The following is a 57,671-nucleotide window of genomic DNA, read 5'->3' as shown; positions in this document are numbered from 1 at the left end:
TGTTGCGTTTTATTATAGCTAAAAATTTTGGTTGCAATAAGTAAAATGGGATTTTGCAAATAGTTAGTTCATAGGTAGTAATATACTTTATAAAATAATGTAAAACTATATACATAAGGAGGGATTTATATGATTGATAATTTTGCGATTGAAAAACTGTTTAAATTAGTAGAACCGATTGTTACTGAAAAGGGTTTTGAATTTTATCATCTGGAATATGTAAAGGAATTTGGAGAAAATTACTTAAGAGTATATATAGATAGTCCGAAAGGTATTAATCTGGATGACTGTGAAAGTGTAAGCAGACCGATAAGTGATATGTTAGATACTGAAGATCCAATATCAGAAGCATACTATTTAGAGGTATCATCACCAGGGATTGATAGAGCTCTATATACTGATAAACACCTTAGCAAATACACTGACAGTCAAGTGCTAGTAAAACTTGATAAATTATTTGAAGGAAAAAAACAATACGAAGGAATTTTATCTGATTATAGCTCAGAAGAAATAACATTAAAGATTAATGAGCAAGATTTTATTATTCCTAGAGATAAAATTAAAATTATTCGTCTAAATGGGGAAATGTAAGGAGGTTATAAAAAATGAATGAAGAATTTATAGAAGCACTAAAAGAAATTGTTAAAGAAAAAGGTATAAGCGAAGAGATGCTTTTTACAACTATAGAAGATGCTTTAGTAGCTGCCTATAAAAAGAACTATACTACTGGAAACACTCAAAATGTTAAGGTTACAATGAATAGAGAAAATGGAGAAATCCATGTTTATTCTCAAAAAAGAGTAGCTGAGGTTCCGGTGAATGATGTAGAGGAAATTTCTATAGAAGAAGCTAAAGAGTATAATCCTAAGTATCAGATTGATGATATAGTAGATATTGAAGTTACTCCTAAAAAATTTGGAAGAGTAGCTGCTCAAGCTGCTAAGCAAGTAGTAATTCAAAGAATCAAAGAGGCAGAAAGAAGCATAATATACAATGAATTTATTACAAAGGAATATGATATAATTACTGGAATTGTAATAAGGAAGGATAAAGGAAATGTATTTGTAGACCTTGGGAAAATAGAAGCTGTTTTAGGACCTAATGAGCAGATGGCTGGTGAAGAATACAATTTCAATGACAGGCTTAAACTTTACATAGTAGAAGTTAAAAACACTACTAAAGGCGCTCAAGTAGTTGTATCCAGAACACACCCTGGACTGGTTAAAAGGCTTTTTGAGTTAGAGGTTCCTGAAATATTTAATGGGATTGTTGAAGTTAAAAGTATAGCAAGAGAAGCTGGCTCAAGGACTAAAATAGCTGTTTATTCAACTGATGAAACTGTAGATGCAATGGGAGCTTGCGTAGGACCTAAGGGTTCTAGAGTGCAAAATATTGTAGGCGAGCTTAAAAATGAGAAAATTGATATAATAAAGTGGAGTAAGCTTCCAGAAGAATATATATCCAATGCACTAAGTCCATCTAAAGTGTTGGATGTAACTTTAGATGAAGATAACAAGTCTGCAAGAGTAGTAGTTGATGATAATCAACTATCACTAGCTATTGGAAAAGAAGGTCAGAACGTTAGATTGGCTGCTAAGCTTACAGGCTGGAAAATAGATATAAAGAGCAAATCTCAAGCTGATAGTTTAATTGTACATGAAGAGTAGGTGATTTTGTGAAAGTTAAAAAACTTCCTCAAAGAATGTGCACTGGCTGCATGGAAATGAAACCTAAAAAAGAATTAATAAGAATAGTCCGCAGCAAGGAAGGCGAAATAACTATAGATCTAGTTGGAAAAAAGCCAGGCAGAGGTGCCTATATTTGCAAAAATGAAGAATGCCTTACTAAGGCATTTAAGACAAAACGTCTTGAAAAAAATCTCGAAGCTAAGATTAGCGATGAACTATATAATAAATTGAAAGAAGAGATTAATATTGCAGAATAAGTTTCTTCAGTTTTTAGGTTTAGCTAAAAAATCCGGAAATTTGATTGAAGGATATAATAAGTGTGAAGAATTAATAAAGAAAAGTAAATTAACCTTATTAATACTATCTAAGGACTGCTCTTTAAATACAAAGGAAAAATTCAGCAAGTACTGTACTATTTACAAAATTCCTTATATAGAAGTCTTTACTAAGGAGGAACTAGGAGCTCCCATAGGAAGAGAAGAAATAAATGTATTAGGGGTTGTAGATAGAAAAATGAGTGATAAGCTGTTATCAATTTTGAATGAACAATATAATACTAATACCCGGGGGTGAATATATGTCAAAAGTAAGAGTTTATGAATTGGCAAAGGAATTAAATATATCAAGTAAAGATTTGATTAATATGTTACTTGAAGAGTTTAGCATTGAAGTTAAGAATCATATGAGTGTTATTGAAGAGGAAGATGCTGAATTAATTAAGGAACTAGTTCAAGAAAATAACAAAAAGGAAGAAAGTTCCTTAAATGAAAAAGAATCTGAGGTGGATGTAATAGAAAAATATGAAGAATTAGCAGAAGAAAAAGTTAAAGTTAAGAAGAATAAGAAGAAAAATAAAGATGCTTTTCAAGATGAAAATAATTCAGATGATATAAGTGAAGAATCTTTTGAGGACAGCACTATAATAGAAATTGGCGAAACAATAACTGTAAAAGAATTAGCAGAAAAACTTAAAAAACCTGCTACTGAAGTTATTAAGCAGTTGATTTTTGTTGGTGTTATGGCGGCAATAAATCAGGAAATTGACTTTAAAACAGTAGAAAAAGTAGCCGAAAAATTTAATGTTCTCGTTACAAAGAAGGAAGAAGAATTAATTAAGGTTGATATTGAAGAAGTAGAAGAAGACGACTTAGATAGTGAAAAGAGGCCACCTGTTGTTACTGTTATGGGACACGTTGATCATGGTAAAACTTCACTTCTGGATGCTATAAGAAAAGCAAAAGTTACAGAGACAGAAGCAGGCGGTATTACACAACATATCGGTGCTTATACAGTAACGATTAATGATGAAAAAATAACATTTTTAGATACGCCTGGCCATGAAGCGTTTACGGCAATGAGAGCGCGTGGTGCTCAAGTTACAGATATCGTTGTTTTGGTTGTTGCGGCTGACGACGGAGTAATGCCTCAAACTAAGGAAGCTATCAATCACTGTAAGGCAGCAAATGTACCGATGATAGTTGCAATCAATAAGATAGATAGAGCAGGAGCTAATCCTGATAGAGTAAAGCAGGAATTAACGGAATTTGGTTTGATTGCTGAAGATTGGGGTGGAGATACTGTAATCGTACCTGTTTCAGCTCATACAAAAGAAGGAATTGAAAATCTTCTTGAAATGATAATTCTAACTGCTGAGATGCAGGAACTTATAGGAAATCCTAATAGAAATGCTAAAGGCACAGTTGTGGAAGCTAAGCTTGATAAAGGCAGAGGCCCAGTAGCTACACTATTAGTTCAAAATGGAACACTTCATGTGGGAGATTCTATTCTTGTTGGAACAACCTACGGAAGAATAAGAGCAATGTTCGACGATAAAGGCAAGAAAATTAAGTCAGCAGGACCATCAATCCCAGTAGAAATTTTAGGACTTTCTGAAGTTCCAGCTGCTGGTGATAAGTTCAATGCAACTAAGGATGAAAAAACCGCAAGGGATATGGCTGAAAAGAGAAAAGAAAAGCAAAGAGCAGAACATTTGCAGTCAACAAATAAAGTATCCTTAGAGGATCTATACAGCCAGATTCAAGAAGGTAAAGTTAAGGAACTTGGAGTAATTGTAAAGGCAGACGTTCAAGGTTCTGTTGAGGCAGTTAAGCAGTCATTGGAAAAGTTGTCAACTGACAATGTAAAAATAAGAGTAATCCATGGTGCTGTTGGTGCAATAACAGAAACAGACGTTATACTTGCTACTGCTTCAAATGCTATTATAATAGGTTTTAATGTAAGACCAGATATAAATGCAGCTAACATTGCCGAAAAAGAAAAGGTGGATATTAAGACTTATAGAATAATTTATGATGCTATAGAAGATATTAAGGCTGCTATGATTGGTATGCTTGAACCTGAATATAAAGAAGTAGTTTTAGGAAAAGCAGAGATTAGAGCAACTTATAAGATATCAAACGTAGGGACAATAGCTGGTTGTTATGTATTAGATGGAAAGCTTACAAGAAACAGCAGTGTAAGAGTAATACGTGATGGTATTGTTATTTTTGAATCTACATTTGCATCCTTGAAGAGATTTAAAGATGATGTTAAGGAAGTAGCAGCTGGTTATGAGTGTGGATTGAGTGTAGAAAAATTCAATGATATAAAAGAAGGCGATATTCTAGAAGCTTATACCATGGAAGAGGTAAAAGCAAAACAACTATAACGCCTAAGGGGAGAGTATTATATGGCTAAATACAGAAGTGGCAGAATAAATGAAGAGATTAAAAAAGAAGTCAGTGAAATAATACGCAACGAAGTACGTGATCCTCGTTTAACTGCAATGGTTAGCGTAACAAGAGTAGATGTTACAAAAGATTTAAGATACGCAAAAGTTTTTGTAAGTATTTTTGGTAATGAAGAGGAGAAGAAAAATTCTTTAAACGCACTTAAAAATTCTTCTGGATTTATAAGAAGAGAAGTAGGGCATAGAGTAAACCTAAGATTTACGCCAGAAATAACCATTGAACTCGATAATACTATAGAACATGGTATGCACATCAATGCTTTAATTGAAAGCATAAAGGAGCATAAGTCCAATGACAATTAAGGAAATTGTTGATCTTATAAGTCAGAGCAAGAAAATAGGAATTACCTTTCATACTTCTCCTGACGGGGATTCCTTAGGTAGCTCTTTAGCCTTAATGCAGGGGCTTCGAAAGCTTGGAAAGCAGGCTTATATAACTGCTAAGGATAAAGCTCCTGAGGTTTACAGTTTTCTTCCTTATATGGAAGAAGTAAATAATGCTGATAATTCGCCTTCAGGGGATAGCGATCTAATAATTGTTCTAGACTGCGGCAATTTTGAAAGAGTATCCTCAAGCTTGAACAAAAGCAGTAAACACTACACTTTAATAAATATAGATCACCATATGTCCAACGACTTTTATGCTGATTTGAACTTTGTAGATACTTCTTCAGCTGCAGTTGGAGAAATAGTATATAGGATGTTAAATTTATTAGAAGTGCAAATAGACAAAGACATTGCTCAATGCCTTTACACATCAATTGTATCTGATACAGGAGGCTTTAAGCATTCCAATACCACTACTGCCACACATGAAATAGCTGGAGAGCTTATTAAAACAGGCTTTGATTTTAGTGAGCTTCATAGGCTGTTGTTTCAAAATAAAAAGTTTAAAAGAATGAAACTGCACGGTAAAGTTATCGAGGATATGTATCTCTTACATAATGATTCCGTTGCTGTAATGAAGCTTTCAAAAGCTATGCTGGAGGAGCTTGGACTTGAGTCCTCGGATACTTCGGATGTAATAACTCTAGGCGTTGATGTTGACACAGTAGAAGTGGCTCTGCTTATTAAGGAAGTAGAGGAAGGCGTTAAGATAAGTCTTAGGTCTAAGTCTATAGTTGATGTGAGAAAGATAGCTGAGCAATTTGGTGGCGGAGGTCATATACGTGCAGCTGGTTTGTCGATAAATAAAAGCATGGATGAAGCTGAAAAGCTAATTATTAATGCTGTAGAAAAAGAGTTGATATAATGGATGGAATATTAAACATATATAAACCCTCTGGAATATCTTCCTTTGATGCTGTAAAAAAGGTCATGAAAATATGTGGTACAAAGAAAGTAGGCCATACCGGAACCCTTGACCCTCTTGCGTCAGGGGTTCTGCCTATATGTATAGGAAAAGCTACAAAGATAGTTGACTATATAATGAGCGAAACAAAGGTGTATAAAGCACAGCTGAGGCTTGGCGTAATAACAGATACCTATGACAGAGAAGGTGAGATTACCCATGAAACTGACGTTAAGCTTTCTGAGGAAGATATAATTGATACTATTACCTCCTTTGTTGGAGAATCAGAGCAGGAACCGCCTATGTATTCAGCCCTAAAAGTTAATGGCAAGAGGCTTTATGAATTAGCAAGGCAAGGTATTAACGTGGAACGGGAAAAAAGAAAAATCACAATATATTCTATAGAGATTTTAAATATTTCCTTGCCGTTAGTTGATTTTATAGTAACATGTTCAAAGGGCACATACATTAGGAGTTTATGCTATGATATTGGCGAAAAGCTTGGAGTTGGCGGTGCAATGTGGGATCTTGAAAGAATTCAGACCGGCAGTTTTAAAATAGAGGATTCTGTTAAGTTGGATGATTTAGATAAGGATAATGTCTCAGAGTTTATTATTCCTATAGAAGAGGGCTTAAGTAAGTACGATAAAGTAATATTTTCCTCAAAGCATGAGAAACTACTCTTAAATGGAGTAAAAATAAATAATGAGTATTTAATAAGAAATATTGAATTTAATAAGCTGTATAGAGTATACTTAGATGGAAAAACCTTTGTTGGATTGGGAATTAGAGATGACGTTGGTTTTAAGATCACTAAATTATTAATTTAGGAGCAGCAGTTATGATAATCTTAGAGGATAATTTTAATGAAAAGCTTGAAGAAAGAACTTATATAGCTCTTGGAAGCTTTGACGGCTTGCATTTAGGACATATGGGGTTAATAAATAAAACCCTGGAACTTTCAAAACAGAATAATATTAAAAGTATGGTTTATACTTTTAAAAACCACCCTCTCTCGATAGTTAACAAAGAAAAAGTGCCAAAGCTATTGATGGATAATGACACAAAGATAAGCATATTAGATAAACTTGGCGTAGATATTGTTAATCTGGTTAATTTTAATATAGAATATATGAAGATTTTACCTGAAGCATTTATTGAGAAGATGGTTGAATATTATAATTTGAAGGGTTTGATAGTTGGATTCAACTATAGATTCGGATATAAAAACAGTGGCAATATTGATTTATTGAAGGAGTACAGCAGCAAGCTTGATTTTGAACTGCATGTTATAGAGTCGGTGACTTATGAAAATGAAGTTGTCAGCAGTTCGAAGATTCGTTCTCTTTTAAATGATGGAAATGTTTACGAGGCAAATAAAATGCTGATAGTTCCTTATGCATTAAAGGGAGAAATAATTAAAGGTAAACAGCTAGGCAGAACTTTAGGCTTTCCTACAGCAAACTTAAAGTATAATTCCAGCTTTCAAATCCCTGCTACTGGAGTTTACTACACTGCGGTTGAATACGAGGATAAACTGTATAAAGGAATAACAAGCGTTGGCTATAATCCGACAATTGAACCTGTTGGAGACAACATAACAATAGAAACATATATTTTAGATTTTGATAAATTTATATATGGGGAAAGCATTACCTTATATTTTATTGATAGAATGCGGAATGAAGAGAAGTTTGCTTCGTTAGAAGAACTTAAAGAACAATTAATTAAAGATAAAGAGTATGCTAATAAGCAAAATTTAGAAATATTTTTATTAAACAATAAAAAGTAATTTACAACATATTTTTTATTTGTTATAATATCATTCGTGAACCTTATGCTAAGAAATGCGAATTGCCAACGTAATTCTTGGAATAAAGGGGATAATTTTTGGAGGTGTATACAATGGAAAAGGCAACAAAACAACAAATCATTGAAAAATTTATGAGACACGAGGGAGATACTGGTTCTCCAGAAGTACAAATCGCTCTATTAACAGAGAGAATCAATCATTTAACTGCTCACTTAAAAGAGCATAAGAAGGATCACCACTCAAGAAGAGGTCTTCTTATGATGGTTGGTAAGAGAAGAGGTCTTCTAAACTATTTAATGAATGAAGATATTCAAAGATATCGTGATATTGTTGAAAAACTTGGATTAAGAAGATAATGAAGAGCGGGTCAACACCGCTCTATTATTTTAAATGTTTATTGACTAATATTTAATAATTTTTATAATAAATTAATTTAAGTGGATAATAATATTAGTGTACATTGAGGGGAGGTAAATGTATGAGTCAAATAATGGAAACCACAGTGGCTGGTAGAAAATTAAAATTAGACTATGGCAAGGTTGGTATGCTTTCAGATTGTGCATTGCTTGTTAGTTACGGCGATACGGTGGTTCTAGTAAACGTTAATTCATCTAGTAAACCAAGAGAGGGTATAGATTTTTTTCCACTAAGCGTTGAATATGAAGAAAGATTATATGCAGTTGGGAAAATACCTGGTGGCTTTATAAAAAGAGAAGGTAAACCATCGGAAAAAGCTGTTCTTAATGGAAGAGCAATAGATAGACCCCTAAGACCATTATTTCCAAAAGGATATAGAAATGATGTTCAGGTGGTTTGTACAGTAACTTCAGTAGAACCTGATAATGCTCCTGATATACTTGCAATAAATGCTGCTTCAATAGCATTATGCATTTCAAGTATACCTTTCTCAGACCCAGTAGCAGCTGTTTCAGTAGGACTTGTTGACGGAAACTTTGTGCTTAATCCAACATCTAAGGAAAGAGAGCAAAGCAGTATGAATTTAACTGTTTGTGCTACAAGAGACAGAGTTATCATGATTGAAGCTGGTGGAGACGAAATACCAGAAGACACAATGTATGATGCTATAATGTATGGCTTTGAAGAATGCAAGAAAATTGTAAGCTTCCAAGAAGAAGTTATGCATAGAATAGGCAAGGAAAAGCAAGTGCCTGTATTATATAAGGTTGATGAAGCTTTAGAAAATGAGGTTAGAGACTTTGCTTTTAACATCATAAAAGAAGCTATGTACATAACAGACAAAGATAAGAGAAATGAAGCAATGGATGTTGCCAAGACAAAGATTGCCGAGGAATTTAATGAAAAATACCCTGATAATGGTTCAGATGTTTCTGATGTAGTCTATAGAATACAAAAAGAGATAGTTAGAGACATGGTTTTAAATGAGAAGAGAAGACCTGATGGGAGAACATTCAATGAAATCAGATCTATTGAATGTGAAGTTGGACTGCTTCCAAGAACTCACGGAACAGGATTATTTACTAGAGGTTTAACTCAAGTTATGACTGTTGCAACTATTGGTGCTTTAGGTGATGTTCAAATATTGGATGGACTTGGCGAGGAAGAGTTCAAGAGATATATGCATCATTACAACTTCCCTGCATACAGCGTAGGAGAAGTAAAACCATTAAGAGGGCCAGGAAGAAGAGAAATCGGCCATGGTGCTTTAGCTGAAAAAGCTTTAGAGCCTCTAATTCCTTCTGAAGAAGAATTTCCATATACCGTAAGACTTGTATCAGAAGTATTAAGCTCAAATGGATCTACATCACAAGCTAGCGTATGCGGAAGTACTTTAGCACTTTTAGATGCTGGTGTTCCAATAAAGAGACCTGCTGCTGGTATAGCTATGGGATTATTTACTAATGATGATTTAACTCAGGAAGAAGTTGTTACCGATATTCAAGGTATAGAGGACTTCTTTGGAGACATGGACTTTAAGGTTGCTGGAACTGAAAAGGGTATAACTGCTATACAAGTAGACACTAAAATCAGAGGTTTATCTAATGAGTGTATTAGAAAATCAATTGATGAAGCTAGAAAAGCAAGAATGTTTATACTAGAAAAGATAAAAGAGTGCTTACCTGAAGCTAGAAAAGAAATGTCACCTTATGCTCCAAGAGTATATACTATGAGTATAGATCCAGAAAAAATCAGAGATGTTATAGGTGCTGGCGGAAAGGTAATCAATAAGATTATTGCTGAAACAGGAGTTAAGATTGACATTAAGGAAGATGGAAAGATATTCATAATGTCAAATGACAGCGTAGGAGCAAACAGAGCACTAAAGATTATTGATGATTTAACTAAAGAAGTTAAAGCTGGAGAAATTTATCTAGGAAAGGTAACAAAGATAGCAAACTTTGGAGCCTTCGTTGAAATATTACCTGGCAAAGAGGGTCTTGTTCATATTTCCAAGCTTGACTTTGCAAGAGTTAATAAAGTTGAAGATGTTGTTTCTGTTGGAGATGAAATTTTAGTTAAGGTAACAGAAATAGATAATCAAGGTAGGATTAATCTTTCAAGAAAAGATGCTATTAAAGATTCTGAAACTGAAGAAAAAGACCAAGAAAAATAGAAGGGCATCACTGCCTTTTTATTTTTTATAATAAAATATATAAAAGATAAAAAGAAGAGCATAAGAACATAAAAATATAAGTAGTTAACAATATAAAACATAATCCTTTTAAAAGGAGGAAGGTATGTATAATTTATTTAGGCTAGATAATGGTTTAAGGATAGTTGTAGAAAATATAGATCATGTTAATTCAGTAAGCTTAGGTCTTTGGGTAGAAAATGGGTCTAGAAATGAAAATGCTATTAATAATGGTATTTCACATTTTATTGAGCACATGTTTTTTAAAGGTACTTCAAGTAGAACTTCAAAGGAAATAGCAGAAAGTATTGAGGATGTTGGAGGGCAGATAAACGCTTTTACAGGAAAAGAGGCTACCTGCTTTTATACTAAGACTTTGGATACTCATTTAGATTTATCTCTTGAAGTTTTAGCTGATATGCTTTTTAACAGCAAATTTGATGAAGAAGATATAGAGAAAGAAAAAGGTGTAATCGTAGAAGAAATTAATATGAGTGAGGATCAGCCTGAGGATGTCTTATCTGATTTGCACAGTGAGGCTATATGGGGCAAAGATTCCATATCCATGCCTATTTTAGGGACAATAGAAACTGTTCGCTCTTTTACTAGGCAGCAGCTTCTTGATTATATTTCTTCATATTATATCCCGGAAAACTCAGTAATATCAATTTCTGGAAAAGTGAATATAAATGATATAGAGAGGCTTGTAAATAAGTATTTTGGCAATTGGAACAGTACTGGCAAGAAGATAACTAGTTATTCAGCTCCAAGCTTATTATCCAATCATCTTTTTAGACAAAAAGAAATAGAACAGCTCCATATAAGCCTTGGAATGCAGGGCATAGAAGCAGGAAGTGACGATGTTTACCCAATGCTTCTTTTAAATAATATGTTTGGAGGAGGAGCTGCCTCAATATTATTCCAGAAAATAAGGGAAGAGTTAGGAGTATGCTATTCAATATATTCTTATATGTCATCCTTTAAAAATACTGGTGTTATAAGCATATACAGCGGATTAAACCCCAAATATTCAACTAATGTTATAGAGCTTATCAAAGAAGAAGTTTATAAATTTTCAAAGTTTGATATTACAAATGAAAGATTAATAAAATTGAAAGAGCAACTAAAAGGTAGCTACATTCTTGGACTTGAAAGCACTAGCAGCAGAATGTTCAGTAACGGAAAGTCCATGCTGCTTTTAAACAGAATCAATAAGCCTGAAGATATTATCAATAAAATAGACGCTGTTAATAAAGATAAACTTCATAGCCTTTTAGACAGTGTGTTTTCAAAAGGAATATTAAACTCGGCTTATGTGGGTCAAGATATTGATTTGACAAAACTAATAGATATAATAGAAGGTGATGCAATTGCTTTTAAAAATCAAAAAAGTAAAAGGATATGAGGATTTACCAACGCCTAAATTTATGACAAGCGGTTCTGTAGGTATGGATCTTTTTGCCGCAATAGATGAAGAGATAATCCTAAGCCCATTAGAAAGAAAGAAAGTGCCTGTGGGCATATGCATAGAGCTTCCAAAAGGCTATGAAGCTCAAGTAAGACCACGAAGCGGTCTAGCAGCTAATTATGGAATAACGCTTTTAAATGCGCCTGGAACCATTGATTGGGATTACAGAGGAGAAATTAGTGCTGTTCTCATAAACCTAAGCAATGAGAATTTTGTTATAAAAAGAGGAGACAGAATTGCTCAGATGGTGTTTAATAAAGTTGAGATTCCTGTTGTAGAACTTGTGGAAGAAATTGACGCTTCATTAAGAGGCTCAAATGGCTTTGGTTCCACAGGGCTTTAGTAATAAACCTTTGTTTTCCTTCATACTATATTTATTATAGATTTATTTAAGGAAGGATAATAAAGGAGGAAACAAAATGAGTGATAATGTTAAATACTTTAGTGAAATGGAAAGATATGAGATAATAAACATTAATGACGGTGAAAAATACAACTATCTGTCAAGCAACGATATTGTAATTGATGAGCAGGGGAATTTTAAGTTTCTTATTTTAAACGATACAAGAAGCAGATTTAGTTTATTTGGTGGCAATGAATTCATAGAAGTGCCTTGGGAATATATAAAAAAGATTGGATCAAGAACAATTATTATTGATGCTGAGGAGAGTATACTTAAAAAAACCAGGGTGTGATGGAGGTATGAAATGAAGATATTAGTACAGAAATTTGGTGGCACATCCGTATCTACTCATGAAAGAAGACTTTTAGTAGTTGATAAAATAGTGAAAGCTGTTGAGGAAGGCTATACACCTGTTATAGTTGTTTCAGCAATGGGGAGAAAGGGAGAACCCTATGCTACAGACACTTTGCTATCCTTAATTAGTGAAAAATTTAAGGAAACTAATCCGCTAGCAGCAGACTTACTTATGAGTTGCGGTGAAACTATAAGTACTGTAGTAATGAGCGATGAATTAAGCAAAGCTGGGATAAAAGCTATACCTTTAACTGGCGGTCAGGCGGGCATCATTACAAATGATAATTATAATAATGCTTCAGTTTTAAGGGTTGATAATACTAATTTAATGAGTATCCTAAAACTTAAAGAGATTCCTGTAGTTGCAGGTTTTCAGGGACAAAGTGAAAGCGGCTTTATAACAACCCTTGGAAGGGGCGGGAGTGATGTTACCGCCTCTCTTTTAGGAGTAGCTTTAAATGCTGATGAAATTCACATTTATACAGATGTTGACGGTATAATGACTGCAGATCCAAGAATTGTACCTGAAGCATCCCTAATTAAAGAAATGAGTTACAACGAAGTATTTCAATTTGCAGACCAGGGAGCAAAAGTTATACATCCAAGAGCTGTTGATATTGCTATGAGGGGAAACATACCATTAGTTATTAAAAATACCTTATCAAACTGTGAAGGTACTGTAATTAATAGCGTAGGAGCTATGAACATTGAAAATATCATGACAGGCATTACTCATATGGGAAATAGAGTTCAAATTAGAGTTAGCCTCTTAGACAATATCGATAATAAGAATTCCGATAATCTTCTTGAAATTCTTGCAGAAAACATGATAAGCATTGATCTTATAAATGTGTTTCCAAAAGAAAGTATTTTCACTATTGATTCAAAAGATATGAATAAATTTGAACAGATAATGCAGTCTTTGGGCATAAAGTATTCTTTTATAAGCAGCTGCAGCAAGATAGCGCTTATAGGAAGCAGAATAAGGGGAGTACCCGGTGTAATGGCTAGGATTTTAAAGGCTTTAACTAAGGCTAATATAGAGGTGCTGCAAACTGCAGACTCCCATACCACAATTTGGTGTCTGGTTGAGTCTAATAATACTCAAAGTGCTATAGCAGCTCTTCATAAAGAATTTAATTTAGGTTAAGATAAAATGAATATATATTTCTCTTAATGTAAAAACTAGTTTTGAATTAGGAGGAATGTATATGTCTGAAGAAAATGTAAAAAAAGATAAAGAGATTGAAAATATTAAAGAGCTAGGAGTGGCCAGTGTACCTAGACCTGATGAAAGGGTACAAATACTGCCTATTATAGGTCAGGTTGAAGGTCATTTAATGCTTCCGCCCCAGACTAAAGCAACAAAATATGAGCACGTAATACCTCAGCTAATTTCAATAGAAACAAATGATAGAGTAGAGGGTGTTCTGATAATATTAAACACAGTGGGTGGAGATGTTGAAGCTGGCCTGGCAATTTCTGAGATGATAAGAAGTCTAAGTAAGCCTACTGTATCTCTGGTTATAGGTGGAGGACACTCCATAGGTGTTCCATTGGCGACATCTGCTGATTATTCCTTTATATCACCATCGGCAACAATGATAATTCATCCTATTAGAATGAATGGTCTTATAATTGGTGTTCCTCAAACATTTGAGTATTTTAATAAGATGCAGGAAAGAATAATAGAATTTATCACCAGAACAAGCAACGTAGACAGAGATACTTTAAGAAAGTTGATGCTTCAAACAGATGAACTTCTTAATGATATGGGTACAATATTAATAGGAAAGCAAGCTGTAGAATATGGTTTGATAGATCAAGTGGGTGGTATTCACGATGCTCTAAGCAAGCTCGACTCTCTTATAGATGAAAAAAATAAGACTTCTAAACCATAGGAATTTTCCTATGGTTAATTTATGTGTTAATAACTATTATTTAATTATTCTAAAGGAAATTTTAAAGCTTTGTAGAATATTTAATAAGGAGGTGACGGCTTTGGCAAAGAAGAAAACAAATTCAAAAAGTAATCATGATATTAAAGGATTGATTTATATAACTATAGGAATACTCTCTCTTTTTAGCGTATTTGCATCTTCTTCTGCGGGGATAGTGGGACAATTTACAAAAAAACTTTTAATAGCGTTATTTGGCTTTGGCGCTTTTATACTGCCTTTCTTTGTTATTTTTATTGGTTTTTGCTATATTATAAAAAAGGGAAAAATAGTTTTTCACAGTAAATTTTATGGCATTGTTTTGTTAATATCAAACAGTATGCTGTTTATCCAAATGTTTGTCTTGGAGATGTATTATACAGATGATATTAAAAATGGAATCAGTTCTATGTATAACTCTTCAAGCATTTTTCATGGGGGAATTATAAGTCTTTTAATAGATGCTCCACTTTATAAACTATTTGGTTCTATAGGTTGCTACATAATATTTATTGCATTTTACATAGTTGCATTTATAATGATTTGGAAATTATCACTTCATGATATTATCCTGAATTTAAAGCATAATTTTAAGCCAAGGGAAAAGAAGAAGGAAGACATCACAGTAGAACAGCAGACTGTTGTTGAGGTTCCAATTGAAGCACAGGTAGCCTATGACAGTGAAAAGGAAGGCTATCTAAAGAAGGTCAGCAGTAAATTAAAAATAATTGATTTTATGAAGTCTACAGATGTAGCCAGTGAAAGCAAAGAACCTGAGAAGGATAGCGAGGTATCCCAGGAGCAGTTAAGCAAGGAACTAGAAGATCAAATCTCTCAAAGTTCTATAGAGGAGGTTGTCGAATATATATATCCGGCCTCTGAGCTTCTTAATATTAACAACTTATCTAAAATGAATAAAGAAGATAAAAGAGAACTTATAAATAATGCCAGCAAACTAGAAGAAACTTTGGGAAGCTTTGGTGTTGAAGCTAAAGTTGTACAAGTTACTAAAGGTCCCTCGGTTACAAGATTTGAAATTCAGCCAAACGCTGGTGTGAAGGTAAGTAAGATTGTAAACCTGTCTGATGATATAGCATTAAGCCTTGCAGCATCTGGGGTTAGAATTGAGGCACCTATACCAGGTAAATCTGCTGTTGGCATAGAAGTGCCAAATAAAGATTTAATGCCTGTATATTTAAGAGAAGTTATTGACTCTCAAGAATTCACAAATGGAAAAAGAAATCTAGCCTTTTGTTTGGGAAAGGATATAGCAGGAAACTGCGTTGTATCTGACTTGTCCAAGATGCCTCACGTACTCATAGCAGGCGCAACAGGTTCAGGTAAGAGCGTATGTATAAACACATTGATTTTAAGCTTGCTTTACAAGTATTCTCCAGATGAAGTAAAGCTTGTTATGATAGATCCAAAGGTTGTTGAACTTAGCGTATACAACGGAATACCTCACCTTTTGATACCTGTAGTTACAGACCCAAAGAAGGCTGCAGCTGCACTTAACTGGGCTGTTAATGAAATGACCAGACGATATAAGATGTTTGCAGAAAATAACGTAAGAAATATAGAAAGCTATAACGATTTGTTCAGTAAGGGGAAGATTCAAGACAAACTTCCTTGGGTTGTTATTATTGTAGATGAGCTTGCAGATTTAATGATGGTTTGTCCTAATGACATAGAAGATTATATAGGAAGATTGGCGCAAATGGCTAGAGCAGCAGGAATGCATCTTGTTATAGCTACTCAGAGACCTTCTGTAGACGTAATAACAGGTGTAATTAAAGCAAATATACCATCTAGAATATCATTTGCTGTATCAAGTCAAATAGACTCCAGAACCATATTAGATAGCTCCGGGGCAGAAAAGCTATTAGGAAAGGGAGATATGTTATTCTATCCAGTTGGAGAGTCCAAACCTATCAGAATCCAGGGAGCTTTTATTTCAGAAGATGAAGTAGAAAAAGTTGTGTCATTTATAAAAAATCAAAAGACACAAATGGAATATAGCAATGAAATAATGGAAGAATTAGATAATAGTAAGGAAGATAACTATTCTGAAGACTTGGACGGACTTATGAATGAGGCTGTTAAAATGGTTGCTGAGGCTGGCCAGGCATCAACGTCGCTGCTTCAAAGGAGGTTAAGGATTGGTTATAATAGAGCCGCAAGAATTATTGAGCAAATGGAGCAGCTTGGTATTATTTCTGCTAAGGATGGGAGCAAGCCAAGACAGGTTTTAATTGACAAGGAAGCTGCTTTAAGTGGTAATTACGTTAAGGAAATTGGTAATTAATATATTAATTTTTTATATAATACTTGTGATTTTTAATAAACAGATTTAAAATGTTTATGTATTCATAATAACTTTAGGAGGAAATTTCGTGGATAAACTAAAATTCGGAGTAATAAGCTTAGGCTGCGATAAGAACAGAATCGATTCAGAAACTATTATAGGAAGAATGCATAAAAAATATGAACTTGTAAGCGATCCAAGGCAAGCAGAGATTATACTGGTAAATACCTGCGGCTTTATTGAGTCTTCGAAGCAGGAATCAATAAACACAATTTTAGAGATGGCTGAATACAAGAAAAAATATAACTGTAAAGTACTTATAGTAACAGGCTGCTTAAGTCAAAGATATAAAGATGAACTTTTGGAATTGATGCCTGAAATAGATATTATGCTTGGAGTAAATAATTATGACAAGCTGCTTGAAAGTATTGATGACTATTTGGAGAGAAACAGCAAAACTGTATACTGCGATTATAGTGATAATATATTAAATGAAGGCGAAAGATTTTTAACCACAGGCAAAGCTACAGCCTACTTAAGAATAGGTGAAGGCTGCGACAACTTTTGTACCTATTGCATAATACCTAAAATAAGAGGAAAGTATAGAAGCAGAAAGATAGAAGACATAGTTAATGAAGCTAAAAGCCTAGCTTTACAAGGTGTTAAAGAAGTTATTCTTGTAGCTCAGGATACCACAATGTATGGTATAGACTTGTATGGTAGAAAGTACCTGCCAGAACTTATAAGAGAGCTTTCAAAAATTAGCGACTTAAAATGGATAAGACTCTTATATTGCTATCCGGAGGAAATAACAGATGAACTTATTAAGGAAATAAAAAGCAATGATAAGGTATGCAAATACATGGATATGCCTATACAGCATATAAGCAATGATGTTCTGAAGAGAATGAATAGAAGAGGAAGGAAAGATCAGGTTATAGAAAATATTGAAAAAATGAGAAGAGCTGTTCCTAATCTTTGTCTTAGAACTTCAATAATTGTAGGTTTTCCTGGAGAAACTGAAAAAGACTTTAATGAGCTTATGGGCTTTGCTAGAGATATAAGATTTGATAAGCTGGGAGCTTTTAAATATTCTCAAGAAGAAGGTACCCCTGCAGCTATGATGAAGGATCAAATTTCTGAAGAAGTTAAAGAAGAAAGAGAAAGACAACTAATGCTTCTTCAACAAAGCATTTCTAAAGATATTAATGAAAGTAAAATTGGGAAAGTATATGATGTGCTAGTAGAAGGTATTAAAGATGAAATGTATGTAGGAAGAAGCTATGAAATGGCTCCTAATATAGATGGAGACATATATTTTACCTCTAATAAAGCATTAGAACCTGGACAACTAATAAAAGTTAAAATAACTGAAGCCTCAGAATATGATTTAATAGGAGTTGTATACTATGAATCTCGCTAATAAGCTTACACTTATTCGTATCTTTTTGGTTCCCATATTTTTAGTTTTTATTGCAGTTAAGGACATTCCATATGGAAAACACATTGCAACCGCAGTATTTATTATAGCGGCTTTAACCGATAAGCTTGATGGGTATATTGCTAGGAGCAGGAATCAAATTACTCGTTTTGGTAAATTTATGGATCCATTGGCTGATAAATTATTAGTTACAGCCGCACTAGTATCACTGGTGGAGTTTCAAATAATTCCTACTTGGATTGCTATGATAATAATTGCAAGGGAATTTGCAGTTACAGGTCTTCGTTCTATAGCTGCCGCTGAAGGTGTAGTTATAGCTGCGAGCTGGTGGGGGAAAATCAAAACAGTAATTCAAATAGTAGCAATTATATTTGCATTAATAAATTTAAATTATGCAAATGTATACTTCAGCATGGCTACTAAAATTGTTATGTTCATTACAGTAATTGTAACTTTATTATCAGGAGTTGACTACTTTATAAAAAATAAAGAAGTTATACGTATAGACAAGTGATTATTATTACTAAATAAGGTTATAATTTTAACTAAAAGGTTCCTAAAATTAATTAGGAACTTTTATTCTACTGTTGACCTTAATAATATTATGTTATATAATTAAATAGAACTAATGTTCGATATACGGAAAGGATGTGAACCCTTAAGGGAAAATATATGGATATGGAAAAATTGAAGGCAATTGAAAGTGCCATGGGACAGATAGAGAAGCAATTTGGTAAAGGTTCTATAATGAAACTTGGAGAACACAGCATATTAAACTTAGATGCGGTTTCTACAGGGTGTTTGGATTTAGACATTGCTCTAGGTATCGGAGGAGTTCCCAAAGGAAGAATAATTGAAATATTTGGACCTGAATCTTCAGGTAAAACAACAGTAGCTCTTCATATAGTTGCTGAAGCTCAGAAAAGTGGTGGTGCTGCAGCTTTTATAGATGCCGAGCATGCTTTAGATCCTACTTATGCTAAGGCTTTAGGTGTTGATATAGATAATTTAGTTGTATCACAGCCTGACACTGGAGAGCAGGCGTTAGAAATAGCAGAAGCTTTAGTAAGGTCGAATGCTGTAGATGTTATAGTAGTTGACTCCGTAGCAGCTTTGGTACCAAGAGCAGAAATTGAAGGCGAAATGGGAGACTCACACGTTGGGCTTCAAGCAAGACTAATGTCACAAGCTTTAAGAAAACTAGCAGGATCCATTAATAAGTCAAAATGCGTTACTATATTTATAAACCAGTTAAGAGAAAAAGTTGGCGTTATGTTTGGAAGCCCTGAAACAACGCCAGGCGGTAGAGCTCTTAAATTCTACTCATCTGTAAGACTAGACGTAAGAAAAATTGATTCAATTAAGCAGGGTGATGAAGTTGTTGGTAACAGAACAAGAGTAAAGGTAATTAAGAACAAGGTCGCTCCACCATTTAGACAAGCGGAATTTGATATTATGTATGGTGAAGGTATATCAAGACAAGGAAATGTACTTGATGTAGGGGTAAGAGAAGAAATAGTTCAAAAGAGTGGTGCTTGGTTCTCATACAATGATACTAGACTTGGACAGGGAAGAGAAAATTCAAAGCAGTTCTTAAAAGAAAACACCGATGTATTGCTTGAGATAGAAAATAAGATTAGAGGGAAATATGAACTTCCATTAGCTCAAGTTGCTGTTACAGAAGCAAGTGGGCAAGGTAAAAATAACAACGAAAAATAAAAGCAAGTATACTTGCTTTTATTTTTATATATTCATAAAACAATACCAGTTTAATCAACTTGACATAGATTTAAAACTAATATAAAATAGAATACAAATACTGGTTTAGCAAATTCAAACTTATGCCAATTAATTGAATATAGCACCTCGTCTAAGCTTTAATATCATAACAAATAATATATGAAGAAAGCAAAGGAGGTGTTGAGATTGATTAATATCCAATTATTATTATCAATCCTTGGCATTATAAGCGCTATTGCGATAATTTCTATTGCAATAGTTTATGTAAGAAAGAATATATCTCATGCAAAGATTACACAAGCAGAGGAAGAAGCAAAAAGAGTAGTTGAGGAATCAGCTAAGAAGGCGGAGTCACTGAAAAAAGAAGCAGTTTTAGAAGCTAAAGAAGAGGTACACAAGCTTAGAACTGATTTTGAAAAGGAATCTAGGGATAGAAGAAATGAAATCCAGAGGCTTGAAAGAAGGATTCTTCAGCGTGAAGAATTGCTGGATAAAAAAGGTGATGCGCTCGAAAAAAGAGATGAAAACTTAAATAAGAAGTACCAAGAGGTACAGGCTTTAGAAGCAGAAATCCAAGATCTTTATACAAAGCAAAGAGAAGAATTAGAAAGATTATCTGGATTAACAACTGAAGAAGCAAAGCAATTGCTTTTAGATGAAGTAAGAAAAGAAGTAAAACATGACGCTGCAATGCTAGTTAAAGAGATAGAGACTAAAGCTAAAGAGGAAGCAGATAAGAGAGCAAGAGAAGTAATTACTTGCGCAATTCAAAGATGTGCTGCTGATCACGTTGCAGAAACAACAGTTCATGTTGTAGCACTTCCAAATGATGAAATGAAAGGTAGAATTATAGGTAGAGAGGGAAGAAACATAAGGACTCTTGAAACTTTAACTGGTATCGATTTAATTATAGATGATACTCCAGAAGCAGTAATTTTATCTGGATTTGATCCAATAAGGAGAGAAGTTGCTAGAATAGCTTTAGAAAAGCTTATAGTAGATGGCAGAATTCATCCGGCTAGGATTGAAGAAATGGTTGAAAAAGCAAAGAAAGAAGTCGAAAATCATATCAAAGAAGAAGGCGAGCAGGCAACTTTTGAAACAGGCATACATGGTCTTCATTCTGAGCTTATAAGACTTCTTGGAAGATTAAAGTATAGAACAAGTTATGGTCAAAATGTACTAAAACATTCTATAGAAGTAGCATATTTAGCTGGACTAATGGCTGCTGAATTAGGTTTAGACGTTAACTTAGCTAAGAGAGCAGGACTTCTCCATGATATAGGAAAAGCTGTAGATCATGAAGTTGAGGGACCACATGCTTTAATTGGAGCTGAAATTGCAAAGAAATATCATGAATCAGCATTAGTTGTCAATGCTATTGGAGCACATCATGGCGATGTGGAATTCCAATCACTTGAAGCAGTACTAGTTCAGGCTGCAGATGCTATATCAGCTGCTAGACCTGGTGCTAGAAGAGAAACCTTAGAAGCCTACATTAAGAGATTAGAGAAGCTGGAAGAAATAGCAAATCTTTATGAAGGTGTAGAAAAATCTTTTGCTATCCAAGCAGGAAGAGAAATCAGAATAATGGTTAAACCTGACGAAGTTGATGATGCTGCATCCGCTGAACTCGCAAGAAACATAGTTAAGAAAATTGAAAGCGAATTAGAGTATCCAGGACAGATAAAAGTCAATGTAATCAGAGAAACTCGTTCAATTGAATACGCAAAATAGGAAATGCTGCTGCTGGCGAATAGTCAGCAGCTTTTTATATATTATGGTTTTTATAGAAGTAAAATAAAAGCAAAGCAATAAATCCCATAATAGATAATAAAATTGTTTACATTAGGAATACTAAATGATATATTAATATTAAAGTGAAGGCAAACTTTCATTTTTTGAAAAATAGGTGTTTATCATGCAGTTTACGGATTTACATATTCATTCACGATATTCCGATGGAATGTTGTGGCCAGAACAGATCATTAAAATAGCTATGAAAAAAGGCTTAAAATACTTATCTATAACCGACCATGATACTGTAAACTCTCAATTTTCAATTGATGAGTTATCAAGCAGGTATAAAATTAATATAGTACCGGGTCTGGAACTTAGTACAGAATATAAAGATAGGGAGATTCACATACTTGCTTATTTTATTGATGTAGAAGATACTAAGTTGCAGGTAATGCTTGAGAAAACTAGAGAAAGTAGAATAAATCGAGCTAAGGAAATCATACATAAGCTAAATTCTATAGGTATAGATATTTCATATGCAGAGATTCTTCAAGAAGGAGTATCCATAGGTAGACCGCATATTGCAAAAATCTTAGTAAGTAAAGGCTATGCTAATACGACAAAAGAGGCTTTTCATCAATATTTAATGAAAGATAAGCCGGCTTATGTAGACAGATTTAAAGTGAACTACAAGGACGCTCTAAAACTAATAAGCGATTGTAAAGGTATATCTGTACTTGCTCATCCAGGAGAGATATATAAAGGAATTCAAATAGAAGAGCTTTTAAGAGAATTTAGGGTATATGGCTTAAAAGGAATAGAGGTTTTTCATCCTTCTCATACACAAAAGCAAACCAATGATTACTATAACCTGGCCAAAAAGTACTCCTTACATATAACAGGTGGTAGTGACTGCCATGGAGCGTTTGCAGATGCTGAAGCCATGATTGGCACATATGGTATAGATGAAAGACTTACTAATAAATTTGTAAAATCAAAGATATATTAAGTAATTGGAGGATATAAGAATGATTTTTTCAAGTAAAGCTGAACAAATTTCCCCGTCTATAACGCTGGCAATAGATGCAAAGGCTAAAAAAATGAAAGCTGATGGCTTAGATGTTATAGGTTTTGGTGCTGGAGAGCCTGATTTTAATACACCTGAGAATATTCAAGATGCCGCAATCACAGCAATAAAGAAAGGTTATACTAAATATACTGCAGCATCAGGAATTAAAGAGTTAAAGGATGCTATTGCTGATAAATTTAAGAATGACAATGGCTTAAGCTATGAGCCATCTCAAATAATAATCTCTACTGGCGCAAAGCAGTGCTTGGCTAATGCTTTTCAAGCAATATTAAATCCTGGGGATGAGGTAATCATACCAGTTCCATATTGGGTAAGTTATCCGGAACTTGTAAAGCTAGCTGATGGAGTTCCTGTATTTGTAGATACTACCGAAGAAAACAATTTTAAGTATACAATTGAAGAATTAAATAGGGCAATAACAGATAAGAGCAAGGCTATAATAATAAATAGTCCTAATAATCCTACTGGAACAGTTTATACAAAAGATGAATTAACTCTTATTGCTGAATTTGCTAAGAAAAATGATTTGGTAATTATATCTGATGAAATATATGAAAAACTTATATACGATGGAGAAAGCCACTTTAGCATTGCAAGTTTATCTGAGGACGCATATAATAGAACAATTGTAATAAATGGTATGTCAAAGTCCTACGCTATGACTGGATGGAGAATTGGGTATGCAGCTTGTGGAAATGAAAAACTTGTAAAGCTTATGTCCAACATACAAAGCCATGTTACTTCAAATCCCAATTCAATTGCTCAATATGCATCGGTAGAAGCTCTTAAAGGAAACCAGGATGCCATAGCTAGTATGATAAGTGAGTTTAAGAAAAGAAGAGACTACATGGTGGAAAGAATTTTAAAAATGCAGCATGTGTCATGTCTAAAACCAAACGGAGCTTTTTATGTTATGATTAATATATCAAAGCTTCTTAACAAAGTATATGAAGGTGAGTCTATAAAAACATCCTTAAGATTTTCTGAACTTCTTTTGGATAAGGAAAAAGTAGCAGTTATTCCAGGAAGCGCCTTTGGCGTGGATAACTACATAAGATTATCCTATGCAACCTCAATGAAAAATATAGAAGAAGGATTAAATAGAATTGAAAATTTCCTAAACAGCCTATAATTTATATAATTACTGTTTTGCTGGAGGTATTTATGAGTAAAGAAATTAAACTAAGTCTTCCGATTGATGGAAAAATAATTCCATTAACAGAAGTTAATGATTATTTATTTAATAAGAAGATAATGGGGGAAGGTATTGCAGTAAATCCTGATGGAAACTTCGTATATTCTCCTGTTGACGGTGAAATTAATTTGGTTTATGATGCAAAACATGCTATTGGCATTAAAACAGAAGAGGGCCTGCAAATACTTATTCACGTTGGTATTGATTCCGTTAAGCTTGAAAGCAGAGGCTTTGCAACCTATGTAAAGGTAGGAGACAAAGTATCAAGAGGTGATAAGGTTTTATTCTTTGACAAGGAATTTGTTGAAAAGAAGGCTTCTCCTGTTACTCCAATTGTTATAACTAATCCAGAACTTATAGAATCGCTTGATGTTAACTACAAAGCGTCAAAAGCTGGGGATTTACTCTTGAACATTAAGTTAAAATAATGAATTTTTATTTTAATATTTGTTGTAATAAATGAAAATAATGCTATAATATTAGTGTTAGTTTTATTAAATGTAGAGGTGAGAAATATTGGTAACTAAGGACGTAGTAGTTAAAAATTCAACCGGATTACATGCTAGACCAGCCACTTTACTAGTTAAAAAGGCTTCATCTTTCAAATCAGATGTTAGCATAGAGTTTAATGGAAGAAAGGCTAATGTAAAAAGCCTTATTGGAGTTCTTTCATTAGGTGTTACAAAGAACTCTACAGTAAAGGTTATAGCTTCAGGCGATGACGAAGCTTTAGCTGTTGAAGAAGTAGTTAAGTTAATAGAATCATTGGAAGAATAATAAAAGGCTCATATGAGCCTTTTATTATTTGAATTTTTTGCTTTTGGCTTTGATTAAGAGTGAAAGTACGTCTATTCCAGCGACGCCAACCAATATGTAAAGAATTCTTGTTAAAACCTGAAGACTGCCTCCGAATAAAGCCTGCACTAAATCAAAATTAAAAAGCCCAACTAATCCCCAATTTAAAGCTCCAATAATGACAAGGATAAAAGAAATTTTATCGATTATACTTAACTTATACATGTTTCCTCCTCATATAATTATTATCTTAGTAAATTATATTAATATGAGTAAAGAATAAGAACAAATCAAAAACTTTCGTTGGAAACACGAACGAAAATATGGTGTTAAAATTAAATATATGTGATATAATATGAACTATAACTCTATTTATATTTAAATTATACGGAGGTAGTTGTATGAGAGATAGATATAAATCACCGCTTGATATTAGGTATTCTTCAAAAGAGATGTCGTACTTATTTTCTGATGAAATGAAGTTTAAGACCTGGAGAAGACTTTGGGTAGTGCTAGCTGAATGTGAAAAAGAACTAGGCATAAACATAACTGAAGAACAAATAAATGAGCTTAAAAATAATATGGATAACGTAAATTATGAAGATGCAGAAAGAAGAGAAAAAGAAACCAGACATGATGTCATGAGTCATGTCTATGCCTATGGTCTTCAATGTCCGTCTGCAAAAGGAATTATACACTTAGGTGCCACAAGCTGCTACGTGGGAGATAATACTGATTTGATAGTAATGAAGGAAGGAATGCTTCTAATAAAGCAAAAGTTGATTAAAACTATCGAGGCTCTTTCAAGATTTGCTATGAAATATAAAAGCGTTCCCACTCTTGGATTTACCCATTTTCAGCCAGCACAGCTAACAACAGTTGGAAAAAGGGCAACCTTATGGATTCAAGACCTTTTAATTGATTTCGAAAATTTAAATTTTGTAATTGAAAATATGATGTTTAGAGGTGTTAAAGGTACAACTGGAACTCAAGCAAGCTTTATGGAATTGTTTGACGGAAATGAGGAGCTAGTCAAGATGCTTGATAAGATGGTTACAGAAAAGATGGGATTTAAAACCGCTTTTCCAGTTACAGGTCAAACATATCCTCGAAAGATTGATTCTATTGTACTTAATGCCCTATCTCAAATTGCGCAAAGTGCATACAAATTTAGCAATGATATAAGATTACTTCAAAGCATGAAGGAAATAGAAGAGCCCTTTGAAAAGAATCAAATAGGATCTTCAGCCATGGCCTACAAAAGAAATCCTATGAGAACAGAAAGAATGGGAGCACTTTGCAGATATATAATTGTCGATTCCTTGAATCCTGCAATAACGGCATCTACACAATGGTTTGAACGAACCCTTGATGATTCCGCAAATAAGAGAATAGCAGTGCCAGAAGCTTTTCTTGCTCTCGATGGGGTACTGAATTTATATATAAATGTAGCTAGCAATTTAGTGGTTTACGAGAAGGTAATACAGGCACATATACAAAATGAACTACCTTTTATGGCTACAGAAAATATTCTAATGGAAGCAGTAAAAAAAGGCTGCGACAGACAGGAATTGCATGAAAGAATTAGAATACATTCAATGGAAGCTGCAAAAAGAGTTAAAGAATTAGGTATGGAAAATGATCTAATAGATAGAATTTCAAAGGATTTAGCTTTTAATATGACTAAGGATGAAATATTAGCTTCTGTAAGTGCTGAGAAATTTATAGGAAGGGCTCCTGGTCAAGTTGAAGAGTTTATCAATGAAAATATAAATCCTATTCTTGAGCAGAATAAGGAGATTAAATCTATTGTTACAGAAATTCAAATATAAACCTTAGTTATGTTTAATATTATCTTTGAACTATGAAAAGATAATGTGGGGCTGTAATATGAAGGTCACTATTGATAGATTTGAAGGAAAATACGTAGTTTGTGAAAAAGAAGATAACACAATGGTGAATATTGAGAAATCTCAAATCCCTGCTGATGCAAAAGAAGGGGATGTACTAAGTATTGAGGATAATTCTATAACTATAGATATTTACGAAACTAAAAAGAAAAGAAAACTAATAGAAGAGCTTACTAAAGACATTTGGTCATAGTTGAGCAAAACAGCAGTCTTTTGCAGCATATAATTAAGCACCTATTGATAAAAGTATTTATCAATAGGTGCTTAATTATATAAGTCATTTGATGAATATATATAAAAAGAAGTTTATCATATTGATAAACTTCCTTTTGGATAATTGGGATTTGGGGTTTTAAATAGGGAGATTAAGTAATAGGGGAATATTACTTAAAATATTGTATGTATTAATTATAATAGCGAAATATGTAGAAATTATGAAGAAGGGCTAAAAATAATAAACTTAAAAGCTTTATTAGGATTAGAGTAACGGAGATAAAAGCATAGTTTAGAATAGTAATATTTTCCTTGCTGATTTATATTGGTTTTAACCTATGATTTGCCTCTAAATTCTGCACCGCATTTTTTACAGGAGATAATAATCTTTCCAGTATGTCTCGGTACTCTAAGTTTTTGAGAACAGTTTGGACATTTGAAAATTTTATATTTACTTCTATGTTTAAAAGATTCCCTAAATAAATAAAATTTCTGTATTATACTATTACGGTATTTCTCAAAAGCATATAGTTCCTTATATCGTTTTGGCTTATTTTTTGAAAGAGTTCTCCAAATACCATATACAACAAAAGCATATCCTAAAATGACTGTATATCTTAATGCTGAAAGTATTGCGCCTCCCACAATTAGATATTTTGAAAACCTGTCTACACTGTAAGAATCCTTAAAGTAGTAAGAGAATTTATTAATATAGTTTTTAAGATTCAATTTAGCATTCCTCCAAAGAAAAAATATACTTCAATTATAACTGTTAATTGGTACATAGGTAGTTACTAAGAAGTAAAAGTTTTGTTAACTTTTTATGCACTATATTTTTGTAACTAAGTAAAGCTCACTAGCATATTCTGATATTATAATTAATTATATTTGGAGGAGTACATGATTAACATAACTTTAACACCACTCCATTACATCTATCTCATTTTCATTATAATAATTATTGCTGCAATGGTGAAGAAAAAAGATATATCACTTATATGTATAATAGGTATCTTTGTTCTAGGACTAACGGGGACCCAATCTGTTTATAAGTCTGCCATGGGAGTATTTAATAGCTTTGTTTTTGCTACAAAAGAACTTATGCCTACAATTTTTATTATTTCTATTATTACTGCAATGAGCAATACGCTTATGGCTTCAGGTATTAATGATGAAATAGTATCGCCCTTTAAGGGGATAATAAAGAATTACTGGATAGCTTATTGGGTTATTGGTATAGTAATGATGATTTTATCTTGGTTCTTCTGGCCATCGCCAGCAGTAGCACTTATTGGAGCATTGTTCCTTCCTATAGCTAAGAAAGCTGGACTGCCGGCTATCGGAGTAGCTGTTTCAATGAATTTGTTTGGTCATGGTATAGCTTTATCTAGCGATTATATAATCCAAGCAGCACCAAAGCTTACTGCTGATGCTGCAGGAATTCCTGTAATAGAAGTTATTTCAGCAAGTGTTCCTCTTGTTGTTGTAATGGGGATAGTAACTACAGCAGCAGGTTTCTATTTTTTAAGGAAGGATATAAAATCTGGTATACTTCCAGTTGAATATAAAATAGAGGAGTCAGAAGACAGTCAATCAGGTGAAAAATTAATTTCTTCTAAGAAGTTGAGAAGACTTTTAGCTCTACTTATTCTGTTTCTTTTTGCTTTAGATATAGTTATAATGTTTGTTGCAAAACTTCAAGGAGGAGATGCAACAGCGCTCATTGGTGGAACAGCGGTGTTTATACTTAGCCTTATTTCTGTTATAGCTTACAAAGGAAAATCTCTAGAAAAAATATCTGATAACCTTGTAAAAGGACTTCAATTCGGTTTTAGAATTTTTGGGATTGTAGTGCCTGTAGCTGCTTTCTTCTACCTAGGTGATTCAGCTTTCAATGATATATTTGGGAAAATATTGCCTGAAGCTTCTCATGGAATAGTTAATGATTTAGGTGTAGCACTAGCTAATATAGTTCCATTAAATTCTGTTGTTTCAGCAAGTACGCTAACCGCAGTTGGAGCAATAACAGGTCTTGATGGTTCTGGTTTTTCAGGAATTCCATTAGTAGGATCTATTGCCAATATATTTTCAGCATCTTTAGGTGGAGGAACAGCAACTCTTACTGCCCTAGGGCAAATTGCAGGCATTTGGGTAGGTGGAGGAACAATAATTCCTTGGGCAGTTATACCTGTGGCTGCTATTTGTGGTGTTGATGCATTTGAGTTAGCTAAGAAAAACATTAAACCTGTTATAATAGGATTAGTAGCTACTACCATAGTTGCTATGTTCCTAATTTAAATCATAAGGATATAAAGAGCAAAGTGCGTTCATTTAGTAGCGCGCTTTGTTTATTGTTTAGCATATTAAAGTTAACATTTTATCATTAAAAAGAGTTGATTAAGCGTATAGTGGAATTATATACATGAATTGATTCCGATTACATTGGATAAATAGACAAGCAAAGGAAATAAACTTGATATTTTTATATTTTTTTACCAAAAGTATTGTCAATTTATTAACGATATGGTATTATAAACATGTGATTAAAAATTAAAGTTTTCACAATTGGGTGGAGGGGTAAAAATGAAAAAAACAGTATCATTAGTTTTATCAGCAGTATTAGCAGCATCTTTATTAGCAGGATGTGGACAAAAAACAACACCTGCAAATAACAATAAACCTGGAACTACTGCACCAGCTGCAAGTGCATCAGGAATAGCTAAAGTTGGTCTTGGACACTTAACTTCAATAGCTAGTTCAAAGGATCTTGGAACAGACAAAGACGGAAAGGAAGTACTTCCACTTGGACAAGTTGACACAGTTATAGCAGCTGTTGCATTTGACAAGGATGGGAAGGTACTTAAAGTAACTATAGATAATGCACAAACTAAGGTAGATTTCAATAAGGATCTTACTTTAAAAACAGATACTAAGGTTCCAGGAAAGACTAAAGTAGAACTTAAAGAGAACTATGGTATGATAAAGGCTTCAAAGATTCAAAAAGAATGGTATCAACAAGCTGAAGCTTTAGGAAAATGGATGGAAGGCAAGACTGTTGCAGATATAAAAGCAATGAAGACTGTAAAGAAGGATGATGCTCATCCAGCGGTTCCAGATGTTGCTGAACTTAAGTCTTCAGTTACAGTATCAGTACAAGACTATATAAAGGCAGTTGAAGAAGCATATGCTAACGCTGTAGAAGTTAAGGGTGCTGAGAAGATTGGTTTAGGGCATGGTGTATCTACATCAAGCTCAAAGGCTCTTGGAAAAGACAAGGATGGAAAAGAAGTTCTTCCATTAGCTCAAGTTGATACAGTAATGGCTTTAGGTGCATTTGATAAAGATGGAAAAGTTGTTAAGGTTATAATAGATAATGCTCAGACTAAAGTAGAGTTTGATAATACTGGTAAGGTTAAGTCAAATAAGGCTGATGCACCAAAGACTAAGGTTGAACTTAAAGAAGGCTATGGTATGGTTAAGGCCTCAAAGATAGGTAAAGAATGGTACCAACAAGCTGATGCTTTAGGAAAATGGATGGAAGGCAAGTCGATAGCAGATATAAAGGGAATGAAGACTGTGAAGAAGGATGATGCTCATCCAGCGGTTCCAGATGTTGCTGAACTTAAGTCTTCAGTTACAATATCAGTTCAAGATTATATAGCTGCTGTAGAAGAAGCCTCACAAAACGCTAAATAATATTTATATCATATACTCCTCCATAATTGGAGGAGTTTTATTTTGCGATATTATTGTATTATAAGTGTTGTTTTGTTATTATAAATGAGTGTTGAGATATTGATAATATCAAGTATAAAAAGTAATAAAGCGGAGGATGGCTATGAAAAGAATAACTTCTGCAGTTATAGCAGTAATCATGATAATGCTTGTGTTTACAGGTTGTCAAAAACAGAGCAAGATTCAATATACAAAGTACAGTGATACTTTTTTTGATGCTTTTGATACAGTAACTATGGTTGTTGGATATACAAAAACTGAAGATGAATTTAAAGGTTACTTTGAGAAGATTAAAGAGCGGTTCAATGAGCTTCATAAGTATTATGATATATACAACGACTATGAAGGTATTAATAATATTAAAACTATTAATGATAATGCCGGCATAAAGCCTGTTAAGGTAAATAAGGAAATAATTGATCTTATTCAGTTCGCTATGGACTGGGATAAAAAGACAAATGGTGCTACCAACATAGCTATGGGTTCAGTGCTTAGAATCTGGCATGACTACCGTGAGGAAGGAAAGATTGACCCAGACAATGCAAAACTTCCACCGATGGATGCACTAAAAGAGGCCAATAAGCATACAGATATAGATAAGATTATAGTAGATGTTCAAAACAGCACCGTTTATTTGGAAGACAAAGCTATGAGTTTGGATGTTGGAGCAGTTGCAAAAGGTTATGCTACGGAACTTGTTGCAAAGGAAATTATGAACTCGGGGTTTAAGTCAGGAATCATAAGCGCAGGTGGTAATGTGAGAGTACTTGGCAAGCCTGTTGATGGTGTCCGTGAAAGATGGGGGATAGGAATACAGGATCCAAGAAAATCTGTTCTAGCAGATGACGACAATCTTTTGGATACTATATTCTTAAATGATCAATCAGTAGTCAGCAGCGGAGATTACGAAAGATTTTATACTGTTGGAGGGAAAAACTACCATCATCTTATAGATCCTCAAACTTTAATGCCAGGTGAACATTATAGTGCAGTTACGATAGTGACACCGGACTCAGGTGATGCTGATGCTCTTTCAACAGCAGTATTCCTACTTCCTTATGAGCAAAGCAAAGCCCTAGTAAAAAGTCTTAAAAATGTTGAAGTAATTTGGGTGTTTAAAGATGGCAAAGTAGAAGCAACTGATGGAATGAAAAAAATAATGAAGAGCGAAGGTGCAACAGGCGCCAAGGCTCAGTAAACTAAAAGCCGCTCAAAAGAACGGCTTTTTTAATTTTATTGAAGTTTTATCTAGAACCTATTTGTTGCCTACAACGCTTATTAGAGAGCCGTTTATAAACGATTTTAATGTTATCATCAATTATATTTATGAGCCTTTGGCGAGACTCTAGCGTTTTCCAACCTATGTGAGGAGTAAGAATAATATTCTCCATGGTAAATAATGGACTGTAAGGATTTGGCGGTTCAGAATCCTGAACATCGAGTGCTGCACCTGCAATTGCTTTGCAAAGATTCTATTAGATCTGCCTCCTTAATTATTGCACCTCTTGATGTGTTGATTATAAAGCTAGAAGGCTTCATAACACTGAGAGTGTCTTTATTAATAAGATGCTTTGTTTCAGAAGTTAGAGGGATATTTATACTTACAAGATCGCTTTCATTTAAAAGCTCTATTAAAGATACAGATCTGATGCCGCTATCCTGCCATTGCCTTGGAGTTCTAGTGTATACAAGTATATTCATTCCCAAAGCTCTCACTACTTTTATAACTTGATTTCCTATGGAGCCTGCGCCCATAACTCCCAGGGTTTTGTCTAAAACTTCAAAATGAGGTACCGTAAGGTTTTGGGTGAAGTTTCTATAATCATTATCTTTAAGCATAAGCTGCTGTTTAATTAATGAAGAGCTTATAGTCAGTATAAAGGTTATAACAAGCTGGGCTACTGCTTCAATGCTATAGCCGGGAATGTTGCATACCGTAATATTCTTTTCTTTTACAGCAGTAAGATTTATGTTATTGTAGCCTGTTCCAGCCTCGCATATTAGCTTTACTGAAGATGAAAACTGGCGCATTAAGTTTTCTGAAAGAGGCAACTCTTTTGTGATGACAATATCCTGATTCTTTACTCTTTTTAAAATTTCTTCATCGCTGCTATGTTCATACTTTGTAACTTTTGCAAGAATTTCAATGATTGAAAAGTCCAGCTTTCTGTCAAAATCAAGCTTGGCTGAGTTTAGAAATACTAAATTCATAAAATTTCTCTTTTGTATTATAAGTTCGTCAAGTGAAGTAATTATCACCACACATTCCGGATGCTAGTTAGAGATTATGCAATTGGTTACACTATTAATATAATGATCATATAAATTATATTAATAGATGTAGTATTTATAAATTATAAAAAAATATTATAAGGTAATAATTATAATGTTAATGGAGGTTTTAAAATGCCGAAAAAAAGTGCTAAAAATAATAGTTTGCTAAAAAGCATAAAAGCTAATACTTCACCACAAATATACAATTTGATTTTGGACTTAATAAACGAGGGAAAAGATGAACTTGCTGAAATAGTTTTAAAGATAGATTACCTTCTTGATTACGCAAGCACTTGTATAAGACAGAATGATTACAACGAAGCAAGAGAAACTTTGCACATGGCTGAAAACAGGATTTACGGGCTGAGGAAGGAAAATGTTGATACTAAGAATTTAGAATATCTTTATGAAGGTTTACTAAAGAAACTAAAGAAATAATTTTAAAATCCATAAGAAAAGCTTTGACAGGAGTCGAAATTTTTGATATTTTGTTGTAGGAATAATAAATATGGAGGTGCCTAATGAGCACAAATCAAACTCAAAATATCAAAATATTAAATTCAGATCCATCGGCTTTAGGATTATTTGGACTAGCCATGGTTACGCTTGTGGCTTCTTCACAAAAGCTTGGTTTAACAAGTGGCACATCTTTTGTACTTCCTTGGGCGATTTTCCTTGGAGGATTTGCACAGTTATTTGCTTGCATAAATGATTCCAAGAGACAAAATACTTTTGGAACAACTGCTTTTGGTGCCTACGCATTCTTCTGGTTTGCTGTAGGGGCTTCATGGATGATTAAGGCTGGAGTTTTTGGACAAGGCTTAGCCTCAGGAATAGATCCAAAGCAGTTAGGCTTTGCTTACCTTGGCTATTTAATATTCACAATATTTATGACTATAGGAGCAGCAGAAACTCATAAGGTACTATTCACTATTTTCTTTCTTATTAACTTTTTATTCTTAGGGCTATCTATGGATTCCTTTGGACTAATGAAAGGTTTTTCTCACGAGCTTGCTGCTTATGCAGAGTTACTAATATCTTTAGTATCTTTTTATGGATCAGCAGCTGCAGTTTTAAATCCTCACTTTGGAAGAGAGTTTCTTCCTGTTGGAAAGCCATTTGGAATATTTAAGAAATAATTCTTTACTAGCCGCATGGGCTTTGTCTATGCGGCTTTTGCTATAGTTTTATAGTATGAAAGGTTATAAAATTAATAGATGGCTTATAGTATTTAGATGGAGGGGTATAAATGTTTGAATCTCATGTAGGTGAATTAGCTGCTTTTGCAACAGCAGTTTGTTGGACTGCAACTCCTATAGCCTTTGAAGCAGCAGGCAAGAGGATTGGGTCTTTAACAGTAAACTTTATAAGACTTTTAATTGCATTTGTTCTAATAGGCATATTTACATTTGTTACCAGAGGGATGTTTCTTCCAATGGATGCAACAAGTACAAATTGGACATGGCTTACTGTATCAGGCATCATTGGGTTTGTAATTGGAGACTTATTTTTATTTGAGGCTTATGTAAGAATTGGAGCTAGGATATCTCTTTTAATAATGGCTGCAGTTCCTCCAATAACAGCCATGGCAGGTTTCTTAATGCTTGGTGAGACATTGACCTTGATGGATATGTTAGGAATGTTTATTACTGTTGGCGGTATAGCTTTAGTTATTTTGGTCAAAGGTAATCAAGATAAAAAAGTTAAGCTTTCACATCCTTTAAAAGGAATAATATATGCATTTATAGGTGCTCTTGGACAATCTTTTGGTACAGTATACAGCAAATTTGGGATGGGGGAATATAATGCATTTGCTGCAACACAAATTCGAATCATTGCGGCAATAGTAGGCTTTACTATTGTTGTCACTGTTAGAAAGCATTGGAGGCAGATTTGCATTGGACTTAAAGACTTTACTGCTATGAGACACATTGTCATAGGTTCTGTGTTTGGACCTTTTATTGGAGTGTCCTTATCGCTTTTAGCTGTCCAGCATACAACAACAGGTGTTGCCTCAACAATAACATCAATATCAAGAATACTTATTATACCTATATCTATTTTTATATTTAAGGAGAAAATCTCTTCAAAAGAAGTATTAGGTGCTTTGATAACAATAGTGGGTGTAAGTTTCTTATTTATCTAAAACAATCTCATTTTATTATGATTTTTCATATAATAAAATGAGATTGTTTATTATTAGGAGGATATTATGTCTTATCATGAAGATTATTCATACAACTTTGGAATGTATGACAAAATGCCGAGAGAATCACAGATACAGTATAAAATCCCTATACTCAGGCTTGAGGGCACTGGGACTGTAAGGACTTTACCAGATGTAGCTTCAGTATTTCTTGGAGTAGTAACTGAAAATAAGGATCTGAGCGTAGCACAGAAGGAAAATTCATTAACCATGGACAAAGTTATTGCTTCTATTCTAAGGCTTGGAATTGCTGAAAAGTATATTAAAACAGAAAGCTACTCCATAACTCCGCAATATGATTTTATTGAAGGAAAGCAGATATTTAGGGGATACAAAATAAACAACAATTTAAAGGTAACCATAAATAATATAAGACAGGTTGGAGAAGTCATAGATACTGCTGTTGAAAGTGGTGCTAATGCAATATACAATATTAATTTTTCTATATTAAACAAGGAAGCGGTATATAAAAAAGCTTTGTCTTTAGCTATAAAAGATGCAGTGGATAAGGCAAACAGCGTGGAAAACACCTTAAGGATACAGGTAGACGAGATTCCCATAGAAATTGTTGAAGAAGGAAGTACTGGAAATATAGAAAGAACAGACCTTTATAATTTTAAGTCACCAGCTCCAAGTACAGATATTAGGAGTGGAGAATTGGAGGTAACTGCAAAAGTTCAGGCTATATTCAACTATAGGAAAATTTAGTATTTCTTTCCTAAGAATTTGGAGTGTAACTCCTGTTAAAAGGTATGCTTATAGCATAAAAAGCATTAAGCAGGGCAGAATTTAGGAATAAACATATTTGTATGTAAGGTGGAATGAATTAATGAGCAACATTTCAGAGAGAATAGAAAGACTGCCCGTTACGCCTATGCTTTGGAGGGTGCTTCTTTTAACTGGCATTGGCTGGATGTTTGATGCCATGGATCAAGGAATGGTTGCTGGAGTTATGGCTGCAATCGGAAGAGATTGGAGCCTTAGCCCAGCAGATTTAGGAGTGCTTGGCAGCGCCTCTGCAGTGGGGATGGCTGCAGGAGCTGCAATTGCTGGTATGGTTTCTGATAGGTGGGGAAGAAAAACAGTAGTTACCTTTACGTTAATTTTATATGGTATAGCAAGCGCTGTGTCGGGTTTTGCACCTAACTTCATCATGCTGCTGATATTTAGGTTTTTAACTGGGTTAGGTTTAGGAGGGGAGCTTCCGGCAGCTTCCACCCTAGTAAGCGAATTTTCTCCGGCGAAAGTACGGGGGCGTATGGTTGTACTTCTGGAGAGTTTCTGGGCTTGGGGCTGGATTGTTGCTTCCTTAATAGCATATCTTTTGATTCCTATTTATGGCTGGCGGATAGGTTTTATTCTTGGAGGTGCACCAGCACTATACGCAGCTTATCTTAGAAAAGGTATTCCAGAATCACCAAGATTTTTGGAGGAGGCAGGTCGTTTTAAAGAAGCTGATGAAATTGTAAGTAAGATGGAGCATCAGGCAGCAATTTCCTACAATGAAACCAAGGAAACCTATAAAAGCTGTAAAGTGAAACTCAGATCTTTTACACTATTTGATTTGTTGTCTAAGATTTATTTTAGACGTACTATTGTACTATGGATTTTATGGTTTGGCATAAATTTCGGATATTATGGATTTGTTTTATGGACGCCTACACTGCTTGTAGGTAAAGGCTTTAGCCTAGTAAAAGGGTTTGAATTCACATTGATTATGAGCCTCGCTCAGCTGCCAGGTTATTACAGCGCTTCTTATTTTATTGAAAAGATTGGGCGCAAGGTAGTTTTAGTTGTATATCTGGGTGGGACTGCTTTCTCAGCATACTTATTCGGTAAGGCACCATCTGTTTCTACTGTACTTACTTATGGCTGCCTGCTTTATTTCTTTAGCTTAGGTGCCTGGGGGGCAGTTTATGCATACACCCCAGAAGTTTATCCTACCAAAGCCAGAGGCAGCGGAACAGGGTGGGCTGCTGCAGTTGGGCGACTTGGTGCGATAGCAGCACCATATACAGTAGGTGTGGTATATGAAGCAAAAGGAAAGCAGGCAGGTTTTGCATATGTCTTTATCATGCTTACCATAGTATTTGCTATTGTAGCATTGGTTATTGCTTTCGCGGGCATAGAAACCAAAGGTAAATCTCTAGAGGAGATAAATTCTTCTGAAGTATAATTAATATAAAGCTAATTTTAAAAATACAAGGCATATGATATAATCTTAACAGTATTAGTAAAACAAAAACTCTTTATGTATTTGGGAGGCAGCAGGATACAGTAAAATTCCATTATCAGGCTGCCCTTATTTGATTGAAAGGATGAAAGCAATTGTTTAACGAGGCTTTAGAATCTTTGCAAAAATATTATGGCTATAAAGAATTCAGAGCTGCGCAGAAAGATGTTATACAAAGTATTTTAGATAAAAAGGATACTTTGGCTATAATGCCTACAGGCGGCGGAAAATCAATATGTTATCAGATACCTGCTATGTTGTTTGAGGGACTTACAATAGTCATATCGCCACTTATCTCCTTAATGAAGGATCAGGTAGACAATATTGTAGACTTAGGGATAAATGCATCCTACATAAACAGTTCTCTTTCAAACAAGGAGATATATAAAATAATAGATTATTTAAGGGCAGGGAATATAAAGATATTGTACCTTGCTCCAGAAAGACTTGAATCGGAAGAATTCTGCCAGCTTATGAAAACACTAGACATATCACAAATAGCAATAGACGAGGCCCACTGTGTATCGCAGTGGGGTCACGACTTTAGAACTAGCTATAGATATATTTCAAAGTTTATTGCGTTTCTCCCGAAAAGACCTCTTATTACTGCCTTCACAGCAACTGCTACTGAGGAAGTTAGAGAAGATATAGTGAGACTAATTGGCCTTAGAAGTCCACAAGTTTTTATCTCAGGCTTTGACAGAGAGAATTTGAAGATAAACGTTTTAAAAATAGGAGACAGATTAAGCTATCTTATTAATTATATTGCAGAAAACATGGAGCAGTCAGGAATAATATATGCTGCTACTAGAAAAGAAGTAGATAACATATATGAAAAACTTGGGGCTAATAATATCAGCGTTTCAAGATATCATGCTGGCTTGACAGATGAGGAGAGGAGAAAGAATCAAGAGGACTTTGTTTATGACAGGATAAATGTTATGGTTGCTACAAATGCCTTTGGCATGGGAATAGATAAGTCCAATGTAAGATATGTTATCCATTATAATATGCCTAAAAACATTGAATCCTACTATCAGGAAATTGGAAGAGCAGGCAGAGACGGTGGAGATAGTGATTGTATTATGCTATTTGCTCCTCAAGATATTATGACCCAAAAATATTTAATTGAAGTTGGAGTTTTAGCTCCTGACAGAAAAATAAATGAATATAAAAAACTGCAGAACATGATTGATTTTGTTCATCATAATGGATGTCTAAGAAAATTTATTTTAAATTATTTTGGCGAGCAAGTTGACTATGAGGGATGTGGAAACTGTAGCAGCTGCCTGAGTGAAGGAGATCTTGTTGATAAGACTCTTGATGCACAGAAGGTACTATCCTGCATTTATAGAATGAAGAGGGACTTTGGAGTAAATACCATTGTAGACGTACTTAGAGGATCATCTCAAAAGAAAATTCTACAGTACAGATTTAACGAACTATCCACTTATGGGATAATGAAGGACTATTCAAAGGAATACTTGTCTAACTTCATAAATACACTTATTTCTCATGGGTATATAAATTTGAAAGAGGGTGAATATCCCACAGTAGTTTTAAATACTATGTCTATGAAGATATTAAAGTCTGAGGAAAGGGTTATGTTTAAGGAAGCAGTTAAGGTTAAGAAGATTTCTTCTGATAATGGGCTGTTTGAGATGCTTAGAATTTTAAGAAAAGAAATTGCTAGCACTGAAGGAGTACCTCCATATTTTATATTTGGAGACGCTGTCCTTAGAGAAATGAGTATCAGACTCCCTGTTAACGAAACTCAGATGATGGACATCTCTGGTGTTGGACAAAAGAAACTTGAAAAGTATGGTGAGAAATTTATAGAGATAATAAGTCAGTATGTTAAAGAACAAAACAGACAAGTAGCTTGGACAAGCGTAAAGGAAGAAAAAACTGCAATAGACACTAAAAAACAAGATGAGAAATTGAAAAGCCATATGATTACTTTCAATATGCTAAAGCAAAATAAAGCTTTAAAGGATATAATGAAAGAAAGACAGCTAACAATATCTACGTTGATTGGGCATATTGAAAGATGCATAAATGAAGATTTGTTAACAGAAATAAATATAGATTTCTCAGGTTTATTTACCGAGGAAGAAGAGCAAGAAGTGCTTCATGCTGGAGAAAAGGTTGGATTTACTAGGTTGACGCCTATCAAAAAAGTTGTTTCTGATAGCATTAATTATGAAGTGATTAAGGCAGTTTTAATTAAGAAGATATTAAATTAAAATAATTATATACTAGAAAACCCTCCTGATTTATGTTACTAGGAGGGTTTTTTAGTATGACTAAAACAGAATTGCCTAATACTATGAATACAAACAAAAGTCTAGGAGGAAATATGTCATGAGTAAAATACTTTATATTAAAGCAAATGCTAAGGAAAAAGGTATATCTAGGACCTATAGGATATCTGACAGTTTTATAGAGGCGTACAAGAGAAGTAATCCGAGAGATGAAATTAATACTTTGGATCTATACAAAGAAGATATAAATTTTCTACAGCAGACTGACCTTGGAGAACTTAGGGTATCATCACCAGGTGAGCACAGGGACCACAGAATACTTAGATATGCTTATCAATTTTTAGAGGCAGACAAGTATATTGTTGCTGCACCTATGTGGAATTTGAGCATTCCGGCTATATTAAAGGCTTACATAGACTATATATGTATTACAGGAATTACTTTTAAGTACACTACAAATGGTCCAGTAGGTTTGTGCAAAGGCAAGAAAGCATTTCATATAGTTACTAGAGGTGGAGAATACTCTAAGAGCCCATTAGATCAATATGAAATGGGTGACAGGTATTTGAGGACCATATTTGGTTTTTTGGGAATTTCTGATTTTACAACAATAGCAGCTGAAAATCTAGATGTTATTGGTAAAGATGTGACTGAAATTGTAGAAATGGAAATTAATAAGGCAAAAGAGTTAGCTAAGGATTTTTAATATAATACCTTAAATAAATATAAAGTATTGAAAGAAGAGAAAAGGAGATAAAATGGCAGATATAAAAGAAATCAATCAAATAGGATGGTATTTAGATAATAGCTATGCTAATCTTCCAGAAACATTTTTTTCAAAAGTTAAGCCAACACCTGTAAGTTCGCCAAGGCTTGTAGTCTTAAATGAACCTTTAGCAGAGGCACTTGGGTTCTCCTCTAAGGAACTGAAAAAAGAAGAAAGTACTGCTGTTTTTGGAGGCAACAAGCTTCCTGAAGGTACTGTTCCTATAGCACAGGCTTACGCAGGTCATCAATTTGGGCATTTCACCATGCTGGGGGATGGAAGAGTGATACTCCTAGGAGAGCAGATTGCTCCAAGCGGAGAGAGATTTGATATACAGCTTAAGGGTTCAGGTAGAACTCCATATTCCAGAGGTGGAGACGGAAGAGCCGCCCTCGGGCCTATGCTTAGAGAGTATATAATTAGCGAAGCAATGCAGGGACTAGGAATTCCAACTACAAGAAGCTTGGCAGTTGTGACGACAGGGGAGGAGGTAATGAGAGAAACTCCACTAATCGGTGCAATATTAACTCGAGTAGCTAAAAGTCACATTCGTGTTGCAACTTTTCAATATGCAGCAGCAGGAGGCACGGTTCATGAGCTGAAAGCTTTAGCTGATTATACAATTAAGAGGCATTATAAAGAGCTAGAAGGATGTGAGAACCTGTATCTTTCTTTTCTCAAAGCTGTAGTAGAGCGTCAAGCTTCTCTTATAGCCAAATGGATGCTAGTAGGCTTCATTCATGGAGTTATGAATACTGATAATATGACTATCAGTGGCGAAACTATTGATTATGGTCCCTGTGCCTTTATGGATATTTATGACCCTGCAGCAGTGTTTAGTTCTATTGATAGACAAGGCCGATATGCCTACAGCAACCAGCCAACTATGGGAGCGTGGAATTTGGCAAGGTTTGCTGAAACACTTCTACCTCTTTTACATGATGATGAGAATGAAGCTGTTAGGCTCGCTCAAGAGGCTGTATCAGAATTTTCTCAGCTGTACCACAATAGCTGGCTTTCGGGCATGAGAGAGAAGCTTGGAATTTTTAATGAAGAGCTTCAGGATAAAGCACTTGTTGAAGATCTCCTAAATATGATGTATAAATATAAAGCAGATTACACAAATACATTCCTTGCACTATCCTATGATAAACCCGAGGATGTATCTATGTGGAATACAGATGAATTTAATTATTGGCTTGTGAGTTGGAAGGATAGATTGAGCAGGCAGGCGCAGGCAAAGGATGTTTGCTGGGAACTCATGAGGAAGAGCAATCCTTCGGTGATTCCTCGCAACCATCGTGTTGAAGAAGCTATTTCAGCTGCTGAAAATGGAGATTTTAGCGTTATGCATAAATTGCTTAAGGTTCTAACATGTCCTTTCTCATATTCCACAGAACATGCTGAATATGCTTCATTGCCCCCTAAGACAAATAAACGATACAGAACCTTCTGTGGAACATAAAATTTTATGTTATAATTGTAGCTGTTGTCGTAATTAAGTAATTCAGAGAATTAAATTTATTAAGCTTACCTATATGTGTAATGATTTATTTTGTAGGAGGATTCTAATAAATGAAAAAAGGAGCAGCAGAAAGAAACTTTAGAAAGCTTAAAAATCAAGTTAAGCAGATTAATGAAATTGTTCATCATTCAAAAATTCACGCACTTTGGGAGCATGAAGCTGCAGTTAGAAAAAAGATTAAAGAACTAAAGGAATACGAAAAGGCTGGTTTAAAGGATTTTGATGAAGTGTTAAGCAATTATATAGACATACTTGAATATGTATCTGTAAGACTTATTGAAGACTACAACAATAGGAACAAAACTGATTTTTATTTTGACGACATAATAAGCAATCACTATGAGAGCTTTATAAAATCAGGAATTATGAGTGTTTTGATAACTAACCATATACCGGATATATTAAGTAGGGAATTTGACAAGGTGTTTCCTGATAATCCTAAAAATGAATATGCTGATGCAAGGAGATACGAAAGAAAAATTTATTTGCATCTAGGTGAAACAAACACAGGAAAGACATATAATGCTGTTCAAAGGCTTAAGGAAGCAGGTAATGGCGTATATCTATCACCCCTTAGAATCTTGGCCCTTGAAAACTTTGAAAGGCTTAATAGAGAAGGCACAAGGTGCAATCTAGTTACTGGAGAAGAAGAAATAAGAGTAGATGAAGCTAAACATACTGCATGTACTATAGAAAAACTGAACATAAACGAGGAATATGAGGTTGGAATCATTGATGAAATCCAAATGATAGACGATGATCAGAGGGGCGCGGCCTGGACAAGAGCATTGCTAGGGTTAAAGTGCAAGGAAATACATGTTTGTGGTGCCATAAACGCTAAGGAATTGTTGATGAAAATTCTTGACGATACTGGAGAGGAATACGAAATAAGGGAGTATAGAAGAGAAGTACCTCTTGAGATTATAGATAAGAGTTTTTCTTATAAGGATATAGAACAAGGAGATGCGCTAGTAGTTTTTTCGAAGAAAAGAGTTCTTGAACTTGCTTATTATTATTCAGAAATGGGTATAAAAGCAAGTCTTATTTATGGTGATTTACCTCCTGAAGTTAGAAGAAAGCAATATGATCAGTTTATAAACAAGGAAACTACTATTCTAATAACTACTGATGCTATAGGAATGGGAGTAAATCTTCCTATTAAGAGAATAATTTTCATGGATGTAAGAAAATTTGATGGAAGTGAAGTTAGGTATCTTCATTCACAAGAAGTCAAGCAAATAGCTGGGAGAGCTGGAAGAAAAGGAATTTATGACGTAGGTTATGTTGCAGGCTATGGAGGAACTCAAGAATTTTTGAGGGAAAACTTAGAAATGGAGGACTATCAGATAGAACAAGCAGTACTTGGTCCTAGTGAAGAAATTTTAAGAGTACATGGATTGCCGCTCAGAGAAAAACTTGCTCTGTGGAGTACACGTAGAGAAAAGCTGCCCTATTATAGAAAAATGGATATAAGTGAATATCTAATTATTCTAGACACCATAAAGGGCTATAAGCTGGATCAAAAGACTCATTGGAGACTTTTAAAAATCCCTTTTGATATATCAAATCAGGAGCTTATGAATACCTTTTTAAGTTTCATTGATCAGGTTTTTGTGGCTAAGGGTAGATTTATTTCAAAACCTCAACTACTAAAAAGAGAACTTAATGACCTAGAAACTCAGTATCAGCAAATAAACCTTTATTATTCATTTTCTAGGGCCTTCAACCTAGAGTTTGACGAGCAATGGGTGTACAGTACGAGAATAAAGATAAGTGAAGGAATAAACGAGATTTTAAAAGGGATTTAACATTTTTCTATCACCTTCCAAAGACAAAAGCAAGAAAAGATGCTATAATTTTTGTGTTAAGGGAGAGTGAACAAATGAACAGTGAAGAAACAAATAGCATAGCAGGGAATGGATGTGAAATATTAGTTCCCTTTAATGAGAGAAAACCACTGGAAGAAATAGAAAAAGGTTTAACTAAAACTTATAGAAAACATATATGGGCGAAATTTATAAAGGCAATAAATGATTACGAACTTCTAAAGGATGGTGATAAAGTTGCGGTTGCAGTATCCGGAGGAAAGGACAGTCTTCTTATGGCAAAGCTTTTTCAGCTGCTTCATAGACATAGCAAAGTAAAGTTTGATTTGGAATTTATTTGTGCTGATCCTGGGTACCACGAAAATATTAGGGAACTTCTAATAGACAATTGCAACTATCTTGGTATTCCGCTAACAATTTATAATTCAGGAATCTTTGAAGTAGTTGATAAAATTGCAAAGGATTATCCGTGCTATATGTGTGCTAAGATGAGACGTGGAGCATTATACTCAAAAGCTCAAGAGCTTGGCTGTAATAAGGTGGCTTTAGGTCATCATTTTAACGATGTTATAGAGACTACTCTTTTAAATGTTTTATATACAGGTAATTTTAGTACTATGATGCCAAAGCTGAAAGCTGATAATTTTGAAAATATGGAGCTTATAAGACCATTGTTTTATGTAGATGAACTTTATATAGAGCGTTTTACTCAAAATGCCGGAATTTGGCCTTTAAATTGTGCATGCATGGTAGCTGCTAAGAAGATTGGAAACAAGCGTTATGAGATTAAGGCTCTTATTAAAGAATTGAAGAAAAATTTTGACGATGTAGATAAGTCCATTTTTAGAGCAGCAACAAATGTAAATATGGATGCCATACTTGGATGGAAGCAAGGCGAAAATAAATACTCATTTCTTGATATTTACGACAAAGAATAGATTGATTATAGGCTATGCTTTAAAATAGTATTCATAAAGCATAGCCTTTGTATTTTATACCCCTAACTTTGCTAATACTACTAGTGATTAAATAATCTTAGTGAACAGAGGTGTAAGATATGAATTTGATTAAACATAGAAAGCTTGTTAGAGAAGTTATATTGTGTCATATTATGTTTATAGTTTTAATAGTTTCAGGCTGCGCAACAGATGAATATGAAAAAAATAACCAGAGGGCAGGATTTGAAAATACTTCTGCACCTCAGATTGGAAGAACAGCTGCTATGGATAACACAGCTATAACCATGGTTGCAGAAAAACTATCGCCTTCAGTTGTAGGAATAACTACCACAAGGGTCACTAAGGATTTATACAGCCAGAATCAGAGAACTGAAGGAGTAGGTTCTGGAGTTATTGTCAGCGAAAAAGGGTATATATTGACCAACAACCATGTGGCTGGAAATGCAGATAGTTTAATGGTTTCGCTATTTGATGGCAGAGATGTTAGAGGGCAGACTGTATGGGCAGATTCGGTACTTGACTTGGCTATAGTTAAAATAAATGCTGATAGGATTACTGCAGCACCACTTGGAGATTCAAAGGCAGTTCGAGTTGGTCAGGATGCTATTGCCATAGGAAATCCCTTGGGACTTACCTTTCAAAGGACTGTAACAGCAGGCATTATAAGCGCTATGAACAGAACTATTGAAGTAGAAAAGGGAGTTTTTATGGAAGGATTGCTTCAGACCGATGCTTCTATAAATCCAGGGAATAGCGGTGGTCCACTAATAAATGCAAATGGGCAGGTAGTTGGCATAAATACAGTTAAAGTTATAACAGCCGAAGGCATGGGCTTTGCTGTACCAATTAATGTTGTCAAGCCTGTTATCGCTAAGGTTTCTTCAGGAGGCAATTACGGTGCTCCAAACATAGGTCTTCAAAGCTTTGACAAGGAACTTGGAAAAATCTTTGATTTTACTATAAGTGAAGGAGTATTTGTTTTTGACTGTAAGGACGGAGGCTGTGCTTCAAGAGCAGGAATTCAAAAAGGTGATGCTATAATTTCTGTTAATGGAAAACCAATAAATACAGCTATAGAACTTAAGGAAGCTTTAAATGAAGCGGGAGAAGGTGGAAAAGTTATATTAAAAGTTAAAAATGGGAATGGAATAAAAGAAGTGCCTATAGTTCTAGATGGAATGAAAAAATAATAAAATGCTTTTGACTTTAAGAATTATGCTATATAATTAGATATTATATAGTATATGGAGGCAAGAATGGTTAAAATTTGGGGCCGCATAATGAAAGGTGGCAAAATTATAAAGGATGCCGTTGTTAGCGCTGATATGGAAGGAAGTTATCAAGAAAATTTAAAGGCTTGCATTAATGATCTTTGTAATAAATTTGATATTCAAAAGCCTTATTGGCTTCCTACAAATATGGAGGAGTATAATAAGAGAAGCAAAACAATCTTTAATGAACATAATTTTATGGAATGCATTGATTTTGATAGATTTATTGTAGAAGAATTGGATATTGATAAATAAAAAAGACTATGTCGGTATTGCTGGCATAGTCTTTTTGCTGGCACTGAAGTTTCATAATAGAACCTTAATTAAAGTATATTAGGATCTATCTTATTTTTTTCTCCATCATAGCCATCGCTGTAGTAGTGAAGAGGATGCATAGCTGGACCCTCAACAATATCCCCTGTATAGGAAAAACGAGAGCCGTGGCATGGGCAATCCCATGATTTTTCTGCGGAGTTCCATTCAACTTCGCATCCCATGTGTGTACAGGTTGTATCTACTACGTGAAGTTTGCCTGATTCATCCTTATAAGCACCGATTCTGTGTCCTTCATGACGTAAAACCTTTGCTTCACCATGCTTTAACTCAGCTGTTTCAGGAAGTTCTTCAAATTTGTGCTTGAAAAGCTCCTTTGCTACATTTAAGTTTTGAGTTGTAAAGGTCTTATAGGAAGCAGCTGGAGTAAACCTTTGAGGACTATAAGCTTCAGTCCAAGGGTTTTCACCTTTTATAATGAGATCTTTAATCATAATTCCGGCTACAGTACTGTTTGTCATCCCCCATTTGCCGAAGGCCGTTCCAACATAGATGTTTGGTGTTCTTGAGGTTAGACGGCCGATATAGCGAAGTCCGTCCATAGCATGGTAATCCTGAGCAGACCATCTGTATGGTATGTCTATAATACTGTAGGTATTCTCAGCAAAGTCTCTTAAAGCCTCATAGTGCTTCATGGTATCACCGTCGTGTGCTGTCTTATGATGCTCTCCGCCAACAATAACAAGGTCTCCGTCTTCAAAAGGCTGGGAACGCAACGAACGGCCTGGATCTTCTGCCGTTATGTACATCCCGCCTGGGAATTTCTCTTTGACTCTAACCCCCATAAGATAGGAGCGCTCTGGATATATTCTTGTAAAGTACAAACCCATTCCATCGTAGAAGGGGAAGTGCGAGGCTATTATTAAGTTGTCTGCGGTTACAGTGAAGCCACTATCTGTTTTAACCCTTACCAAAGTTCCTTCTTCTACATCTATTGCTCTTGTGCCTTCAAATATAAAGCTGCCATTACCATGAATCTTAGTTGCTAAATGAAGAAGGTATTTTCTTGGGTGGAACTGTGCCTGATTTTCGAATTTGACTGCTGCTAATACTTTAAAAGGAAGAGGAAGTTCCTCCACATAAGATGCCTTTATTCCAATTTTTGAAGCAATATCTGCTTCACTTTTAATCACGTCTGCATATTCGGTTGTGTGAGTGTAAACATAGGAAGGCTGCCAAGAAAAATCACAGTCAATTTTTTCTTCCGTAATCAAATCTGACATAAATTTTATTGCGTATTCGTTAGCCTCTGCATACTGTCTTGTTATTTCCTCTCCAAATTCTATATTGTATTTATTGTAAACTAGTCCATGCTGAGAGGTTATTTTTGCAGTAGTATGTCCCGTCGTATTCATTACAATTCTGTCTGCTTCAAGGACGGCTACATTAAGTCCTTGCTTTTTAAGCAGGTAGGCTGCAGTAATTCCAACCATGCCTCCGCCAACTATCACTGAATCAACTTTTAAGTCTTGATTCAAAACAGGATAGTCTGTTCTGGGAGTTGATGCTATCCAATAGGAAAGAGGATTGTTTGTAAGATGCTTATAAGTGCTCATATTATATATTCTCCTATTTTAAATTAAAATTTATATTTATTTTAGCATTTGTCATTTGAGGTAAAATATACATTATAATAATTTAATAAATTTCGAATAATTATACATATAGTGTATATTATTTATGAAAAAAATTTGATGTATATAATTATAATACAGAATATGAAATTAAAAACCATGTAAACGATTTATGAAACTCTGTCTTGCTTATATAGGATGCATTTGATTTAGGCATTGAGGCACATGATTTTCAAAGGTATTGTTAAAAAAAATTTTTTTGAAAATCTTTAAAAAAGTATTTGAAATGTTATCCAATATGTGCTATATTAAATTTGGTTATAAATATGCAGTGGACACGCATTATTATAATCACCTAATTAATAAAATCTTCTCAGCTGGTACAAGACTAGTGGAAGATTTTTTTTATTTGCAAAAATTAATAATTCATTTTAAAGGAGTTGTTACGGTGTGACAGGGGAAGCTTTAATTCAGCTTGCAGATATCTGCAAAAAGTTTGATGGATCAGAGGCAGCAGTTGTAAAAAACTTAAACCTCAATGTTAGAAAAGGTGAGTTTTTAACATTACTCGGACCTAGTGGATGTGGAAAGACTACTACACTTCGTATGCTTGCTGGTTTTGAACAGCCAACAAGCGGTAGAGTCATCATCGATGGTGAAGATGTAACGGATATATCACCACATGAAAGGTGTGTAAATACGGTATTTCAAAATTATGCACTTTTTCCTCATATGAATATTTTCGATAACATTGCTTTTGGGCTCAAGATGAAGAAGGTTTCAAAAACAGAAATAAGAGAAAGAGTTTCGGCAATGTTAAAGATGATTCAATTAGAAGGCTATGAAAAAAGAATGCCTTCTCAGCTTAGCGGCGGTCAGATGCAGCGTGTTGCAATTGCAAGAGCGGTTGTTAACAATCCCAAAGTGCTGCTTTTAGATGAACCACTGGGTGCCCTTGACCAAAAACTTCGAAAGCAGATGCAGCTGGAACTTAAGCATCTCCAGAAGAGATTGGGCATAACTTTTATATTTGTTACCCATGACCAGGAAGAAGCCCTAACAATGTCAGATAGAATAGTAGTTATGAGAGATGGTGTAATCGAGCAGCTCGGTGCTCCAGATGAGATTTATGAAAGACCCGTGACAAGATTTGTTGCTGATTTTATCGGAGATACGAATCTTTTGGAAGGAAAGGTTACTGCTGTTGAAAATGGCAGCGCATTCTTAAGGCTTGGAAACCAATTTGATTGTATAAAGGTTTCAGCAGGAAATCTAACCTTAGGCGAAGAAGTAAGTGTTGCGGTAAGGCCTGAGAGAATTAAGCTTAGTTATTTATCGCATGAAGGTGAAGTTTATCTTAAGGGAAGCCTTAAGGATAGAATTTATACGGGCACTTCATATAAAACAGTTATTGAGCTTGGAAATGGAAAGTTAATAACTGTTAATGAACCAATAGACAACCATCTTAATATTGAAAAAAATAATAAAGAAGTAGTCCTTACTTGGAAATCTGAGCATTCGGTGGTGATGAAGGGATGATATTCAATAATAAAGCGATATCAATAAATAAGCCTATTAGAGGAGAAAGACCTGCATTAAGGAAAAACTATGGAGTTTTGGCTACGCTTTTTCCTGTAGCTGCATGGATGATAGCATTTTTCGTTATTCCTGTAGTGTTTATCGTTGCTATAAGTTTTTGTACTAGAGGAGAAACTGGAGATATAGTATACACATTTACTTTTGAGAGTTACAAAAGTCTTATCAATCCATTGTATACAAGGATTTTTTTAAACTCTCTATTAGTCGCAATTTCTTCAACCCTCTTTTGCCTTATATTTGGATACCCTTTTGCTTTCATTGTGGCAAGGTCAGGCAAGAAGTATAAACCACTTTTGCTTTTATTAATAATACTTCCGTTCTTCACCAATTCATTGGTTAGAACTTATTCTATGATTATACTTTTGAGAAGTGAAGGTATAATCAATGCTTATCTACTAAAGCTGCACCTTATATCAGAGCCGTTAAAGCTTTTATATAATAACACAGCTGTAATGATAGGAATGACATATATGATGTTTCCGTTTATGGTGCTTCCTTTATACGCTTCCATAGAAAAACTAGACAAAAGGCTTATTGAAGCTGCAGCAGATTTAGGAGCTTCTCCCTTAAAAGCGTTTTTAAAGGTAACTCTTCCGTTAACAAAGAGTGGAATAATGTCAGGTTCAATGCTCGTCTTTATACCAGCATTAGGCTTGTTTTTTATAACAGATCTTATGGGAGGCAGCAAGGTTGTGCTTATGAGCAATCTTATTAAAAATCAATTTCTTACAGCTAGAAACTGGCCATTGGGGTCAGCTATTTCAGTAGTCTTGATTCTCATTATGGTTGTAGTCATTGCATACAATACAAAGAGTGGTGGAACAAAAGAAAAGATGGGGGTGTTATAGGTTGTGAAAAAGAGAGGCATATTCAGCAAACTTTATGCATTTTTAATGTATATGTTTTTATATATCCCCATAATAGTCCTTGTGATATTTTCTTTTAATGATTCAAAGCTTAATGCAGTGTGGACAGGATTCAGCCTAAAGTGGTATAAAAGCCTCGCAAGTAATGTCGGCATACTGGAAGCTATGAAGAACAGCCTGCTCATAGCTGTAGCAAGTACAATACTTTCAGTTATGATCGGAACTTTGGCAGCAGTTGGAATGTACAGATACAACTTTAAAGGAAAAAGTCTAGTTGATGGAATGCTATATATTCCGTTGGTTATACCAGAAATAGTAATGGGTATAGCGCTTTTGGCCTTTTTTTCAACGGCGAAATTTTCGATGGGCATAGGTACTTTGATTCTTGCTCACGTTACCTTCAGCGTATCATATGTGGTAGCTGTTGTAAGAGCAAGGCTTGATGGCTTCGACAAATCCGTTGAAGAAGCAGCTATGGATTTAGGCGCAACACCGATGCAGACCTTCTTTGCTGTAACACTTCCTATAATAGCACCAGGCGTCATAGCAGGAGGGCTTCTTGCTTTTACATTGTCTCTAGATGATATGATTATAAGCTTTTTTGTAGCTGGTCCAAACAGTATGACTTTACCACTTAAGGTGTTTTCAATGGTTAAGTTTGGTGTAACACCAGAAATAAATGCACTCTCTACTATAATAATGCTGGTTACTTTGATAATAGTTGGTTTTGCTTTAGCTCTTAGAAAAGCAAATATAAACATGAAAAAAGTTGGAGCTGTACTTACAGCGATAACAATTATGGCTGGTGGAGCAAGCGGAGGAATGTGGGTTCTTGCAAAACAGTCCAAAGGTGAAAAACAGGTGCTTAATGTATTTAATTGGTCGGAGTATCTGCCTCAGTCTGTTATAGATAAATTTGAACAAACCTATAATATAAAGGTAAATTACTCAACCTTTTCTTCCAATGAAGAAATGCTAGCGAAAATCATGGCAGGAGGATCACAATATGATTTAACCGTAGCAAGCGACTATATGGTTGAGATAATGAAGAAACAGAATCTTCTTGAAGAACTTAACAAGGAAAACCTTTGGAATCTTAAAAATATGGGAAATGAATTTATGGATCAATCCTATGACAAAGGAAACAAATATAGTATTCCTTACATGTGGACTGCCGGAATTATTGCTGTAGACAGTACAAAAGTTCCAGAGGGTACAATAACCTCCTACGCAGACCTTTGGAAACCTGAACTTAAAGGAGCTATTACACTTCTTGATGACGAGAGAATAATAATAGGAATGGCGCTTAAAAAACTAGGTTATTCCATGAATGAAGTTGATAAAAATGCACTGTATCAAGCAAAGGAAGAACTTAAAAAACTTCAGGCAAATGTAAAGGCTTATGACAGCGATAGTCCAAAGACAATGCTTATAAATGGAGAGGCAAAAGTAATTTTCGCATGGGGCGCTGAGGGAAGTCTTGCTAAAAGGGAAAAGAATGGCGTGAAAATGGTTATTCCAAAGGAAGGTTTATTCCTCCAACAGGATAACTTTGTTATACCAAAAGATGCGAAGAATATAAGAGCTGCAGAGCTATTTATAAACTTTATAATGGAGCCAGAGATAAGTGCAGAAATTTCGAAAGAATTCCCATACGGAAATCCTAATAAGGCCGCTTACCCATATATAGGTGAGGAGATATTAAAGGATGAAGCAATATATCCCCCTGAGACGGACATTAAAAATGGGGAACATCTTAAGGATATAGGGGATTCTATAAAGCTTTATGATGATATATGGTCTGAAGTTAAGCAATAAAGAGAAGATGTTTTTAAAGCCATAAATCCCGCTGAAAATTATACAGCGGGATTTATGGCTTTAAAGAGTTAACCAAGAAGTACATTTCATAAAAGAAATCTCCGTTGTAGCTTGTGCAGCCATAATCCATGAGTACATTTTCGCCATTTAATGTGCCCCAGGAGCTTACACAAATCAAATCCTCATAAAATAAGTAAAATCTATCAGCAAGTTCACTTATATCATTAAACAGCTCTACCTCCTTTCGTATGTTCTTCAGATTCACATATTTGCCTTGTATATTGTTAGAAAGAGGTGCTGCTCTTTTCATAATCAAAAGTTGAGGTTGATAACATGCTATAGAGCATAAATATTTCTTTAATTTAAAAGGAGAATACGAATAGACAAACTGCTCAATTTTGTTTTGATAATAGCCTTCTCCACCCTTTGCAAGTTTCAAAACATACTCTTCATTCAATGCGAAAACTTTTCTGCTTATACCTTCCCCCAGAAATTCAAACCTTTTGTAAAAATCTTTTTCCTTAAGATTATATAGTTCAGTAAAAAGTTCTTGGCTAATTTTCAATTTCAATCCCCCAGATAATAAATTCACACTATTGTTATATGAATCAAGTCTACACTTTGATATAGGAGTTAATTGTATAAATTTATTTTCTGCTCATGTTTTTTCTTTACTTAATAATAACTAAGAGTTATTATTAAAAGAAAAGTATAATATATTATATATTGGTTAGATATTAAATAGAGAGCCTTATATGATTATTGTATAAACATGAAAATAAGATATATGAATTTGCTGGATACTTACAATATGAGAATTTGATAGATTTGTAAAGGAAGGGATTTAAATATGGATAAAAATTATTTAAAAGAGGATAAGGAAGAGGTTTTAAAGGGACTCACTCCTCTGCAGTATAAGGTAACTCAGGAAAATGCAACAGAAAAGCCATTTTTAAATGAGTTTTGGAATCACAAAGAGGAAGGTATTTATGTAGATATAGTGTCTGGAGAACCTCTCTTTACTTCTTTGGATAAATTTGATTCCGGTTGCGGGTGGCCTAGTTTTACAAACCCCATAGAAAAAGGAAGAATAAAGGAAAAAGCTGATTTCAGTCATGGAATGCATAGAATTGAGGTTAGAAGCAAAGAGGTAGATTCTCATCTTGGACATGTGTTTACAGATGGTCCTGTAGATAAGGGTGGCCTCAGATACTGTATAAACAGTGCTTCTTTAAGATTTATTCCTAAACAAAGGCTTAGGGAAGAGGGATACGAAGAATATATAAGATTATTTAATGATATGGAGGAATAGAGATGGATGTTTTAGAGGCAATTAGAACTAGAAGATCTATAGGAAAGGTAAAGGAGGAGGCTGTACCAAAGGAACTTATAGAAAAAGTTATAGAGGCTGGAACATGGGCGCCAAACAGATATTTAACACAGCCTTGGAGGTTTTTTGTAATAACAGGTAAGGCAAGGCAGTCTTTATCCAGGGTAATGGAGGAAATTGCACTTCAATCAGGCTTAGATATAAACAGCGAAGAAGGTAAGAAAAAGCTTTATAAAGAAAAAAACAAACCATTTAGAGCTCCGGTAATAATTGCAGTGGCAGCAGAGGTAACTGATAATGGGAAGGCTATGAGACTTGAGGAGTTAGGGGCCTGTTATGCTGCCACTGAAAATATGCTTTTAGCAGCACATTCCCTTGGTTTGGCTTCTTTCTGGAAGACAGGGAAGGCTTGCTACCATCCGAAAATGAAGGAGTATTTTGGACTTAAAGAAAAAGACGAAGTCATAGCTTTAATCTATTTAGGCTATCCTGATATGGAAAGAAAGGATGCACATAGAAAACCAGCGTCAGAACTTACTAAATGGGTTTAAAACTAATACAAAAGAAAGGATAGAAGTAATGAGAATTTATTCTTGGAATGTAAATGGCTTAAGAGCAATACTAAAAAAAGGATTCATGGAATGGTTCATCGTGGAAAGCCCTGATATAATCTGCCTTCAGGAAACAAAGCTTCAGGAAAGCCAGCTTGAAGAAAGCTTTAAAAACATAGAAGGTTATTATTCAAATTTCAGTTTTGCAGATAAAAAGGGTTACAGCGGTGTTGCCACTTATTCAAAGGAAGAGCCTGTTTCTGTGAAACACGGAATTGGAATAGAACGATTTGATAGCGAAGGCAGAATATTAGAGACAGAATTTAAAAACATCACTGTTTTAAATATATACTTTCCTAATGGACAGATGAATGAGGAGAGGTTAAAGTTTAAACTAGATTTTTATGATGCTCTTCTTGACTATTGCAATAGTCTGGTTAGTACAGGAAAAAAACTTGTTATTTGCGGAGATTATAATACTGCACATACTGAAATGGATATTAAAAATGCGAAGGCAAATGAAAAGACTTCAGGATTTCTGCCTATAGAAAGAGAGTGGCTGGATAAGCTTATTTCAAATGGCTACACAGATACCTTCAGGTATGTAAACAAGGAGGAAATCAAATATTCATGGTTCAGCTACATGTTTAAGGCAAGAGAGCGAAATGTAGGATGGAGAATAGATTACCATTTTGTATCAAACAATATGCTGCCTTATGTTAAGGATGCGAAGATACTAAATGAGGTAACAGGCTCAGACCATTGTCCTGTTGTGGTTGAACTTTCTGAATCTAATTTAAAAGATCAGCTATGAGGCTGATCTTTTTCTTTTAATTATATTTGTCCGTTTTACAAGTATTTCAATCAAAGCTATGGCTAAAACTCCTCCGATTAAAGCTGTGATAAGTTGTGTTGTTCCCATAGCTACGGCAAGAGCTTTAGCTATAGGCGCAGGAAAGTTCATTTTGAAAATATAAATAAATTTTTTTGCAGATAAGCTTAAAAATAAGAATTTTAGTATCGCCCCTAAGCCTACACCTGTATATTTCCCATAGGAACTTTTAGAAAGAAAGAGTCCGTAAGAGATGACAAAAATACAATTTCCTATCATTATAAAAGGTATAAAAGGTGCCATGGCTGGCTTTAGTTGTCCAACTAGAAGTGCTGTTAATGGGGTTAATACTCCAACTGCAGTTCCATAAAATGTACCGCAAAGATATGTAACCACAAGCAGAACGGAGTTAATAACCGAACCTACAAGAAGTTGGTTAATTCCTGGAATTTTGCTTCCTATCAGCTGAAAAACTATAGCAGTAGCCAACAGGATTGAACTTTGTACTAAACAAATAACATTTTTATTTTTCATACTACCCCATCCTTAAATAAATATTTCCAGTATTAGTATATCACTCTTGCAAAAAAGTGTAAAACAAAAAGTGTACACCCCAAAAGGTTGTACACTTTTATTTTAATATGAAAATACCATATTTCCATCTCTTAACGCTACTGTCTTTGACCATAACCATGTATTCTTTGTGCTGTCATCGAAGTAAAATTCCGCACCATTAGTTGGGTCGTAACCCCTCAAAGCATCTAGAGCAGCTTGTCTAGCTGTTGTTGAAGCTGACTTGTTAATCCAACCATTTACTACAGGAGTAAACTGATAGTAGCCTCCTGATTTTTGATAGATTACATCTCTAATAGTGTTTGGCCAAGCTGAACTTTGAACTCTGTTTATAACTACAGCACCTACCGCAACCTGTGATTTATAGGACTGACCTTGAGCTTCTGCTTGAATTAGCCTTGCGAGAAGGTCCAAGTCGCTTTGGGTGTAAGGTACAACGCCTTTGCTAACAGAGGAAGCAGTAAAAGAACTTTTCCCTGGTATAACTAATACTTGACCAGGATATATATAATCTTTCCAGTAGTTATTTGTATTTCTTATTGAGTTTATAGTTACTCCATATTTTTTAGCAATTAAATAAAGAGTATCTCCACTTCTTACAGTATATTTTCTATCTGGAACATTTAGTAATTGTCCAGGATAAATTAATGAATTTGATAATTTGTTGTTTGTCATTAACTCGTGTGTTGTTGTATTAAAGCTTCTGCTTATTGTGTAAAGCGAATCGCCAGGAGCTACCTTGTAGGTTGCTGCCTTGGCTACATGTGATGAGAATAGAGTTAACCCTAAAGCAAATAAAGTAACATTTAATATCTTTGATTTTATCATAGATATATCCTCCTATATGCCTCCGAGGTTAGTTGACGGGTTAGGGTAAGAGGTACCCTGCTCAAACTACGAACTTCACCCCATAGTTATCCCCCGTACTCCTTTTAGGAGATTCGGCTTGATGGTTGTTATTGTAACAAAGGATTTTGAGTATATCTATAGAAGATAGGTGGCAGGACAGGCATATCATGGTACAACTTTGCCCAAATATGCATAAACAATTATATAGAGTAAATACTAACTATAAATAAAGAATATATAGTTATAAGGAGGATAAGATCATATGGATAGCAAGTCACAAATAGTAAAAGTAAAAAAGAATCAAGATGGAGATATAACAGATGTAATGCTTGATAACGGTAATGTGTATTCAATCAATGAAGCAATAACTATGACAAGAGAAGGTATAATTCAAGGGGTAAATGTGGGAAAAGCAAGAAATGGTAGAGAATATCTACGAAGCAACCCAAATGACAGAGAAGGTGATAACCTAGATAACATTCCTACATTCTAGTGTGTACATAAGACTTTTTTCAAAATAATAAAAAAGGATAGACTGAATCTATCCTTTTTTATTACAGTAAATTTAGTTTGATTAGCTCTATTTCAAGCTGCTCTGAACTTATAAATTGAACTGCGTTAATACCAAGTTTTTTAGCTCCTTCGATATTAACCAGGGTGTCGTCTATGAATAAACTCTCTTCTGGAAGAATAGATAGTGTGCTAAGCATATGTTGGTAAATTTCTCTGTTTGGCTTTAGCAGTTTTATTCTTGAGGATATAATCATTTCATCTGCAAGTCTGAAAAAAGGATATCTGTTGTAGACTATCTCAAATGCTTTAAGGTGAAAATTAGAGAGTAGTACTATCTTATATCCATTGATTTTTAGCTTTTTCAAAAGGCAGACAGTTCCTTCAATAGGTATTAAAATATTATGCCAATCTTTCATAATTTCTTCTATTTGCATTTTATGACCAGCATGTCTTTTAGAGAAAATTTCTATTGCTTCTTCATCAGTAATGCTTCCTTTGTCAAGTTCAAGCCATTCGTCAGTTGTAAATATAGCTGAATGAAGTTCACTAGCTAAAGTTTCGTCTTTATATTTTTTTAGAAGATATTCCTTGGGATTAAATTCTAAAAGAACTCTCCCTATGTCGAAAACTATATTTTTTATCATGTTGCATCATCCTTTCGGCTATAGACATTTTTATAGTACCTTATTTTAGCAATTTATTCAACCTTCTTGCCCAATGCTGGAATTTATAATTTAACTTTGGATAAAACTATTTTAAAATGATTTAACAGGAGAATACTGATATGAGAGACAATATTAATGAATTTATGAGAAGAATGAACTCATTAAATGAAAAGGAATATATGTATAACTTGATTGCTTATGGAATTGCCCCTACTGTTTGCGGCTACAAGGCTTCAACTCTTATTAATCTTTCAAGCAAGTATAAAAACACCTATAAACTTTGGAAGGAGAATAAGGAGGAATTTTTAGACAGAGTACCTTTAAAGCACTTTGAGCTGAAAAGGACTAATGATTCATACAGTATTT

General features: G+C 34.4%; 57 protein-coding genes, 1 pseudogene and 1 riboswitch (1 of these 59 cut by a window edge). Of the genes and pseudogenes, 50 read left to right on the top strand and 8 right to left on the bottom strand.

Features of this window, described 5'->3' with window-relative positions:
* Window positions 1–129: 129 nt before the first annotated feature.
* The 25 genes from rimP (at window position 130) to NBE98_RS09270 (ending at window position 24,602) form a co-directional block, all read left to right on the top strand.
* Complete coding sequence (gene rimP / locus NBE98_RS09390) at window positions 130–591, top strand: ribosome maturation factor RimP (RefSeq protein WP_250814686.1); 462 nt, start codon at window positions 130–132, stop codon at window positions 589–591.
* A 14-nt stretch (window positions 592–605) separates the two neighbouring features.
* Window positions 606–1,667 (top strand): transcription termination factor NusA, encoded by a 1,062-nt coding sequence (nusA, locus tag NBE98_RS09385; protein ID WP_250814685.1) that lies wholly within the window; start codon window positions 606–608, stop codon window positions 1,665–1,667.
* A gap of 8 nt (window positions 1,668–1,675) precedes the next feature.
* Window positions 1,676–1,945, top strand: coding sequence for an RNase P modulator RnpM (gene rnpM, locus NBE98_RS09380; RefSeq protein ID WP_250814684.1), 270 nt, complete (start codon window positions 1,676–1,678; stop codon window positions 1,943–1,945).
* Window positions 1,935–2,261, top strand: coding sequence for a ribosomal L7Ae/L30e/S12e/Gadd45 family protein (locus tag NBE98_RS09375; protein WP_250814683.1), 327 nt, complete (start codon window positions 1,935–1,937; stop codon window positions 2,259–2,261). The genes rnpM and NBE98_RS09375 overlap by 11 nt, the downstream gene beginning before the upstream one ends.
* A 4-nt stretch (window positions 2,262–2,265) precedes the next feature.
* Window positions 2,266–4,356, top strand: coding sequence for a translation initiation factor IF-2 (infB, locus tag NBE98_RS09370; protein WP_250814682.1), 2,091 nt, complete (start codon window positions 2,266–2,268; stop codon window positions 4,354–4,356).
* 21 nt (window positions 4,357–4,377) lie between these two features.
* Window positions 4,378–4,740, top strand: a complete 363-nt coding sequence (gene rbfA / locus NBE98_RS09365) for a 30S ribosome-binding factor RbfA (protein WP_250814681.1) — start codon at window positions 4,378–4,380, stop codon at window positions 4,738–4,740.
* Window positions 4,730–5,689 (top strand): DHH family phosphoesterase, encoded by a 960-nt coding sequence (locus NBE98_RS09360; RefSeq protein ID WP_250814680.1) that lies wholly within the window; start codon window positions 4,730–4,732, stop codon window positions 5,687–5,689. Before rbfA ends, NBE98_RS09360 begins: the two co-directional genes overlap by 11 nt.
* Window positions 5,689–6,558 carry a tRNA pseudouridine(55) synthase TruB gene (gene truB / locus NBE98_RS09355; protein ID WP_250814679.1) on the top strand — a complete coding sequence of 290 codons (870 nt, stop codon included), beginning with the start codon at window positions 5,689–5,691 and terminating at the stop codon, window positions 6,556–6,558. Before NBE98_RS09360 ends, truB begins: the two co-directional genes overlap by 1 nt.
* Before the next feature lie 11 nt (window positions 6,559–6,569).
* Window positions 6,570–7,520: a bifunctional riboflavin kinase/FAD synthetase gene (locus tag NBE98_RS09350; RefSeq protein ID WP_250814678.1), complete on the top strand. Its 951-nt coding sequence runs from the start codon at window positions 6,570–6,572 to the stop codon at window positions 7,518–7,520.
* A gap of 113 nt (window positions 7,521–7,633) precedes the next feature.
* Complete coding sequence (gene rpsO / locus NBE98_RS09345; protein WP_250814677.1) at window positions 7,634–7,897, top strand: 30S ribosomal protein S15; 264 nt, start codon at window positions 7,634–7,636, stop codon at window positions 7,895–7,897.
* Window positions 7,898–8,019: 122 nt separating this feature from the next.
* The gene (locus tag NBE98_RS09340) at window positions 8,020–10,134 is read left to right on the top strand and encodes a polyribonucleotide nucleotidyltransferase (RefSeq protein ID WP_250814676.1); all 2,115 of its coding nucleotides are present in this window, start codon (window positions 8,020–8,022) and stop codon (window positions 10,132–10,134) included.
* A 124-nt stretch (window positions 10,135–10,258) separates the two neighbouring features.
* Entirely contained in the window at window positions 10,259–11,557 is a 1,299-nt protein-coding gene (locus NBE98_RS09335; RefSeq protein WP_250814675.1) for a M16 family metallopeptidase, read from the top strand.
* Window positions 11,517–11,963 (top strand): dUTP diphosphatase, encoded by a 447-nt coding sequence (gene dut, locus NBE98_RS09330; RefSeq protein ID WP_349305911.1) that lies wholly within the window; start codon window positions 11,517–11,519, stop codon window positions 11,961–11,963. Before NBE98_RS09335 ends, dut begins: the two co-directional genes overlap by 41 nt.
* Window positions 11,964–12,039: 76 nt before the next feature.
* Window positions 12,040–12,315: a YlmC/YmxH family sporulation protein gene (locus tag NBE98_RS09325; RefSeq protein ID WP_250814673.1), complete on the top strand. Its 276-nt coding sequence runs from the start codon at window positions 12,040–12,042 to the stop codon at window positions 12,313–12,315.
* A 12-nt stretch (window positions 12,316–12,327) separates the two neighbouring features.
* Window positions 12,328–13,527 (top strand): aspartate kinase, encoded by a 1,200-nt coding sequence (gene dapG, locus NBE98_RS09320; RefSeq protein ID WP_250814672.1) that lies wholly within the window; start codon window positions 12,328–12,330, stop codon window positions 13,525–13,527.
* Between the two features lie 61 nt (window positions 13,528–13,588).
* Window positions 13,589–14,278 (top strand): ClpP family protease, encoded by a 690-nt coding sequence (locus NBE98_RS09315; RefSeq protein ID WP_250814671.1) that lies wholly within the window; start codon window positions 13,589–13,591, stop codon window positions 14,276–14,278.
* Between the two features lie 10 nt (window positions 14,279–14,288).
* Window positions 14,289–16,619, top strand: a complete 2,331-nt coding sequence (locus NBE98_RS09310; protein ID WP_250814670.1) for an FtsK/SpoIIIE family DNA translocase — start codon at window positions 14,289–14,291, stop codon at window positions 16,617–16,619.
* Between the two features lie 88 nt (window positions 16,620–16,707).
* Entirely contained in the window at window positions 16,708–18,042 is a 1,335-nt protein-coding gene (gene rimO / locus NBE98_RS09305) for a 30S ribosomal protein S12 methylthiotransferase RimO (RefSeq protein WP_250814669.1), read from the top strand.
* Window positions 18,029–18,574: a CDP-diacylglycerol--glycerol-3-phosphate 3-phosphatidyltransferase gene (gene pgsA / locus NBE98_RS09300; protein ID WP_250814668.1), complete on the top strand. Its 546-nt coding sequence runs from the start codon at window positions 18,029–18,031 to the stop codon at window positions 18,572–18,574. Before rimO ends, pgsA begins: the two co-directional genes overlap by 14 nt.
* Window positions 18,575–18,732: 158 nt before the next feature.
* Window positions 18,733–19,779, top strand: coding sequence for a recombinase RecA (gene recA, locus NBE98_RS09295; RefSeq protein ID WP_250814667.1), 1,047 nt, complete (start codon window positions 18,733–18,735; stop codon window positions 19,777–19,779).
* 243 nt (window positions 19,780–20,022) lie between these two features.
* Window positions 20,023–21,537, top strand: a complete 1,515-nt coding sequence (gene rny, locus NBE98_RS09290; RefSeq protein WP_432432680.1) for a ribonuclease Y — start codon at window positions 20,023–20,025, stop codon at window positions 21,535–21,537.
* 184 nt (window positions 21,538–21,721) lie between these two features.
* Window positions 21,722–22,549, top strand: coding sequence for a PHP domain-containing protein (locus NBE98_RS09285; RefSeq protein ID WP_250814665.1), 828 nt, complete (start codon window positions 21,722–21,724; stop codon window positions 22,547–22,549).
* Window positions 22,550–22,568: 19 nt separating this feature from the next.
* Entirely contained in the window at window positions 22,569–23,762 is a 1,194-nt protein-coding gene (locus NBE98_RS09280; protein ID WP_250814664.1) for a pyridoxal phosphate-dependent aminotransferase, read from the top strand.
* A gap of 32 nt (window positions 23,763–23,794) precedes the next feature.
* Entirely contained in the window at window positions 23,795–24,253 is a 459-nt protein-coding gene (locus NBE98_RS09275; protein ID WP_250814663.1) for a PTS sugar transporter subunit IIA, read from the top strand.
* 88 nt (window positions 24,254–24,341) lie between these two features.
* Window positions 24,342–24,602 (top strand): HPr family phosphocarrier protein, encoded by a 261-nt coding sequence (locus tag NBE98_RS09270; protein ID WP_250814662.1) that lies wholly within the window; start codon window positions 24,342–24,344, stop codon window positions 24,600–24,602.
* Between the two features lie 24 nt (window positions 24,603–24,626).
* Here the strand turns inward: NBE98_RS09270 and NBE98_RS09265 are convergent, their stop codons facing one another.
* Window positions 24,627–24,845 carry a DUF378 domain-containing protein gene (locus NBE98_RS09265; protein WP_250814661.1) on the bottom strand — a complete coding sequence of 73 codons (219 nt, stop codon included), beginning with the start codon at window positions 24,843–24,845 and terminating at the stop codon, window positions 24,627–24,629.
* Between the two features lie 176 nt (window positions 24,846–25,021).
* On the opposite strand from NBE98_RS09265, the gene purB reads away from it, so the two are divergent.
* Window positions 25,022–26,452 carry an adenylosuccinate lyase gene (gene purB / locus NBE98_RS09260; RefSeq protein ID WP_250814660.1) on the top strand — a complete coding sequence of 477 codons (1,431 nt, stop codon included), beginning with the start codon at window positions 25,022–25,024 and terminating at the stop codon, window positions 26,450–26,452.
* Between the two features lie 58 nt (window positions 26,453–26,510).
* Window positions 26,511–26,723 (top strand): DUF3006 domain-containing protein, encoded by a 213-nt coding sequence (locus NBE98_RS09255; protein WP_250814659.1) that lies wholly within the window; start codon window positions 26,511–26,513, stop codon window positions 26,721–26,723.
* Window positions 26,724–27,079: 356 nt separating this feature from the next.
* Here the strand turns inward: NBE98_RS09255 and NBE98_RS09250 are convergent, their stop codons facing one another.
* Complete coding sequence (locus NBE98_RS09250) at window positions 27,080–27,472, bottom strand: hypothetical protein (RefSeq protein WP_250814658.1); 393 nt, start codon at window positions 27,470–27,472, stop codon at window positions 27,080–27,082.
* A gap of 171 nt (window positions 27,473–27,643) precedes the next feature.
* Between NBE98_RS09250 and NBE98_RS09245 the strand changes: the two genes are divergently transcribed.
* From NBE98_RS09245 to NBE98_RS09235, 3 genes are all read left to right on the top strand, one after another.
* On the top strand, window positions 27,644–29,041 hold the full coding sequence (locus tag NBE98_RS09245; RefSeq protein ID WP_250814657.1) for a hypothetical protein: 1,398 nt from the start codon (window positions 27,644–27,646) through the stop codon (window positions 29,039–29,041).
* Between the two features lie 285 nt (window positions 29,042–29,326).
* On the top strand, window positions 29,327–30,439 hold the full coding sequence (locus NBE98_RS09240) for a hypothetical protein (RefSeq protein ID WP_250814656.1): 1,113 nt from the start codon (window positions 29,327–29,329) through the stop codon (window positions 30,437–30,439).
* A 142-nt stretch (window positions 30,440–30,581) separates the two neighbouring features.
* Window positions 30,582–31,676: an FAD:protein FMN transferase gene (locus NBE98_RS09235; protein ID WP_250814655.1), complete on the top strand. Its 1,095-nt coding sequence runs from the start codon at window positions 30,582–30,584 to the stop codon at window positions 31,674–31,676.
* A gap of 46 nt (window positions 31,677–31,722) precedes the next feature.
* On the opposite strand, the pseudogene NBE98_RS09230 reads toward NBE98_RS09235, so the two are convergent.
* Window positions 31,723–32,689: pseudogene (locus NBE98_RS09230) on the bottom strand (NAD(P)-dependent oxidoreductase).
* Between the two features lie 195 nt (window positions 32,690–32,884).
* On the opposite strand from NBE98_RS09230, the gene NBE98_RS09225 reads away from it, so the two are divergent.
* The 12 genes from NBE98_RS09225 (at window position 32,885) to NBE98_RS09170 (ending at window position 46,057) form a co-directional block, all read left to right on the top strand.
* The gene (locus NBE98_RS09225; protein WP_250814654.1) at window positions 32,885–33,190 is read left to right on the top strand and encodes a hypothetical protein; all 306 of its coding nucleotides are present in this window, start codon (window positions 32,885–32,887) and stop codon (window positions 33,188–33,190) included.
* Window positions 33,191–33,273: 83 nt separating this feature from the next.
* Window positions 33,274–33,891, top strand: coding sequence for an acetate uptake transporter (locus tag NBE98_RS09220; protein WP_250814653.1), 618 nt, complete (start codon window positions 33,274–33,276; stop codon window positions 33,889–33,891).
* 110 nt (window positions 33,892–34,001) lie between these two features.
* Entirely contained in the window at window positions 34,002–34,898 is an 897-nt protein-coding gene (locus NBE98_RS09215; RefSeq protein WP_250814652.1) for a DMT family transporter, read from the top strand.
* Between the two features lie 66 nt (window positions 34,899–34,964).
* Entirely contained in the window at window positions 34,965–35,666 is a 702-nt protein-coding gene (locus NBE98_RS09210) for an SIMPL domain-containing protein (protein WP_250814651.1), read from the top strand.
* 121 nt (window positions 35,667–35,787) lie between these two features.
* A complete protein-coding gene (locus tag NBE98_RS09205; protein WP_250814650.1) occupies window positions 35,788–37,134 on the top strand; it encodes an MFS transporter in 1,347 nt (448 codons plus the stop codon).
* Window positions 37,135–37,286: 152 nt separating this feature from the next.
* A complete protein-coding gene (gene recQ / locus NBE98_RS09200; RefSeq protein WP_250814649.1) occupies window positions 37,287–39,437 on the top strand; it encodes a DNA helicase RecQ in 2,151 nt (716 codons plus the stop codon).
* Window positions 39,438–39,555: 118 nt separating this feature from the next.
* Window positions 39,556–40,161, top strand: coding sequence for an FMN-dependent NADH-azoreductase (locus NBE98_RS09195; RefSeq protein ID WP_250814648.1), 606 nt, complete (start codon window positions 39,556–39,558; stop codon window positions 40,159–40,161).
* A gap of 52 nt (window positions 40,162–40,213) precedes the next feature.
* Window positions 40,214–41,686 carry a protein adenylyltransferase SelO gene (locus NBE98_RS09190; RefSeq protein WP_250814647.1) on the top strand — a complete coding sequence of 491 codons (1,473 nt, stop codon included), beginning with the start codon at window positions 40,214–40,216 and terminating at the stop codon, window positions 41,684–41,686.
* A gap of 110 nt (window positions 41,687–41,796) precedes the next feature.
* Window positions 41,797–43,554 carry a helicase-related protein gene (locus NBE98_RS09185; RefSeq protein WP_250814646.1) on the top strand — a complete coding sequence of 586 codons (1,758 nt, stop codon included), beginning with the start codon at window positions 41,797–41,799 and terminating at the stop codon, window positions 43,552–43,554.
* 74 nt (window positions 43,555–43,628) lie between these two features.
* The gene (locus NBE98_RS09180) at window positions 43,629–44,510 is read left to right on the top strand and encodes a tRNA 2-thiocytidine biosynthesis TtcA family protein (protein WP_250814645.1); all 882 of its coding nucleotides are present in this window, start codon (window positions 43,629–43,631) and stop codon (window positions 44,508–44,510) included.
* A gap of 119 nt (window positions 44,511–44,629) precedes the next feature.
* Entirely contained in the window at window positions 44,630–45,721 is a 1,092-nt protein-coding gene (locus NBE98_RS09175) for a S1C family serine protease (protein WP_250814644.1), read from the top strand.
* A 66-nt stretch (window positions 45,722–45,787) separates the two neighbouring features.
* Window positions 45,788–46,057, top strand: coding sequence for a hypothetical protein (locus NBE98_RS09170; RefSeq protein WP_250814643.1), 270 nt, complete (start codon window positions 45,788–45,790; stop codon window positions 46,055–46,057).
* A gap of 68 nt (window positions 46,058–46,125) precedes the next feature.
* Here the strand turns inward: NBE98_RS09170 and NBE98_RS09165 are convergent, their stop codons facing one another.
* Complete coding sequence (locus NBE98_RS09165; RefSeq protein ID WP_250814642.1) at window positions 46,126–47,691, bottom strand: FAD-dependent oxidoreductase; 1,566 nt, start codon at window positions 47,689–47,691, stop codon at window positions 46,126–46,128.
* Between the two features lie 468 nt (window positions 47,692–48,159).
* Between NBE98_RS09165 and NBE98_RS09160 the strand changes: the two genes are divergently transcribed.
* Genes NBE98_RS09160 through NBE98_RS09150 form a run of 3 tightly spaced genes read left to right on the top strand, consistent with a single transcriptional unit; the run spans window position 48,160 to window position 51,992 of the window.
* Window positions 48,160–49,248 (top strand): ABC transporter ATP-binding protein, encoded by a 1,089-nt coding sequence (locus NBE98_RS09160; RefSeq protein ID WP_349305908.1) that lies wholly within the window; start codon window positions 48,160–48,162, stop codon window positions 49,246–49,248.
* Entirely contained in the window at window positions 49,245–50,156 is a 912-nt protein-coding gene (locus NBE98_RS09155) for an ABC transporter permease (protein WP_250814641.1), read from the top strand. Before NBE98_RS09160 ends, NBE98_RS09155 begins: the two co-directional genes overlap by 4 nt.
* A gap of 45 nt (window positions 50,157–50,201) precedes the next feature.
* On the top strand, window positions 50,202–51,992 hold the full coding sequence (locus tag NBE98_RS09150; RefSeq protein WP_250817518.1) for an extracellular solute-binding protein: 1,791 nt from the start codon (window positions 50,202–50,204) through the stop codon (window positions 51,990–51,992).
* Window positions 51,993–52,044: 52 nt separating this feature from the next.
* Here the strand turns inward: NBE98_RS09150 and NBE98_RS09145 are convergent, their stop codons facing one another.
* Window positions 52,045–52,557 (bottom strand): hypothetical protein, encoded by a 513-nt coding sequence (locus NBE98_RS09145; protein WP_250814640.1) that lies wholly within the window; start codon window positions 52,555–52,557, stop codon window positions 52,045–52,047.
* A 285-nt stretch (window positions 52,558–52,842) separates the two neighbouring features.
* Between NBE98_RS09145 and msrB the strand changes: the two genes are divergently transcribed.
* Genes msrB through NBE98_RS09130 form a run of 3 tightly spaced genes read left to right on the top strand, consistent with a single transcriptional unit; the run spans window position 52,843 to window position 54,687 of the window.
* Window positions 52,843–53,304, top strand: a complete 462-nt coding sequence (gene msrB, locus NBE98_RS09140; protein WP_250814639.1) for a peptide-methionine (R)-S-oxide reductase MsrB — start codon at window positions 52,843–52,845, stop codon at window positions 53,302–53,304.
* A gap of 2 nt (window positions 53,305–53,306) precedes the next feature.
* The gene (locus NBE98_RS09135; RefSeq protein WP_250814638.1) at window positions 53,307–53,873 is read left to right on the top strand and encodes a nitroreductase family protein; all 567 of its coding nucleotides are present in this window, start codon (window positions 53,307–53,309) and stop codon (window positions 53,871–53,873) included.
* Window positions 53,874–53,901: 28 nt separating this feature from the next.
* Window positions 53,902–54,687, top strand: a complete 786-nt coding sequence (locus NBE98_RS09130) for an exodeoxyribonuclease III (RefSeq protein ID WP_250814637.1) — start codon at window positions 53,902–53,904, stop codon at window positions 54,685–54,687.
* Here NBE98_RS09130 and NBE98_RS09125 read toward each other — a convergent pair.
* A complete protein-coding gene (locus tag NBE98_RS09125; RefSeq protein ID WP_250814636.1) occupies window positions 54,682–55,239 on the bottom strand; it encodes an ECF transporter S component in 558 nt (185 codons plus the stop codon). The two genes, NBE98_RS09130 and NBE98_RS09125, sit on opposite strands and share 6 nt — an antisense overlap.
* Window positions 55,240–55,341: 102 nt before the next feature.
* Complete coding sequence (locus NBE98_RS09120; protein ID WP_250814635.1) at window positions 55,342–56,106, bottom strand: LysM peptidoglycan-binding domain-containing protein; 765 nt, start codon at window positions 56,104–56,106, stop codon at window positions 55,342–55,344.
* 2 nt (window positions 56,107–56,108) lie between these two features.
* A riboswitch (cyclic di-AMP (ydaO/yuaA leader) is annotated at window positions 56,109–56,235 on the bottom strand.
* A gap of 154 nt (window positions 56,236–56,389) precedes the next feature.
* Between NBE98_RS09120 and NBE98_RS09115 the strand changes: the two genes are divergently transcribed.
* Entirely contained in the window at window positions 56,390–56,620 is a 231-nt protein-coding gene (locus NBE98_RS09115) for a DUF3892 domain-containing protein (protein WP_250814634.1), read from the top strand.
* A 61-nt stretch (window positions 56,621–56,681) separates the two neighbouring features.
* On the opposite strand, the gene NBE98_RS09110 is transcribed toward NBE98_RS09115, so the two are convergent.
* The gene (locus tag NBE98_RS09110) at window positions 56,682–57,284 is read right to left on the bottom strand and encodes an HAD family hydrolase (RefSeq protein WP_250814633.1); all 603 of its coding nucleotides are present in this window, start codon (window positions 57,282–57,284) and stop codon (window positions 56,682–56,684) included.
* A gap of 140 nt (window positions 57,285–57,424) precedes the next feature.
* Here NBE98_RS09110 and NBE98_RS09105 point away from each other — a divergent pair, with 140 nt between their 5' ends.
* A protein-coding gene (locus tag NBE98_RS09105; RefSeq protein WP_250814632.1) for a DUF3793 family protein crosses the window boundary here: on the top strand, window positions 57,425–57,671 show its 5' end (the start). It continues 389 nt past the right edge of the window; 247 of the gene's 636 nt are visible here — the first part of the coding sequence; it begins with the start codon at window positions 57,425–57,427; its stop codon lies beyond the right edge, outside the window.

This window comes from Clostridium swellfunianum, assembly GCF_023656515.1.
Classification (GTDB): domain Bacteria; phylum Bacillota; class Clostridia; order Clostridiales; family Clostridiaceae; genus Clostridium_AT; species Clostridium_AT swellfunianum.
The sequence above is the reverse complement of the archived record's forward strand: the minus strand, read 5'-3'. Positions and strand labels throughout refer to the sequence as shown.

What these genes read in the sequence shown, in the direction of transcription:
- rimP (WP_250814686.1), top strand. Translation starts at nt 130, where the DNA reads ATGATTGATAATTTTGCGATTGAAAAACTGTTTAAATTAGTAGAACCG.
- nusA (WP_250814685.1), top strand. Translation starts at nt 606, where the DNA reads ATGAATGAAGAATTTATAGAAGCACTAAAAGAAATTGTTAAAGAAAAA.
- infB (WP_250814682.1), top strand. Translation starts at nt 2,266, where the DNA reads ATGTCAAAAGTAAGAGTTTATGAATTGGCAAAGGAATTAAATATATCA.
- rbfA (WP_250814681.1), top strand. Translation starts at nt 4,378, where the DNA reads ATGGCTAAATACAGAAGTGGCAGAATAAATGAAGAGATTAAAAAAGAA.
- NBE98_RS09360 (WP_250814680.1), top strand. Translation starts at nt 4,730, where the DNA reads ATGACAATTAAGGAAATTGTTGATCTTATAAGTCAGAGCAAGAAAATA.
- truB (WP_250814679.1), top strand. Translation starts at nt 5,689, where the DNA reads ATGGATGGAATATTAAACATATATAAACCCTCTGGAATATCTTCCTTT.
- NBE98_RS09350 (WP_250814678.1), top strand. Translation starts at nt 6,570, where the DNA reads ATGATAATCTTAGAGGATAATTTTAATGAAAAGCTTGAAGAAAGAACT.
- rpsO (WP_250814677.1), top strand. Translation starts at nt 7,634, where the DNA reads ATGGAAAAGGCAACAAAACAACAAATCATTGAAAAATTTATGAGACAC.
- NBE98_RS09340 (WP_250814676.1), top strand. Translation starts at nt 8,020, where the DNA reads ATGAGTCAAATAATGGAAACCACAGTGGCTGGTAGAAAATTAAAATTA.
- NBE98_RS09335 (WP_250814675.1), top strand. Translation starts at nt 10,259, where the DNA reads ATGTATAATTTATTTAGGCTAGATAATGGTTTAAGGATAGTTGTAGAA.
- dut (WP_349305911.1), top strand. Translation starts at nt 11,517, where the DNA reads ATGCAATTGCTTTTAAAAATCAAAAAAGTAAAAGGATATGAGGATTTA.
- NBE98_RS09325 (WP_250814673.1), top strand. Translation starts at nt 12,040, where the DNA reads ATGAGTGATAATGTTAAATACTTTAGTGAAATGGAAAGATATGAGATA.
- dapG (WP_250814672.1), top strand. Translation starts at nt 12,328, where the DNA reads ATGAAGATATTAGTACAGAAATTTGGTGGCACATCCGTATCTACTCAT.
- NBE98_RS09315 (WP_250814671.1), top strand. Translation starts at nt 13,589, where the DNA reads ATGTCTGAAGAAAATGTAAAAAAAGATAAAGAGATTGAAAATATTAAA.
- NBE98_RS09310 (WP_250814670.1), top strand. Translation starts at nt 14,289, where the DNA reads ATGGTTAATTTATGTGTTAATAACTATTATTTAATTATTCTAAAGGAA.
- pgsA (WP_250814668.1), top strand. Translation starts at nt 18,029, where the DNA reads ATGAATCTCGCTAATAAGCTTACACTTATTCGTATCTTTTTGGTTCCC.
- recA (WP_250814667.1), top strand. Translation starts at nt 18,733, where the DNA reads ATGGATATGGAAAAATTGAAGGCAATTGAAAGTGCCATGGGACAGATA.
- NBE98_RS09285 (WP_250814665.1), top strand. Translation starts at nt 21,722, where the DNA reads ATGCAGTTTACGGATTTACATATTCATTCACGATATTCCGATGGAATG.
- NBE98_RS09280 (WP_250814664.1), top strand. Translation starts at nt 22,569, where the DNA reads ATGATTTTTTCAAGTAAAGCTGAACAAATTTCCCCGTCTATAACGCTG.
- NBE98_RS09275 (WP_250814663.1), top strand. Translation starts at nt 23,795, where the DNA reads ATGAGTAAAGAAATTAAACTAAGTCTTCCGATTGATGGAAAAATAATT.
- NBE98_RS09265 (WP_250814661.1), bottom strand. Translation starts at nt 24,845, where the DNA reads ATGTATAAGTTAAGTATAATCGATAAAATTTCTTTTATCCTTGTCATT.
- purB (WP_250814660.1), top strand. Translation starts at nt 25,022, where the DNA reads ATGAGAGATAGATATAAATCACCGCTTGATATTAGGTATTCTTCAAAA.
- NBE98_RS09255 (WP_250814659.1), top strand. Translation starts at nt 26,511, where the DNA reads ATGAAGGTCACTATTGATAGATTTGAAGGAAAATACGTAGTTTGTGAA.
- NBE98_RS09245 (WP_250814657.1), top strand. Translation starts at nt 27,644, where the DNA reads ATGATTAACATAACTTTAACACCACTCCATTACATCTATCTCATTTTC.
- NBE98_RS09240 (WP_250814656.1), top strand. Translation starts at nt 29,327, where the DNA reads ATGAAAAAAACAGTATCATTAGTTTTATCAGCAGTATTAGCAGCATCT.
- NBE98_RS09235 (WP_250814655.1), top strand. Translation starts at nt 30,582, where the DNA reads ATGAAAAGAATAACTTCTGCAGTTATAGCAGTAATCATGATAATGCTT.
- NBE98_RS09225 (WP_250814654.1), top strand. Translation starts at nt 32,885, where the DNA reads ATGCCGAAAAAAAGTGCTAAAAATAATAGTTTGCTAAAAAGCATAAAA.
- NBE98_RS09220 (WP_250814653.1), top strand. Translation starts at nt 33,274, where the DNA reads ATGAGCACAAATCAAACTCAAAATATCAAAATATTAAATTCAGATCCA.
- NBE98_RS09215 (WP_250814652.1), top strand. Translation starts at nt 34,002, where the DNA reads ATGTTTGAATCTCATGTAGGTGAATTAGCTGCTTTTGCAACAGCAGTT.
- NBE98_RS09210 (WP_250814651.1), top strand. Translation starts at nt 34,965, where the DNA reads ATGTCTTATCATGAAGATTATTCATACAACTTTGGAATGTATGACAAA.
- NBE98_RS09205 (WP_250814650.1), top strand. Translation starts at nt 35,788, where the DNA reads ATGAGCAACATTTCAGAGAGAATAGAAAGACTGCCCGTTACGCCTATG.
- NBE98_RS09195 (WP_250814648.1), top strand. Translation starts at nt 39,556, where the DNA reads ATGAGTAAAATACTTTATATTAAAGCAAATGCTAAGGAAAAAGGTATA.
- NBE98_RS09190 (WP_250814647.1), top strand. Translation starts at nt 40,214, where the DNA reads ATGGCAGATATAAAAGAAATCAATCAAATAGGATGGTATTTAGATAAT.
- NBE98_RS09185 (WP_250814646.1), top strand. Translation starts at nt 41,797, where the DNA reads ATGAAAAAAGGAGCAGCAGAAAGAAACTTTAGAAAGCTTAAAAATCAA.
- NBE98_RS09180 (WP_250814645.1), top strand. Translation starts at nt 43,629, where the DNA reads ATGAACAGTGAAGAAACAAATAGCATAGCAGGGAATGGATGTGAAATA.
- NBE98_RS09175 (WP_250814644.1), top strand. Translation starts at nt 44,630, where the DNA reads ATGAATTTGATTAAACATAGAAAGCTTGTTAGAGAAGTTATATTGTGT.
- NBE98_RS09170 (WP_250814643.1), top strand. Translation starts at nt 45,788, where the DNA reads ATGGTTAAAATTTGGGGCCGCATAATGAAAGGTGGCAAAATTATAAAG.
- NBE98_RS09165 (WP_250814642.1), bottom strand. Translation starts at nt 47,691, where the DNA reads ATGAGCACTTATAAGCATCTTACAAACAATCCTCTTTCCTATTGGATA.
- NBE98_RS09155 (WP_250814641.1), top strand. Translation starts at nt 49,245, where the DNA reads ATGATATTCAATAATAAAGCGATATCAATAAATAAGCCTATTAGAGGA.
- NBE98_RS09150 (WP_250817518.1), top strand. Translation starts at nt 50,202, where the DNA reads ATGTATATGTTTTTATATATCCCCATAATAGTCCTTGTGATATTTTCT.
- msrB (WP_250814639.1), top strand. Translation starts at nt 52,843, where the DNA reads ATGGATAAAAATTATTTAAAAGAGGATAAGGAAGAGGTTTTAAAGGGA.
- NBE98_RS09135 (WP_250814638.1), top strand. Translation starts at nt 53,307, where the DNA reads ATGGATGTTTTAGAGGCAATTAGAACTAGAAGATCTATAGGAAAGGTA.
- NBE98_RS09130 (WP_250814637.1), top strand. Translation starts at nt 53,902, where the DNA reads ATGAGAATTTATTCTTGGAATGTAAATGGCTTAAGAGCAATACTAAAA.
- NBE98_RS09125 (WP_250814636.1), bottom strand. Translation starts at nt 55,239, where the DNA reads ATGAAAAATAAAAATGTTATTTGTTTAGTACAAAGTTCAATCCTGTTG.
- NBE98_RS09120 (WP_250814635.1), bottom strand. Translation starts at nt 56,106, where the DNA reads ATGATAAAATCAAAGATATTAAATGTTACTTTATTTGCTTTAGGGTTA.
- NBE98_RS09115 (WP_250814634.1), top strand. Translation starts at nt 56,390, where the DNA reads ATGGATAGCAAGTCACAAATAGTAAAAGTAAAAAAGAATCAAGATGGA.
- NBE98_RS09110 (WP_250814633.1), bottom strand. Translation starts at nt 57,284, where the DNA reads ATGATAAAAAATATAGTTTTCGACATAGGGAGAGTTCTTTTAGAATTT.